At 44.5% G+C, this 57,671-nt stretch carries 45 protein-coding genes, 2 tRNA genes and 1 pseudogene (2 of these 48 running past the window's edge); 29 read left to right on the plus strand and 19 right to left on the minus strand.

Annotated elements, in window-relative coordinates:
• A protein-coding gene (polA, locus tag DDT91_RS02555) for a DNA polymerase I (RefSeq protein WP_187174564.1) crosses the window boundary here: on the minus strand, positions 1–856 show its 5' portion. Its footprint begins 1,973 nt before the window's first position; the window shows 856 of its 2,829 coding nt (coding positions 1–856); it begins with the start codon at positions 854–856; the stop codon falls past the left edge of the window.
• A gap of 111 nt (positions 857–967) precedes the next feature.
• On the minus strand, positions 968–1,411 hold the full coding sequence (locus DDT91_RS02560; RefSeq protein WP_187174565.1) for a hypothetical protein: 444 nt from the start codon (positions 1,409–1,411) through the stop codon (positions 968–970).
• Between the two features lie 74 nt (positions 1,412–1,485).
• Here DDT91_RS02560 and DDT91_RS02565 point away from each other — a divergent pair, with 74 nt between their 5' ends.
• Positions 1,486–3,165, plus strand: a complete 1,680-nt coding sequence (locus DDT91_RS02565) for an amidase (RefSeq protein ID WP_187174566.1) — start codon at positions 1,486–1,488, stop codon at positions 3,163–3,165.
• A 66-nt stretch (positions 3,166–3,231) separates the two neighbouring features.
• Here DDT91_RS02565 and DDT91_RS02570 read toward each other — a convergent pair whose 3' ends face one another.
• The 3 genes from DDT91_RS02570 to DDT91_RS02580 all read right to left on the minus strand — a co-directional run bounded on the left by DDT91_RS02570 (position 3,232) and on the right by DDT91_RS02580 (position 7,386).
• Positions 3,232–5,373 (minus strand): cytochrome c biogenesis protein CcdA, encoded by a 2,142-nt coding sequence (locus tag DDT91_RS02570; RefSeq protein ID WP_187174567.1) that lies wholly within the window; start codon positions 5,371–5,373, stop codon positions 3,232–3,234.
• An 88-nt stretch (positions 5,374–5,461) separates the two neighbouring features.
• Complete coding sequence (locus DDT91_RS02575) at positions 5,462–6,850, minus strand: dipeptidase (RefSeq protein ID WP_187174568.1); 1,389 nt, start codon at positions 6,848–6,850, stop codon at positions 5,462–5,464.
• Between the two features lie 140 nt (positions 6,851–6,990).
• The gene (locus DDT91_RS02580) at positions 6,991–7,386 is read right to left on the minus strand and encodes a GxxExxY protein (RefSeq protein ID WP_187174569.1); all 396 of its coding nucleotides are present in this window, start codon (positions 7,384–7,386) and stop codon (positions 6,991–6,993) included.
• Between the two features lie 86 nt (positions 7,387–7,472).
• On the opposite strand from DDT91_RS02580, the gene DDT91_RS02585 reads away from it, so the two are divergent.
• Together DDT91_RS02585 and DDT91_RS02590 are read left to right on the plus strand one after the other, a co-directional pair.
• Positions 7,473–8,447: an NADPH:quinone oxidoreductase family protein gene (locus tag DDT91_RS02585; protein WP_187174570.1), complete on the plus strand. Its 975-nt coding sequence runs from the start codon at positions 7,473–7,475 to the stop codon at positions 8,445–8,447.
• 223 nt (positions 8,448–8,670) lie between these two features.
• Complete coding sequence (locus DDT91_RS02590) at positions 8,671–9,816, plus strand: ATP-binding protein (protein ID WP_187174571.1); 1,146 nt, start codon at positions 8,671–8,673, stop codon at positions 9,814–9,816.
• A gap of 79 nt (positions 9,817–9,895) precedes the next feature.
• On the opposite strand, the gene DDT91_RS02595 is transcribed toward DDT91_RS02590, so the two are convergent.
• The 3 genes from DDT91_RS02595 to uvrA form a co-directional block, all read right to left on the minus strand.
• Positions 9,896–9,971 (minus strand) — tRNA-Gly (locus DDT91_RS02595).
• Positions 9,972–10,046: 75 nt separating this feature from the next.
• Positions 10,047–10,121, minus strand: a tRNA-Val gene (locus DDT91_RS02600).
• Between the two features lie 113 nt (positions 10,122–10,234).
• Positions 10,235–13,051 (minus strand): excinuclease ABC subunit UvrA, encoded by a 2,817-nt coding sequence (gene uvrA, locus DDT91_RS02605; RefSeq protein ID WP_187174572.1) that lies wholly within the window; start codon positions 13,049–13,051, stop codon positions 10,235–10,237.
• Between the two features lie 266 nt (positions 13,052–13,317).
• Here uvrA and DDT91_RS02610 point away from each other — a divergent pair, with 266 nt between their 5' ends.
• The 5 genes from DDT91_RS02610 to DDT91_RS02630 all read left to right on the plus strand — a co-directional run bounded on the left by DDT91_RS02610 (position 13,318) and on the right by DDT91_RS02630 (position 23,135).
• Positions 13,318–18,423 carry an adenylate/guanylate cyclase domain-containing protein gene (locus tag DDT91_RS02610; protein WP_187174573.1) on the plus strand — a complete coding sequence of 1,702 codons (5,106 nt, stop codon included), beginning with the start codon at positions 13,318–13,320 and terminating at the stop codon, positions 18,421–18,423.
• Positions 18,424–18,552: 129 nt separating this feature from the next.
• A complete protein-coding gene (locus DDT91_RS02615; protein WP_187174574.1) occupies positions 18,553–20,370 on the plus strand; it encodes a hypothetical protein in 1,818 nt (605 codons plus the stop codon).
• Entirely contained in the window at positions 20,367–21,929 is a 1,563-nt protein-coding gene (locus DDT91_RS02620; RefSeq protein ID WP_187174575.1) for a hypothetical protein, read from the plus strand. Before DDT91_RS02615 ends, DDT91_RS02620 begins: the two co-directional genes overlap by 4 nt.
• Before the next feature lie 68 nt (positions 21,930–21,997).
• Entirely contained in the window at positions 21,998–22,615 is a 618-nt protein-coding gene (pnuC, locus tag DDT91_RS02625; RefSeq protein ID WP_187174576.1) for a nicotinamide riboside transporter PnuC, read from the plus strand.
• Positions 22,602–23,135, plus strand: a complete 534-nt coding sequence (locus tag DDT91_RS02630) for an AAA family ATPase (protein WP_187174577.1) — start codon at positions 22,602–22,604, stop codon at positions 23,133–23,135. Before pnuC ends, DDT91_RS02630 begins: the two co-directional genes overlap by 14 nt.
• A 64-nt stretch (positions 23,136–23,199) precedes the next feature.
• On the opposite strand, the gene DDT91_RS02635 is transcribed toward DDT91_RS02630, so the two are convergent.
• A complete protein-coding gene (locus DDT91_RS02635; protein WP_187174578.1) occupies positions 23,200–25,269 on the minus strand; it encodes a prolyl oligopeptidase family serine peptidase in 2,070 nt (689 codons plus the stop codon).
• 57 nt (positions 25,270–25,326) lie between these two features.
• On the opposite strand from DDT91_RS02635, the gene DDT91_RS02640 reads away from it, so the two are divergent.
• Entirely contained in the window at positions 25,327–26,304 is a 978-nt protein-coding gene (locus DDT91_RS02640; RefSeq protein WP_187174579.1) for an alkaline phosphatase family protein, read from the plus strand.
• Between the two features lie 122 nt (positions 26,305–26,426).
• Here the strand turns inward: DDT91_RS02640 and DDT91_RS02645 are convergent, their stop codons facing one another.
• The 4 genes from DDT91_RS02645 to DDT91_RS02660 all read right to left on the minus strand — a co-directional run bounded on the left by DDT91_RS02645 (position 26,427) and on the right by DDT91_RS02660 (position 29,288).
• Positions 26,427–27,989 carry a M20/M25/M40 family metallo-hydrolase gene (locus tag DDT91_RS02645; protein WP_187174580.1) on the minus strand — a complete coding sequence of 521 codons (1,563 nt, stop codon included), beginning with the start codon at positions 27,987–27,989 and terminating at the stop codon, positions 26,427–26,429.
• A 70-nt stretch (positions 27,990–28,059) separates the two neighbouring features.
• The gene (locus DDT91_RS02650; RefSeq protein ID WP_187174581.1) at positions 28,060–28,635 is read right to left on the minus strand and encodes a sugar O-acetyltransferase; all 576 of its coding nucleotides are present in this window, start codon (positions 28,633–28,635) and stop codon (positions 28,060–28,062) included.
• A gap of 70 nt (positions 28,636–28,705) precedes the next feature.
• Entirely contained in the window at positions 28,706–29,092 is a 387-nt protein-coding gene (locus DDT91_RS02655; RefSeq protein ID WP_187174582.1) for a PIN domain-containing protein, read from the minus strand.
• 1 nt (position 29,093) lies between these two features.
• Positions 29,094–29,288 (minus strand): type II toxin-antitoxin system VapB family antitoxin, encoded by a 195-nt coding sequence (locus DDT91_RS02660; RefSeq protein ID WP_187174583.1) that lies wholly within the window; start codon positions 29,286–29,288, stop codon positions 29,094–29,096.
• Positions 29,289–29,480: 192 nt separating this feature from the next.
• On the opposite strand from DDT91_RS02660, the gene DDT91_RS02665 reads away from it, so the two are divergent.
• The 13 genes and pseudogenes from DDT91_RS02665 (at position 29,481) to DDT91_RS02730 (ending at position 44,425) form a co-directional block, all read left to right on the plus strand.
• Positions 29,481–30,368 carry an EboA domain-containing protein gene (locus DDT91_RS02665; protein ID WP_187174584.1) on the plus strand — a complete coding sequence of 296 codons (888 nt, stop codon included), beginning with the start codon at positions 29,481–29,483 and terminating at the stop codon, positions 30,366–30,368.
• Positions 30,369–30,413: 45 nt separating this feature from the next.
• Positions 30,414–31,331: a TatD family hydrolase gene (locus tag DDT91_RS02670; RefSeq protein WP_111391409.1), complete on the plus strand. Its 918-nt coding sequence runs from the start codon at positions 30,414–30,416 to the stop codon at positions 31,329–31,331.
• Positions 31,332–31,334: 3 nt separating this feature from the next.
• Positions 31,335–32,249 (plus strand): UbiA-like protein EboC, encoded by a 915-nt coding sequence (eboC, locus tag DDT91_RS02675; RefSeq protein ID WP_187174585.1) that lies wholly within the window; start codon positions 31,335–31,337, stop codon positions 32,247–32,249.
• Between the two features lie 125 nt (positions 32,250–32,374).
• Entirely contained in the window at positions 32,375–33,529 is a 1,155-nt protein-coding gene (locus DDT91_RS02680; protein ID WP_187174586.1) for a 3-dehydroquinate synthase, read from the plus strand.
• Positions 33,530–33,543: 14 nt separating this feature from the next.
• On the plus strand, positions 33,544–34,755 hold the full coding sequence (gene eboE, locus DDT91_RS02685) for a metabolite traffic protein EboE (RefSeq protein WP_187174587.1): 1,212 nt from the start codon (positions 33,544–33,546) through the stop codon (positions 34,753–34,755).
• Between the two features lie 202 nt (positions 34,756–34,957).
• Complete coding sequence (locus DDT91_RS02690; protein ID WP_187174588.1) at positions 34,958–36,328, plus strand: alkaline phosphatase family protein; 1,371 nt, start codon at positions 34,958–34,960, stop codon at positions 36,326–36,328.
• A 72-nt stretch (positions 36,329–36,400) separates the two neighbouring features.
• Positions 36,401–37,540, plus strand: a complete 1,140-nt coding sequence (locus tag DDT91_RS02695) for a DUF4221 family protein (protein ID WP_187174589.1) — start codon at positions 36,401–36,403, stop codon at positions 37,538–37,540.
• A 6-nt stretch (positions 37,541–37,546) separates the two neighbouring features.
• Positions 37,547–38,698: a DUF4221 family protein gene (locus DDT91_RS02700; protein ID WP_187174590.1), complete on the plus strand. Its 1,152-nt coding sequence runs from the start codon at positions 37,547–37,549 to the stop codon at positions 38,696–38,698.
• A gap of 4 nt (positions 38,699–38,702) precedes the next feature.
• Positions 38,703–39,824, plus strand: a complete 1,122-nt coding sequence (locus tag DDT91_RS02705; RefSeq protein WP_187174591.1) for a DUF4221 family protein — start codon at positions 38,703–38,705, stop codon at positions 39,822–39,824.
• Positions 39,825–39,830: 6 nt separating this feature from the next.
• Positions 39,831–40,985 (plus strand): DUF4221 family protein, encoded by a 1,155-nt coding sequence (locus DDT91_RS02710; RefSeq protein WP_187174592.1) that lies wholly within the window; start codon positions 39,831–39,833, stop codon positions 40,983–40,985.
• Between the two features lie 6 nt (positions 40,986–40,991).
• Positions 40,992–42,131: pseudogene (locus DDT91_RS20570) on the plus strand (DUF4221 family protein).
• Entirely contained in the window at positions 42,121–43,245 is a 1,125-nt protein-coding gene (locus tag DDT91_RS02725; RefSeq protein WP_187174595.1) for a DUF4221 family protein, read from the plus strand. Before DDT91_RS20570 ends, DDT91_RS02725 begins: the two are co-directional and overlap by 11 nt.
• A gap of 4 nt (positions 43,246–43,249) precedes the next feature.
• The gene (locus DDT91_RS02730) at positions 43,250–44,425 is read left to right on the plus strand and encodes a DUF4221 family protein (protein ID WP_187174596.1); all 1,176 of its coding nucleotides are present in this window, start codon (positions 43,250–43,252) and stop codon (positions 44,423–44,425) included.
• Here DDT91_RS02730 and DDT91_RS02735 read toward each other — a convergent pair.
• From DDT91_RS02735 to DDT91_RS02745, 3 genes are all read right to left on the minus strand, one after another.
• Complete coding sequence (locus tag DDT91_RS02735) at positions 44,422–45,003, minus strand: HDIG domain-containing metalloprotein (RefSeq protein ID WP_187174597.1); 582 nt, start codon at positions 45,001–45,003, stop codon at positions 44,422–44,424. The genes DDT91_RS02730 and DDT91_RS02735 overlap by 4 nt on opposite strands.
• Entirely contained in the window at positions 45,003–45,896 is an 894-nt protein-coding gene (locus DDT91_RS02740) for a YitT family protein (RefSeq protein ID WP_187174598.1), read from the minus strand. The genes DDT91_RS02735 and DDT91_RS02740 overlap by 1 nt, the downstream gene beginning before the upstream one ends.
• Before the next feature lie 137 nt (positions 45,897–46,033).
• A complete protein-coding gene (locus tag DDT91_RS02745) occupies positions 46,034–46,636 on the minus strand; it encodes a trimeric intracellular cation channel family protein (RefSeq protein ID WP_187174599.1) in 603 nt (200 codons plus the stop codon).
• 189 nt (positions 46,637–46,825) lie between these two features.
• On the opposite strand from DDT91_RS02745, the gene DDT91_RS02750 reads away from it, so the two are divergent.
• Together DDT91_RS02750 and DDT91_RS02755 are read left to right on the plus strand one after the other, a co-directional pair.
• Positions 46,826–47,593 (plus strand): hypothetical protein, encoded by a 768-nt coding sequence (locus tag DDT91_RS02750; protein ID WP_187174600.1) that lies wholly within the window; start codon positions 46,826–46,828, stop codon positions 47,591–47,593.
• Positions 47,583–50,042 (plus strand): AMP-binding protein, encoded by a 2,460-nt coding sequence (locus DDT91_RS02755; protein ID WP_187174601.1) that lies wholly within the window; start codon positions 47,583–47,585, stop codon positions 50,040–50,042. The genes DDT91_RS02750 and DDT91_RS02755 overlap by 11 nt, the downstream gene beginning before the upstream one ends.
• Positions 50,043–50,055: 13 nt before the next feature.
• On the opposite strand, the gene DDT91_RS02760 is transcribed toward DDT91_RS02755, so the two are convergent.
• A complete protein-coding gene (locus tag DDT91_RS02760) occupies positions 50,056–50,673 on the minus strand; it encodes a bifunctional 2-polyprenyl-6-hydroxyphenol methylase/3-demethylubiquinol 3-O-methyltransferase UbiG (RefSeq protein ID WP_187174602.1) in 618 nt (205 codons plus the stop codon).
• Positions 50,660–51,562, minus strand: a complete 903-nt coding sequence (locus tag DDT91_RS02765; RefSeq protein WP_187174603.1) for a patatin-like phospholipase family protein — start codon at positions 51,560–51,562, stop codon at positions 50,660–50,662. Before DDT91_RS02765 ends, DDT91_RS02760 begins: the two co-directional genes overlap by 14 nt.
• A 58-nt stretch (positions 51,563–51,620) precedes the next feature.
• Here DDT91_RS02765 and DDT91_RS02770 point away from each other — a divergent pair, with 58 nt between their 5' ends.
• The 4 genes from DDT91_RS02770 to DDT91_RS02785 are packed head-to-tail and all read left to right on the plus strand — an operon-like array spanning position 51,621 to position 54,626.
• On the plus strand, positions 51,621–52,043 hold the full coding sequence (locus DDT91_RS02770; RefSeq protein WP_187174604.1) for a VOC family protein: 423 nt from the start codon (positions 51,621–51,623) through the stop codon (positions 52,041–52,043).
• Positions 52,044–52,051: 8 nt separating this feature from the next.
• Positions 52,052–53,116 (plus strand): aminotransferase class I/II-fold pyridoxal phosphate-dependent enzyme, encoded by a 1,065-nt coding sequence (locus tag DDT91_RS02775; protein WP_187174605.1) that lies wholly within the window; start codon positions 52,052–52,054, stop codon positions 53,114–53,116.
• Positions 53,113–54,345 carry a serine hydrolase gene (locus tag DDT91_RS02780; protein ID WP_187174606.1) on the plus strand — a complete coding sequence of 411 codons (1,233 nt, stop codon included), beginning with the start codon at positions 53,113–53,115 and terminating at the stop codon, positions 54,343–54,345. The genes DDT91_RS02775 and DDT91_RS02780 overlap by 4 nt, the downstream gene beginning before the upstream one ends.
• Positions 54,346–54,368: 23 nt before the next feature.
• A complete protein-coding gene (locus DDT91_RS02785) occupies positions 54,369–54,626 on the plus strand; it encodes a hypothetical protein (protein WP_187174607.1) in 258 nt (85 codons plus the stop codon).
• 16 nt (positions 54,627–54,642) lie between these two features.
• Here DDT91_RS02785 and DDT91_RS02790 read toward each other — a convergent pair whose 3' ends face one another.
• On the minus strand, positions 54,643–56,085 hold the full coding sequence (locus DDT91_RS02790) for a DASH family cryptochrome (protein ID WP_187174608.1): 1,443 nt from the start codon (positions 56,083–56,085) through the stop codon (positions 54,643–54,645).
• 174 nt (positions 56,086–56,259) lie between these two features.
• Between DDT91_RS02790 and DDT91_RS02795 the strand changes: the two genes are divergently transcribed.
• Positions 56,260–57,671 carry the 5' portion of a glycogen debranching protein gene (locus tag DDT91_RS02795; protein WP_187174609.1) on the plus strand. The gene runs 994 nt beyond the window's last position, so 1,412 of the gene's 2,406 nt are visible here — the first part of the coding sequence; its start codon is at positions 56,260–56,262; its stop codon lies off the right edge, out of view.

A 57,671-nucleotide genomic window follows, 5' to 3' on the forward strand; every position in this document is an offset into this window, starting at 1 on the left:
TTCTAAACTCCAGTTCACTAAAAATAGCCCGGAGTTTTTCCTCGTCAAATCCATCATACCTCAAATCCACTTCATCAAATTCCACGGGAACATCAATTTTGATGGTTGCCAATTCTTTGGATAAAAGCCCTTGCTGTGCAAAACTCTCCACATTCTCCTTTTGCTTGCCCTTAAGCTTATCCACATTGGCAATCAACCCTTCCACTGTGCCAAATTCCTTGAGCAGTTTCACGGCAGTTTTTTCACCAATTCCGGGTATTCCGGGAATGTTGTCCACGGCATCTCCCATCAATCCGAGAATATCCCTTACTTGATCTACATGTTCGATATCCCATTTTTCACAGACTTGCTTAGGCCCTAGTACATCCACACCATTACCCATAAAGGCGGGTTTATATAAGAAAATATGGTCGTCGACAATTTGTCCATAATCCTTATCCGGAGTCATCATGTACACGGTGAAGTGCTCCTTTTCAGCCTTTTTGGCTAGAGTCCCGATGATATCATCTGCTTCAAAGCCATCCATTTCCAGGACCGGAATCCTAAAAGCTTTTACAATCTCCTTTACCCATGGAATAGAAGCCGTAATGTCCTCTGGCTGTTCCAAGCGATTGGCTTTATACGGCTCATATTGGGCATGTCTAAACGTGGGTGCTTTAGTATCAAAGGCCACGGCAATATGACTGGGCTTTTCCTTTTCCAAGACTTCCAAAAGGGTGTTGGTAAATCCCAACATCACACCGGTATTAAGTCCTTTTGAATTGATTCTTGGATTTTTACTGAAGGCAAAATGAGCTCTGTAAATCAAAGCCATTGCGTCCAGCAAAAAGAGTTTATGGGGTTGTTTTTGAGACATAGAAATCAAACTTGACTAGGAAAAAACACTTTGGGTAGCCAAGTTAAGAAATAATCTATTGGCCTTTGGACCCGAAACCCCAAAAGAAAGTCTCCTATACAGACAGAACCTTTAGGCTTGTGATTCGGATTGATTAAGGTAATTTTTGACCTGAAGACTTCTCAGAAAAATAAGTATTAATGGGATAAGCCATACCAATTCATTGAATACCAAATGAAAAATACTTCGCTTATTCCAACTCAGATCCGGTGCAAAGCCAAGTGTAAACCAAATCGCTGTGATGATTTTTCCCGTAATCCCTGCCAGAATTAACCAAACCCAGGAAACAGGATAAAAAGCAGAAACAAATATGATCAATCCGACAAGGATGCCAAAAGTCCCAAAATAGTTGGAAGGAAGACTTTGCAACTCCGGATTTCCCATAGCCATCCACTTCAACAACTCCGGGCCAAACCACTTGTAAAATGCCGACCAAGCTATGGTGTACATTCCCGCCAAGAGCAACAAGCCTCGGAAGTGCATGGGAAATGTGGGAAAGCTCGTATTTTGATCCATGGGTGGTTTGATTTTTTTCGGGTATTTGAACACCTTCAGGCGCTACTTGTTTGGTAATTACACAAAACTATCCAATGGAACGAAAAAATCACCCAGGCTCGCGTTCTTTTCTGATTCTCGGAGCCATTGCTATTCTCTCACTGGGTTTTACCCTAGGCAGAAATTTAGGGGATATCAGCCCCTCTACCATTGATTATGCAGCTGATTTGATCGGCCTGACTTTTACCCCACAGGAGAAAGACAGCATGATCAGTACCCTAAACAACCACCGAAGCAATTTTGAAATTCTTAGGAAAACAAAACTGGAGAATTCAGTTTCTCCAGCCTTGGTATTTAATCCATTGCCCCAAGGCTTTTTCCCAAGTCAAGACCAGAAGCCTTACGATTGGGGCCTGCCAACCAAGGTGGATTTGCCTTCTAAGGAAAATGATATCGCCTTTCTTTCGGTTAGCCACCTTTCTGTCTTGATCAAAAACAAACAAATCACCTCCGAGCGTCTGACCAGAATTTATCTAGACCGGATCAAGAGCTATTCGGATACCCTTCAATGTTTGGTCTCTCTGATGGAAGAATCTGCCCTGAAAAAAGCCAGGGAAATGGATCAGGAGATTTCTCAAGGAAAATATCGCGGTCCACTCCATGGTATTCCTTATGGAATCAAAGACCTTCTGGCAGTACCGGGAACCAAAACCACCTGGGGCGCCATGCCATACAAAGATCAAGTTATCGATGAAACTGCCACAGTCGTACAAAAGCTAGAAGATGCAGGAGGAGTGTTGGTGGGAAAATTCACTTTGGGTGCTCTTGCGATGGGAGACGTCTGGTTTGGAGGAGTAACGAAAAACCCATGGAATCTCAAACAAGGATCCAGTGGGTCTTCTGCAGGATCAGCTTCTGCAGTCAGTGCAGGACTGGTTCCTTTTGCCATCGGCACAGAAACACTGGGCTCCATCGTTTCACCTTCTACTCGAAACGGCGTAACCGGCCTTCGCCCTACCTACGGAAGGGTGAGTAAGCACGGTGCTATGGCCCTCAGTTGGTCTATGGACAAAATCGGACCGATTTCAAGGTCAGCCCTGGACAATGCAATTGTGCTTTCTGTGATCAATGGAATGGATGGGAAAGATGCCTCCACGATTCCTGCTGCTTTCAATTATTCGGCTAAAAATGATGTGAAAAAGCTCAAAGTAGGCTATTTCAAGCCATTTTTCGAAGGAGATCGGGCAACTAGCAAAAATGATCAGGCAGTATTGGATGTTTTGAAAAATCAGGGAATCGAACTTCATCCCTTGGAACTTAAAACTAGCATCAATGCGGCACCTTTGGTCTCTATGCTATTGGTGGAAGGGGCGGCAGCATTTGATGAATTGACCCGGTTGGATCTAGACGACCAGTTGGTCGCGCAGCATCGAAATGCCTGGCCGAATATATTCCGTGCGGCTAGATTTATCCCGGCAGTGGAATATGTTCAGATGAGTCGTCAGCGCAGTATACTGATCCAAGAAATGCATGAATTAATGAAAGACTATGATGTGATCGTGACTCCATCATTTGCCGGCCAGCAGTTACAGATAACCAATCTTACAGGTCATCCTGCACTTTGCCTGCCCAACGGTTTTGCTGAAAACGGCAGCCCAACGTCCATTACCCTTCTGGCCAACCTTTTTGAGGAGGAAAAACTGATCATGCTGGGGAGATTGATCCAAGAAAACACAGATTGGCAGGCGAAAAGGCCTCCCATGTTTGATAAATAAAAATAAAAGAGGCTCTTGGATCACAGGAGCCTCTTTCAGCTTAAGTGCGAGGATTCTAATTTATTTTTAATTCCTTTTCATAAACTCATTTTTTGCCGCATCCAAATATTCCACAAAAGCCAAGATATCCGTATTGTACCCCCTTGGTTTAGCTACAAGTTGCTCATTGTGGTCTAAAATGACATAATACGGCTGGGCATTGTTGTTGAATCGGGTGATCTGGAAATCGGCGTTTTGCTTGCCAAGGGTTTTTTTCACCTTACCATCATAGCTCGAGGTGTACCATTCACTTTCCGGAAGTTCCAGCCGCTCGTCGATGTAAAGTGCGACCATCACAAAGTCTTCCTTCAAGCGCATCAGAACTTGTGGATCCACCCAGACATTTTCTTCCATCTTGCGGCAATTTACACAGCCGTGACCGGTGAAGTCGATCAAAAGAGGCTTACCTTCCCGCTTGGCTGCGGCCAAAGCTTGTTCGTAGTCGAAATAGCCCGGAATTCCGTGGGGAATTTTCAGGCGATCAGCGTATTTGATCACTTCGGTGGAAGTAGAGGGCGTTTCCCCTGAAGCGATCCCTCCTTCAATTTTGAATTGTTGCGTAGTGATTGGAGGCAGATAACCGCTGAGTATTTTGAGCGGAGCGCCCCAAAGTCCCGGAATCATGTGAACCACAAAAGCAAAAGTCAGCAATGCCAACAGCAATCTAGGTACGCCGATGTGGTCGAGCTTGGAATCGTGAGGCAAGCGGATTTTTCCCAAAAGGTAAAGTCCCAAAGCGGAGAAGATCACAATCCAGATCGCCAGAAAAATATCCCGATCCAGAATGCCCCAATGGTAAACAAGGTCGGCGATGGAAAGGAATTTGAATGCCAAGGCCAATTCCAAAAAACCCAAGACCACTTTTACAGAATTCAACCAACCTCCTGACTTTGGAAGTCGCTGCATCCACTCTGGGAAAATGGCGAAGAGGGTGAAAGGAATGGCGAATGCCAAACCGAATGAAAACATACCCAATACCGGCTTGACCAGTTCGCCGCCCGCAGAGGAAATCAGAATCGATCCTACAATCGGCCCTGTGCAGGAGAAAGAAACCAACACCAAGGTAAAGGCCATAAAGAATACGCCACCTAGTCCGCCTTTTTCTGCTTTGGCATCCATCTTATTTACCAAACTCGAAGGCAAGGTCAGTTCAAACATGCCCAAAAATGCTAAGGCAAAGACAATAAAGATCCCAAAGAAAAAGACATTGGGAATCCAGTGGGTAGCCAGCCAGTTAGCAAACTCGGGACCTTGAATCGCTGCTACGGCTGTTCCCGCAATCGTATAAATCGCAATGATGGAAATTCCATAAATAAAGGCCTGACGAATTCCTTCCGATCGTTTTTTTGATCTCCCGGTGAAAAAGCTCACTGTCATCGGAATCATCGGAAACACGCAAGGTGTAATCAATGCCGCCAATCCTGCCAAAAAAGCCAAAACCATAAATCCCCAAAGCGACTCCGTTTCCCCTTCGGCAGTGAAGTCTTGGGGAATTTCAGTTTGCTGTTCTGCTTCTCCTGTTTGCTGTCCTGCTTCTCCAGAAGCAGGACTTAAAGCAAATGGTGATTCAATTGAAGTCGAATCACTCGCTGATTGTTTATTTTCTCCTTCAATTCCGACTGTTTGGTTTGCTCCTGCTTCAGGAGAAGCAGGAGAACTTGCAGATTGTGTTTTCGGCGAGCTTTCCTTCGCCGTAAACTTAATCTCAATATCCTGCTCGTAATTGATGCACTGCCCAGTTAGGTCGGAGCACATTTGGTATTCCAGTGAGCCTTTGATCATTCCGGAAGTGGTTTTAATGGTCACAGGCTGCTCAAATCGCCCTTTTCCCATAAAGTAGGTCACATCCCCTTCCCAGACCTCGTCAAATTTCTTCTTCGGATTGATGGCTTTTAGTTTGGAGGCTACGGCAAAATCTCCCGACTCCGCTGGAACAAACTCAGTCAAAAGCGGGCCCAAATCCTTGTCAAAATCGTTGGAATAAACATACCAACCCATTGGAATCTCCGCCTCCATGATCACTGTGGCTTTTTCTCCCACTTGCAGTTCCTTTGGTTCAAGAGAAAAGGTCCACTTGGGTGGCTTTACCAATTGAGCTTGGGCAAGAAAGGAGATCAAAAGAAAAACCGGAAGCAGAAGCTTACCGATCTTTTGAGGAGTTGGGTTCATTCAATGTTGGGATTTACTCTGGCAAACAAGGATTTAGGTCTTGGGGTTCGAAATTAAACCCTTTGGAAATAGCTTTCGGCGACTTTGATCACTTTCCGCTGAGCTTTCTGAAGTGTCTGAAGAATGCCGCAATGGTCTCGATGCCGATAAAATAGTTTTTCACCCCATAATGCTCATTAGGAGAGTGAAGCGCATCGGTATCCAAGCCAAAGCCGAACAGAATCGGATCGCTACCCAATTCTTTTTGGAACAAAGCCACAATCGGAATCGAGCCGCCTTCCCGAGTTGGAATCGGTCTTTTTCCGAAGGTTTCTTCCATCGCTGCTTCTGCTGCCTGATAGCCGATCGATGAATCAGACACTACTGCAGGAGCTCCGCCATGGTGGGCTTTGACCTTTACTTTGACGGATTTTGGCGCAATGGCTTTGAAATGAGACTCGAAAAGCTGGGCGATTTCATGCCAATCCTGATCCGGTACCAATCGCATGGAGATTTTAGCGTAGGCCTTCGAAGGCAAAACGGTCTTCGCTCCTTCTCCGGTATATCCACCCCAAATTCCGTTGACATCCAAGGTCGGACGGATACCCACGCGCTCGATGGTGGTGTAGTCCTTTTCCCCATGGACATCGTCGATATCGAGTTTTCCTTTGTATTCATTAAGGTCAAAAGGCGCCTCATTCAGTCGCTGACGCTGCTGAGCAGTCAGTTCCTGTACTTTTTCATAAAATCCCGGAATGGTGATGTGCTCATTTTCATCCTTCATGGAAGCGATCATTTTGCACAGCACATTGATCGGGTTGGCGACAGCACCGCCATAAGTTCCTGAATGAAGGTCGCGATTGGAACCTGTCACTTCTACTTCCATGTAAGCCATGCCGCGAAGTCCTACTGTAATTGACGGATCCTGCATACTGATCATGTGGGTGTCGGAAATCAAAATCACATCGGCTTTTAGTCGCTCCTTGTTTTCCAAAACAAACTTGTCCAAGTTGTCCGAACCCACTTCTTCTTCACCTTCGATCATGAACTTGACATTGCAGGGCAAATCTCCTGAAGCCATCATCGATTCAAAAGCTTTGATGTGCATATAAAATTGTCCCTTGTCATCTGCAGATCCACGGGCAAAAATGGCTCCCTCGGGATGATTGGGGGTGTTTTTGATGACAGGTTCGAAAGGTGGAGAATCCCAAAGTTCGTATGGGTCAGCAGGCTGCACATCGTAGTGGCCATAGACTAGGACCGTTGGCAATGATGGATCAATGATTTTTTCCCCATAAACAATAGGATAGCCTGCTGTTTCACAGATTTCAGCGACATCGGCTCCTGCTTTTTCCAGCGATTCTTTGACAAACTGGGCCGCTGCAAAGACTTCGTTTTTGAATTTGGGATCTGCACTGACGGAAGGAATCCGAAGCAGATCTAGGAGTTCATTGAGGAAACGGTCTTTGTTGGAGGCGATAAATGCAGCTACGGACATATTTGGGTGTTTTAGGTTTCTAAAGGCCTCAAAATTATTCCTTTCGGGAGGATTTGCCTAGGAATTTTCTCTTTTTGCCACGAAGACCCAAAGTCACAAAAAAATTTAATTGCCACTAAGGCAAAAAGGCCCAAAGAAGATTAGGTGTTTACAAACCGTCTTATTCCTTTTTTTATAAGTGGGACGTTGAAATTAATCAAGTAACCAAGGTTTAATTTTGAAAGTTTGAGATGACTGATGATTTGAGCTTCCCAAACGGGATTTAACACATCTACCGCTTTAAGTTCTACAATCACCCTGTCTTCAATAAGCAAATCCAGCCTAAGTCCTTCATCAAACCAAATCCCATCATAGCTGATCGGAATATTGACTTGTCTTTTTACTTCAAATCCAGCTTTTTTGAGTTCATGCTCCATGCAAACTTCATAAATCCTTTCCAAAAGTCCTGGCCCAAGTTCCTTGTGAATAGTAAAAGCAGCATGAACCACAGCTGTCCCGATTTCTTCTTCAAAATCTGTTGGCTTGGTGTGATTCATTGAAATTCAAAACTTTAAATCTTTAATTTAATGAATCCTTACCGTCTTTGTGCCTTCGTGGCAAAAATCGTGGCAAAACTCAAACTATGAAAGCACTACTCTGTACCCAATTTGGCCTTCCTGAAGCCTTAGCTGTTCAGGAAATTCCAAACCCCACTGTCAGCCCAAATCAAATCCTGATCGCTGTCGAAGCCTGCGGAGTTAATTTTCCCGATGTGCTGATTATCCAGAATAAGTACCAGTTTAAGCCGGAATTGCCTTTTGCGCCGGGAGGAGAAGTGGCGGGAAAAATCATCGGATTGGGTGAAAAGGTACAGGGATTCCAAATCGGGCAGCCGGTTTTGGCGCTTTGTGGATGGGGTGGCTTTGCGGAAAAAGTTGCTGTGGATATCGATCGGGTGTTTCCTTTGCCTCCCGGACTTTCGGCTGAAGTGGCAGCTACCACACTTTACACCTATGGCACTTCTTACCATGCGCTAAAGGATCGTGCAAATCTCCAACCCGGAGAAACTTTGCTGGTGCTGGGTGCGGCAGGCGGAGTAGGTTTAGCCGCAGTGGAGCTAGGGAAACTGATGGGTGCCAAAGTCATTGCGGCGGCCTCTTCAGAAGAGAAGCTTGCCCTTTGCAGGAAAAAAGGTGCAGATCTCACCATCAACTACGAAACGGAAGATCTCAAAACCCGCATCAAGGAACTCACCGGTGGCAAAGGTGTGGATGTGGTCTATGATCCCGTTGGAGGAAAATTCACCGAGCCTGCACTTCGGGGCATGGCTTGGAAAGGTCGCTACCTGATTGTGGGCTTTGCCAATGGGGAAATCCCGCAAATCCCGATGAATTTACCCTTGCTCAAAGGCTGTTCGATTGTAGGAGTGTTTTGGGGACAGTTTTCCAAAGTGGAGGCGAAGGCGAGTTTCCAGAATATCCGCCAACTCGTTGCCTGGATTCAGGAAGGAAAAATCAAACAGCATATCGGAAAAACGTATAGTCTTGAGGAAGCACCGGAAGCCTTGCAGGCGATTTTGGATCGCAAGATGCTGGGAAAAGGGGTGGTGGTGATTTAGATGTCCGATGACGGATGTCAGGTGACCGATGTTTTTTGCTCAAGTATAGTTGTCCTATGAATGTATTTTGAAGAAAAAGTTCGTGCCGGAGATAGATTTCACAAAAAGCATTTACCATGAAAATCGTAAATACAACTTTCGATTTTCATGGTAAAAGGATTTGATTTCTTTTTTAATAATCCTACTTTTACCATGAAATCCGTAAATACAACTTTCGATTTTCATGGTAAAGGACCGTCAAATTCTCCCTCTTTTGCAGGAATATCTTTCCATTTTCCCAGCTGTAGGCCTATTGGGCCCTCGTCAGGTGGGAAAGACAACTTTGGTCAAAAACCTGAAACTTGAAAAAGACAGCCTCTACCTCGATCTGGAAAAAGCCTCTGATCGTGCCAAATTGGTAGATCCCGAGCTTTTCCTCAAAGCGCATGCTGACAAAACCGTCATTCTCGATGAAATCCAACTCATGCCGGAGCTTTTTGCGGAGCTTCGGAGTCTGATTGATGAGCAAAGGGAACCCGGACGATTTATCCTATTGGGTTCGGCTTCTCCGGATTTGATCCGAAAGAGTGCAGATTCCTTGGCCGGCCGGATTGGTTATTTGGAACTGACCCCTTTTTACCTGGGAGAGATTGGTTCCGACGAGCTCCAAAAGCTCTGGATTCGGGGCGGATTTCCGCTGTCCTTTCTGGCCAAAAGTGAACGGGAATCGCTACTTTGGAGGCAAAACTTCATCAAGACCTATCTGGAGCGGGATTTGGCACAAATCGGGTTAAGCACCGATCCCCGGCTGGTAGAGCGATTTTGGATGATGCTGGCCAATGCACAGGGAGGCATCTGGAATGCAGAGAGTTTTGCCAAAGCACTCGGCATCACCCGCCCGACGGTCAACAGATACTTGGAGTTTCTCGAAGGATCTTTTATGGTGCGGGTCTTGGCGCCTTTTCACCACAATATCAAAAAGCGTCTGGTCAAATCGCCCAAGGTGTTTATCCGGGATACGGGATTGCTGCATTCCCTGACTGGAGTGGATAGCATGGATGCTTTGATCAACCAGCTGCTGGTTGGGCCGAGCTGGGAGGGGTTTGTGATTGAACAGATCATCGCTACGCTGAGGGAAGAGTACGAGTACTACTTCTACCGAACCCATCAGGGGGCGGAATGCGACCTACTTTTGGTAAAAAATGGGGTGGTCAAAACGGCAATTGAGATCAAAAACACCCTTTCTCCCAAACTCAGCAAAGGCATGCAGATCAGCATGGAGGATACCGGAGCTGAAAAGGGCGTGATTATTTGCCGGATTGCAGACAGTTATCCCCTGTCGGAAAATGTAAGGGCAGTGGGTTTGAAGGAGTTTTTGAAGGAAGTATAGCCACGAAGACGCAAAGTCGCTAAGGGTTTTGAATAAAAAATGCACAAAGTCCAGAAGGAATTTGTGCCTTTAAAGTGCTTGGAGCGGGTAATGAGTCTCGAACTCACGACCTTCAGCTTGGGAAGCTGACGCTCTACCAACTGAGCTACACCCGCATATCTTTTCAAATTTATCTATTTACCAAAAAGGCACAAAATCTTAGAGACTTTGTGCCTTGGTGGCTAAATAAGTGGAATCTAAGGGATTCGAACCCATGACCTCTGCTCTGTCAAAGCAGCGCTCTAAACCAGCTGAGCTAAGATTCCAATTTTGACCGATCTAAACCTCCCGATAGCTATCGTGGATGAGCTAAGATTCCTGTTTGTGCTTGCGAAGATAGGAAACCTGTCAGGTTTTGGAAACCTGACGGGTTTGAAAATCACACAAAACTCTCCCTCACATACTTCGCCGTGAAATTTCCCTCTTCTTTTGCCAAATCCTCCGGCGTACCGGCAAAAGTCAAATGACCTCCTTTGTGCCCTCCCTCAGGACCCAAGTCAATCACCCAATCGGCTGACTTGATCACCTCGGTATTGTGCTCGATGATGATCACCGAGTGACCCTGATCGATCAGCGCATTGATGCTATGCAGGAGCTTGCTGATGTCGTGGAAGTGAAGTCCGGTAGTGGGTTCGTCGAAAATAAAGAGGATATGATCTCCGGTCTTTGTCCCTCCTTTTCCCAGAAAAGAAGCCAGTTTCACCCGTTGAGCTTCCCCGCCAGATAGCGTATTCGAGCTTTGGCCCATGCCGATATAGCCCAAGCCTACTTCCTGAAGGGGCTGGAGGCGGTTGACGATTTGGGTTTTTCCTTTGAAGAATTCCAAAGCTTCGTCGATGGTCATGTCCAATACTTCGGAAATATCCTTGTCCTTGTATTTGACCTCAAGGATTTCATTTTTGAAGCGCTTGCCCTTGCAGGATTCGCAGGTCAGGTGTATGTCAGCCATGAATTGCATTTCCACGGTGATGGTGCCTTCGCCCTGACAGGCCTCGCATCTGCCTCCGTCCACATTAAATGAGAAAAAGGCGGGTTTGTACCCACGCTGCTTGGATAGCGGCTGCTCGGAAAAGAGGTTTCGGATCGCATCGTAAGCCTTCACGTAGGTTACCGGATTGGAACGGGATGACTTGCCGATCGGATCTTGATCCACAAATTCCACTTGCGTGATTCGCTTATAGTCGCCTTCGATCTTATCGTATTTCCCGCCTTCGTCAATCACTGTGCCCAGCATTTTTCCCAAGGCGGGATATAATACTTTTTTGATCAAGGTGGATTTTCCAGAACCTGAAACTCCCGTAACGACGGTGAGGGTGTTGAGTGGAAATTGGACGGTCAGATTTTTCAGGTTGTTTTCACGGGCGCCCTTGACGGTGATGGAATCTTTCCATTTTCGGTTACCCGTTTTGGTGAAAATCTTCTCTTCTCCTCGGAGGTATTTGGCCGTGTAGGTGGTTCCGCTAGTGATCAGATCTTCGATTTTCCCTTGGAAAAGCAACTCTCCCCCTTTCACTCCTGCATCTGGGCCTATGTCAATGATCTGATCAGAGGCTTTCATGACTTTTTCCTCATGCTCCACCACAATGACGGTGTTGCCGAGATTTTTCAGCTCTTTTAGCACGCCAACCAAGCGATCGGTATCTCTCGGGTGAAGTCCGATGCTGGGTTCGTCGAGGATGTACATGGATCCGACCAGTGCCGAACCCAAGGATGTGGCCAATTTGATCCGTTGATATTCCCCACCGGAAAGTGTGGAGGTCAGTCGGTTGAGCGTCAAATAACCCAATCCCACCTGATCCATAAATTCCAGTCGGCTAGTGATTTCCTTCAGCAGTCGGTTGGCTACTTTGGCTTCGTGCTCGGTAAGTTGGAGATTTTGGAAGAAAGCCAAAGCATCCTCGATGGGCATCAGCACCAAATCGGTGATGGATTTTCCGTCGATTTTGACGTAGCTGGCATCTTTTCGGAGGCGGGTTCCGCGGCAATCCGGACAAGTGGTTCGACCACGGAATCGGGAGAGCATGACCCGGTATTGGATTTTATAGGTTTTGCTTTCCAGATCTTCGAAAAAAGCATTCAACCCTTGGAAATACTTGTTTCCAGTCCAGAGTAATTCCTGTTCTTTCTCGGTGAGTTCATTGTAGGATCTGTGAATCGGAAAGTCAAACTCGATTCCTTTTTTTAAAAGTGGCTCTAGCCAGCCTTTTCCGCTTTCTCCCCGCCAAGGAGCTATAGCTCCTTCATAGATAGAGAGGTCTTTATCTGGGAAAACCAAGTCTTTGTCGATCCCCAAGACATTTCCAAAACCCTCACATCGCTTGCAGGCTCCGTAAGGATTGTTGAAGGAGAAAAAGTTGACCGAGGGAAGCTCAAAACTCAACCCATCGAGTTCGAATCGGTCGGAGAAAGATCGTGTTTCTACTTCGGGAACCGTGATTTTGCAATCGCCATGACCTTCGAAAAGGGCGGTTTGGACTGAGTCGGCAATACGGAATTGGTTGTCTTCGTCTTCTTTTCGGACAGTGGCCCGGTCAATCAGGATTTCGTAGTTGCCTTTGGGGACTTTCTTTTCTCCCAAAAGATCTTCGACGAAATAGACTTCTCCATTGATCAGGATTCGGGTATAGCCTTTTTGAAGCAAAAGCTCGAGTTCCTGTTCGATTTTTCTTCCTCTGCCTACTTGAAGTGGACAGGAAATCATGACTTTCGCTCCCTCTTCAAAGGAGAGTACATAATCGACGATATCCGTTACGGTGTGATGCTTGACTTCCTTCCCTGATATCGGGGAAAAGGTTTTTCCAACTCGGGCAAAAAGCAATTTGAGGTAATCATAAATCTCGGTGGTCGTGCCGACCGTGGATCGGGGATTTTTAGTACTGACTTTTTGCTGGATGGCAATCGCAGGAGCTACGCCTTTGATGTATTCCACATCGGGCTTTTCCATTCGACCAAGGAATTGACGGGCGTAGGAGCTTAGGCTTTCCACATACATGCGCTGGCCTTCGGCAAAAAGTGTATCAAACGCCAAGGAAGATTTGCCCGAACCTGAGAGTCCAGTCACCACGACGAATTGGTTTCTGGGAATGGCGACACTCAGGCTTTTGAGGTTGTTGACCCTTGCATTTTTGATGATGATGTATTCTTTGGGATCGAGGGAATCGATGTCGATTTTAGCGGGTAAAGTGCTTAAAGTCATAGCTGGCAAAGTTAACAATCAAACCCGGCAAGTGGGAGAAAAGTTAATAAGGTAATGAATAATGCCATGGGCTGATCAGCGTGGTACAAGTCAGGGAAAAAATTCATTACTTAACATTGTTTCTTAATGGAATATTTTGAGAAAAATTAAATTTCTTAATTAAAAATTTATACTTTAATAAGAAGCTTTTATGTTGACTGTTTCAAATCGTGATTGGTAACTGAGGCTTTTTGTACTAGATCAAGTAAGCTTTTAACGTTTTTAAGATGATTTATACGAAGTACAATATTTCTCAAAAAATAAGTGAAAATAACAGGTATGTGGTCTACAAAGCCAATCGAATACCTGAAGGGAATCCTGTATCAATCCAAACGTTTAGAACCGACTTTCCTAGTTTCCGGGATATTAATTTACTCAAACAGGAATTTCACTTACTTTCCAAGTTATCTCATCCCAATCTATTGGGCATTTTGGAAATGGACCGCATGGGAAACCTTCCTGTTTTGGTCAACGAGGAAATTTCAGGCATATCACTCAAAGCTTATCTTTCTGGGGGAAAGCTGAGTATTTTGGATTTTTTGAAAATCGCAATAGAACTCACAAAAGGTCTATTATACCTGCATAGTAAAAAGATCATTCACAAGAATATCAATCCTGAACATATCCTGATTGAGCCCAAAGCCAAGCAGGTGAAAATTTGGGGGTTTGATTTTGCCGTGGAACGGGGGCGGGATTTGTCCTATGCCAGTGTCTCCGAGGCGATGGAACTTGGTCTACATTACATTTCACCGGAACAAACCGGTCGGATGAACAGGCCGATTGATTTCAGGTCAGATCTCTATTCACTGGGGGCAGTTTTCTATGAGATGCTGACAGGAGGCAAACTTTTCAAGATAGAAGACCCCATTGAGTTGATTCATGCCCAATTGGCTTTGGTACCAGAGTCTCCTTCCAAGTTAAGACCTGATCTTCCGGAGATGATCAACCGCATGGTCATCAAACTCCTTCAAAAAAACATGGAGGAAAGATATCAAACCTGCACAGGTCTATTATACGATTTAGAGCAGTGTCTTGACCGGCTTCTGGATACCAATGGAATCACTGAGTTTTCTTTGGGCTCTCATGACCAATCAGATCAGTTTCAGATTTCCTCCAAGCTTTATGGCAGAGAGGAAGAATTGTTGATTTTGGAAAAATCATTTAAACGAATCCAATCCGGGCCAGTCGAGTTGGCCCTTGTTTCAGGGTATTCGGGAGTGGGAAAATCCAGGTTTGTCAAGGAGTTTCAAAAGCACGTGGAGTTGGAAGGAGGATTTTTTATCAGTGGTAAATTCGAACAATACAAGAAAAACCCTCCACTGAGTTCACTATTGGGCGCCTTGAATGATCTCATTGATCAGCTCCTGATTTTGGGTGAGGAGCAGCGTACTTTTTGGAAAAACGTGATTCTTCAGGCAGTGGGAAATTCCGGTCAGATTATCTTGGATATTCTCCCCGACTTGGAATTACTGATAGGCCCTCAGCCTTCTGTTCCGTCCCTATCGGTCAATGAGTCCAGTAATCGCTTTGACCAGGTTTTCAACAGTTTTGTTCGTTGTTTTGCCCGTGAAGATCACCCCCTATGCATATTTTTGGATGACCTTCAGTGGCTGGACTCGACCACAAGGAGGTGGTTGGAAGGTACCCTTCATGATCCCGGACTCCGCAATTTGCAGGTAATCAGTGCCTATCGGGAAAATGAAGTTTCGGATTCCCATCCCCTTAAATTGATGATCGATCGACTACGGTCTGATCATGTCCATATTTTGGAGGTTCATTTAAAACCTCTCGAAAAAGGAAAGGTGGCCCAGTTGATCTCAGAATCTTTGGGAATTACAGTGGCAAAAGCGGAACAGTTGTCAGAAACCGTTTTTAGAAAAACCCTGGGTAATCCGTTTTTTGTTCGCCAGTGTTTGCTGACCCTTTATGAGACGGGGGCGATCTACCTTTCGGCTAATTCCCATGAATGGAGTTATAGCCCTGAAAAAGTCAACCGCGTGCAGATCAGTGACAATGTCATAGACTTGATGACTGAACTGTTCTTCAGGCTTCCTCAGGAGGTCCAGCAAAGCCTGAAATATGCCTCCTGCATCGGTAGTGTGTTTTCTATTTCCACCCTGTGCGAATTGGTCCAGGTGCCTCAGGAGGAGTTGGATCTGCAAATGCAACTCGCGGAGAAACTTTGTATCCTGGAAAATATCAACATCAAGGACAAATCTGATGATGGAGATTACTCCTTTCAGCATGACAAAATCCAACAGGCTGCCTTAGGCTTGATGAGTGATGCTGAGAAGAAGGAGATTCGTTTTCAGATTGCAGTCGGCTACCTGAAATCGAAAGCCGGATTTGAACTGACTGATCAACTGTACATCGTAGTGGATCATTTCAATTTTGCATCAGATCTGATCAGAGACCAGGCTTTGTCGAGAAGGTTGGTGGAGCTCAACCTGATGGCTAGCACCAGGGCACAATCCTCCAACTCCTATGAGTCTTCTCTGGCGTATATCAAAAAAGCGATGGACTTGGTCAAAGATTTTTCCATGGACATTTCGGGGACGCTTCGACGGGATCTTCATCTCCAACGCGCAGAATCCGAACATCTCAGCGGATTCAATCAAGATGCAGAATTTTATTTCGGAGAGGCCTTAAGATTTGCCACAGATGAGATTGACAAGGCGAAAGTGACCATTCGGATTATCCAATTTTACAATAACCTGAGGAGATTTCAGGATGCTTTCAGAAGTTGTTGGGAGATGACACAGGCCTTGGGGGTAAAAATCCCCGCTAAGTTCACTCCTCCAGTATTGATCAAGGAGTTTCTCACATTCCAGATACTCAAGGGAAAAAGGAAATTGGAGGAGTTGATCGACTTGCCTGAAATGCAGGATGAAAAGCTCAAAATTGCTGTCAAACTCATGGCCGCTGCAGGTCAGTCCGCTTTTCAAATTCAGCCTGAATTGTGTGTGGCACTTTGCGCCAAAATGGTCAATGTATCGCTCCAGCACGGTAATTCAGAAGGTGCGATTATTGGCTATTTGGGATTTGGCCCGGTGTTTCACAGCGGGATACTCAAGCAGTGGAACAAGGGATTCAAATTCGGAGAGTTGACCTTGGCTTTGGTCGAAAAATATAAAAGCCATTCCTCCCGTGCCGAAGCAAATTTCGTGACCGGATATTTTGCAGTTCCATGGCAAAAACCGGCGCTGGAAATGGAAAAATTCTGGCAAATAGCCTATGAATCAGGCTTGGAGTCAGGGGATCAATTTCATTCCAGCTGCGCAGCCAGCGCCACAATTCAAAGCTATTTCATGCGCGGAGTAAGATTTGATCAGATTTTGGAAACAGCCAAATCCTATAATGATTTCCTAAGCCGAATCTCCAACGAGGAGGGTTTGCTCACTCTATCAGCCGTAACTCAGACCATCAAAAATCTTAGATCTCAGACAGTTTCTCCCGAGTCTTACAGCGATTCGGAGTTCGATGAAACGATCTATGTTGAAAAACTCCAGCATTTCAGATCCCGGCACTTTGCCCATTTTTATTACATCAACAAGATGCAGGCTCTTTATCTCTATGAAAAATATGAGGACGCCTCCCGGATAGCCAGGATTTCAGACGGGTTTTTGTCGGATTCCCCCGGGATGCTCCATACTGCCGAACATTTTTTTTATAAGGGCTTGATCCTGGCAGCAAAGAATCAGGGAGTGAAAGCCTCATTTGCAGATCAACGAAAAGTGAGGGCGATTTTATCCAAATTTAGGAAATACAGCGAGGCCTGTCCGGCTAATTTCCTGGCTAAAAAGCTGATTTTAGAAGCGGAATTTGCAAGGATGAAAGGACACTTGGCTGAGTCGGAGAAGTTGCTCCACCAAACAATCGAAGCTTCAGAGACGTATGAATACTTGCAGATTCAAGCCCTTGCCAATGCACTTCTGTTTAAGTTAAACCTAGTCCAGGAAAAGAAAAAAATCGCCCTTTTCCATCTTCAGGACGCCTTAAATCTCTATGGGTATTTGGGAGCCAATAGTGTGGTAGAGTTGCTCAAAAAGAAAAAATCTGAAACAAATTTTTCGGAAAAAGACCTTCGCATAGGAGAATTAGTGCAACATAATCTGGCAAACTCCAACGGAGGATTGGATGTGGATCTTCGGTCTGTAATCAAATCTACTGAAGCGATCTCCAAACAGATCCGATTGAAGGATTTGCTGGAGACAATGATGCGGATAATCCTAGAAAATGCCGGAGCTCAACGTATAGTCTTTTTGATGAAGGATGATCATCAATCCTGGAAAGTTCAGGCAGAGAATACCGCTGAAGTTGAGCGCCCTGAGTTTCATGAAAACACCACGCTCCAATCGGTTTCCAATTTGCCAAAGGAACTCATCAAACAGGTGGCCAAGCAAAAGGAAAGTGTCATCCTGGATCATGCTGCTGCCAACCGTCATTGGCTAAGAGATCCATACTTCCAGGCAAACCAAGTGAAGTCCGTCTTGTGCGTTCCTCTGATCAAGCAAAATTCATGTACAGGTATCATTTATCTGGAAAACAATCTTATTGCCGGAGCTTTCTCCAAAGACCGAATCGACCTGATCCATATTTTGTCTGGCCAGATGGCCATCTCGCTCGAAAATGCCCTTCTCTATGAAAACATGGAGGAAAAAATCAGACTGAGAACGCAAGAACTTCAGGAGGAAAAAGAAAAATCAGACGAGTTGCTCTTAAATATCCTCCCTTTGGATATCGCAGAGGAACTCAAGCAAAACGGCACTTCCAAAGCCAGGAGTTTTGATCAGGTAAGTGTAATGTTTACAGACATTGTCAATTTTTCGTCCATTTGTGAGAAAATGAGTGCTGAAGAGCTCGTGGCCGAACTCAATGATTTCTACTCTCATTTTGATCGGATCATTGAAAAGTATGGGATTGAAAAAATCAAGACCATCGGTGACAGCTACATGTGCGCGGGTGGCTTGAATGAACGGAAAGACTTTGACCATTCCAACATGATACTTGCCGCTTTGGAAATCAGAGAATGGATCCAAAAACACAAGTTGGAAAACTTGTCAGGCGGAAAAAATCTGATCGATATGCGGATCGGAATCCATACCGGATCGGTGATAGCAGGCATCGTGGGGCTCAACAAATTTGCCTACGACATCTGGGGCGACTCGGTCAATATCGCATCCCGAATGGAAACTGCCGGAGAAGCCGGAAAAATCAATGTCAGTCAGGACACCAAGAAATTGGTGGAGGAAAAGTTTCACTGTATTCCAAGAGGAAAAATCCAGGTAAAAAATAAAGGATCTATCGAAATGTACTTTGTAGAGCCTAAATAACCGAGTTTTCCAAATTCAAGTCTGTCAAGCCTTCTACCCAACTCGGGCACTTGACAGATAAAATTCAAAAGTATAGACATTACCTGTTTTTTGGGTTCCCTATCAGATTTTAACCTTACTTATATCGCTATGAGTTATTTCAGCTTTCCCCGTATCAATTTTAGTGGGCGGTTTTTCACCGATCCTTCTACCGTCAATAATGATCCCACACACTATGAGGTAGACAATACCAGACCCTCACCCTGGCAAAACCCAAAAGGATTACATCGGTTTCAATTGAGAGACTGCTTGGTAACTTCGGTAATCGGTACCTCAGGCCAAGTCCAGGATAATCTGGTAGGACTTCCAATTCTAACCACTGACATGCCAAGCCCGGCCAAAATAGTGGACCTGGATGTCTATCAACAGGGAGTACCGACGATTTTTGGGATGGAAGTAGAGATTCCAATCGATTCAAGCACAAGGCTAAAAGGGAAAGTAGATCCCGCAGTGCTCAATCACTTGTGGTGGCTGGCCGTACTTCCCACAAGAAGCTGGAGTGACTCTGATTATGGCCAAGATAGCTTTGGAGGAGACATGAATGCTTGTGGTTTTTATCAATCCATCATTCGGGTAAAAACCCAAGATTGGCCAAAGCAGGGTAATTCAGCGGCTCTGGATGAATTAAAAACCAAAACAGTGCAAGAAGATGGGTATTACCTGCTATCCATCCGATTCATAGTGGATGGGTATAGAAATGTACCCGAAGACCAGCATTACCAAACCGGGAGAATCCTCGGGGCACTTGGCCCAGTGTATCCCAATGAACCCCGATACAACCCCGGGGTTAGGTGGCTCCAAGGCCGAGAGCAGGTTAAGACAGACCCATGGTACTATCCTACATTTTATAAATGCCCGTTTTTTTTGGATGAAACCCGAAAAATGCTGGTGGTGGATTTGGCGAATGGAATATGCCGGGAAAAAGCAGGCGGAGGACCAGTAGATCTAGGCGATCTGTCGGTTTGGGTCAAAACGAAGGACGGCAAGCACCAACTTCTGGGCAATCTGGACTATTCTGAATTTTGTGCGAATACGTATTCTCATATCGCAGAATTGCCCATTAAATCGGACTGGCTTGAGCTTGTAAGAAATAACCCTATTCTTCTCAAAACATCCCGCACAGATATTGGAGATCCGGAGATTTTCAAAGAGGATCCCAATGCCTATCAAATCGAAGTGGAAGTCCGTCCCGTCCGCATGTCAGGTAATCCCGGTGCAAAGGCTCAAGTAAAAGCATATGTCAGCCAACTCGGAAAACCCAAAGCCGGGGTTCTATTGGATTGCCAAGTGGTCAGTGTCCATGGAAATACCCCCGGAGCGACTGTACCACCCTCCAATCCCGGAAATACGATGCAGGCGGAAGGGGCACTAATGGCCCAATCCCAACCAACTGACGCAAATGGATTTGCAACGATCACCTTGGTCGTGCTCGCGGATCCGGGATTCCGCACTCCCCTGTTGGATGGCCAATTATACTTCATCAATCTCAGGCCTCAGGGCACCAGTCAAGAGTTTCCTGTGGACCAAAATGCCATGATTTCCTGTTTGGTCTGGTCCCAGTATCAGGTAAACGAAAACCCAAGTTGGGATGAGATCCTCCGGATTTTCCAGGGTTATGTTAAGCTTTTTCCCGGCATGACGGAGAAAGTTGACCTTTCTGATTTCCACACCTTCAATATTTTTTCATTCAATCCTCCCTGGTCACGTGGATATAATGATCCAAACCCAGGCCCATTGGGGATACAAAATGGCGCCATCCCTTATTACCTCAGCCGAGAGGTAACTGACCCACGCTACATGCCAGTCACCCGTGATCTTTCCCCCGAAAAAATCCTCACGGTGATGCATTTCATCAAAAACCTTCAGTCTGGTAACTCTTACTCCACACCTTCTTCCACTCAGCCATGAATCTGAACCTTCTCAATTTTCGACGCCTACTGCTTTTCAGCCCTGCCATACTCCTTTTTGCTTGTTCAGGTTCCAATGAGAATTCGTCTGGACTAGCGGAAAACGCCCAATTGGTGGAGATCAACGATCCCAATGTACAGGCAGATGTGCTACCCTTCTCCTTAGAATTCGTGGAACAGACTTTCTCGAATGAACAGCCACTTCCACGACTGCAATCCTACGTACATGTTATGGGTAAAAGTGGAGAGTTGTTGATTTTGGGTGGAAGAAAGCAGGGACTTCATACCTTCAAATCAGAGGGAAGTAATTTTGTACGTGACAGTTCCAATCACTTTATGTTTGTCATTGACCCTTCCACAGGTAAGCAATGGTCATTGGATGTAAACCAGCTTGGTGATGAACTTTCCGCCCCGCTGTCCGCCACCAATATGCAGGCGTATCACGATCGGGCATCAGATCAGTTTTACATTGCGGGAGGATATGGGTGGAAAGCAGATGGCTCAAACATGATCACCTTTCCTAGCATGATGGCTTTCAAAGTGGAAGACATGATCAAAGCTATAAAATCCGGGGCCTCCGCAGATCAGATTAAAGGATTGATTTCTATCGGAAAGGATGAGCGATATGCGGTGACAGGAGGGGAGTTATTTTTGCTCAACGGGAATTTTTACCTCGTTTTTGGTCAGCGATTCGATGGGCAATACAGAGCATTTGGGGGTTCGGATTTTACCCAACAGTACACGGAGGAAATCCGGATTTTCACCTTGAAGCGAAATTCACTTGAAATTTTAAGCTATGGTAGCACCAAATCCAGTGATGCAGAAAGGCCCTTTCACCGCAGAGACGGAAATCTCTTGGAGGACATCGACCCGGTAACCCTCAATCCACGGATTGCAGCGATGGGCGGAGTGTTTTTGCCAGGAATAATCGGAGCGTATGATTATCCAATTTACATCTCAGGCCCACAGAATCCTGAGATCAAAAAGGACATTCGACAGAGATTCAGCCAATATGAATGCCCGGTAATCAGTGTGGTACAGGAGGGGGATTCACTTAATTCGGTTTTTCATACCTTCTTTGGTGGAATCAGTGCATATTATTATTTCCAGACCCCAGCTCAAAAGAACGTCTATGATTCCGTCACGGTAGAACATCGTAATGATGGTTTTCCATTTATTGCTGACATCAGCACATTCCAAGTTTCCAGCGATGGATCCTACGCGGAGTACATTCTTCCGAAGCCCATTCCAGGATCCAGGTTATTAGGCGCAAGTATCCGATTTATTCCCAATCGGGCCTTGGTAGACTTAGGATTGGCTTTTGAAAATGGTATAATTCGGCTATCTAAGGTTCCAAATGGAGAAAAAATCCTGGCCGGTTACATTTATGGAGGAATAGAAGCAGAAAATCCCCTTCCACGTGCACCCAATACTGGGACATTTGTGTCCAATTCCCTTTTTGCCGTCTACTTGAACCCTAAGCCTTCTGGAGCAATCCCTGCTGAAAAAGCTAAAAAAGCCGTATTTAATTACAATCAGGAGCATTCCAGTGGAGATTGAAAGCAAGACTTTGAGCTTTAGTTGCTCTAGATGACTTCGGTTGGGATAAATTTTCCTTAATTCGGGCCATGGATTTTCAATTTCTCCTCGACGGATTTGCTCAAGGCATTCAAAACATGACTTGGCTGGAAGCGGTGGCGGTATTTTTTGGGATTGCCTCGGTGTTTTATTCCATGCGGGAGCATATCTGGGTGTATCCCACGGGGATTGTCTCCACGCTGATTTACGTTTGGATTTGCTTTGAATACAAGCTCTATGCAGACATGGGGATTAATGCCTATTATTTTGCCATGTCTATTTATGGTTGGTACGTATGGACCCATCCAAAGGAAAATCAAGATGTCCTGCCCGTGACTTGGCTGGATGGAAAAGGCTGGTTGATTTCGGCTGTCCTATTTGCGGTTTCCTATCCTACTTTGGTTTTGGTCCTGAGCAATTTTACAGACAGCGATGTGCCCTATTGGGATTCATTTACCACGGCTTCGGCATTTGTCGGCATGTGGTTGATGGCAAAGAAAAAGGTGGAAAACTGGATTTTCTGGATCATTACGGATCTGGTTTCGGTGCCTTTGTATTTCTACAAAGGCTTGGTGTTAACCTCATTTCAGTTTTTGTTTTTTACTGTCCTAGCTACCATGGGCCTTTTTGCTTGGATCAAATCAGCCAAAACCTATGCAAAAGCCTAAGCGGATATTGATTCTGGGTCCGGAATCTACGGGAAAAAGTACCTTGGCGGAAGATCTGGCCAATCATTTCGGCGAACCTTGGGTCCTCGAATTTGCCCGGGAATATCTGGAAAAAATAGACCGACCTTATCTATTTGAAGACTTGGCAGAAATTGGAAAAGGGCAACTTGAGTTAGAGGATCGATTGGCTGAAAAGGCCCAAAAATTCCTTTTTTGTGATACCGATCTGAGGGTTATCCACATTTGGTCGGAGCATCGGTTTGGGAAAACGGATCCTTGGGTTTTGGAAGAAATCCAGGTAAGAAAATACGAGTTGATTTTGCTCACGGATACCGATTTGCCTTGGGAACCCGATCCGCTTCGGGAATATCCGGAATTGGAGATGCGGCAGTATTTTTTTGAGAAGTATCGAAAGTTGGCCGAGCAAAGTGGCTTCCCCTATTTGATCGTTTCCGGGGATCGGGAAAAGCGATTAAAAGATGCAGTTACTGCTGTGGATAACTTGTCCAATCAATCCTGACAGGTTTTTGAAACCTGTCAGGATTTTCCTTAATTTTTTCCTCTAGTTTCTGTGTATAACCTTCCTATTTCGCCAAAGAATATTTTGTTATGAATTGGTAAGTGGCATCAAAAGCCTTCACCCAATTTTGGTGTAAAAGGAAAGCATGAACCTCGTCCGGAAAGACCAGTTGCTCCACTTCAACTCCCTGTTTACGAAGCACTTCAGCCAGTTCCACGCTTTCGGAGAAAAGCACATTCCGGTCATCGTCTCCATGGATCAAAAGTACCGGATCGACCCACTTATCCACATAGGCCATAGGGGATGATTTGAACGCTAGTTCGGCCATTTTTGGGAACTTCTCCGGAGCATACCAAGGTGCAAAAACCGGAATGTCATTGTTCCAGTTGTGTACGCCATGGATATCCACACCCACATGGAATTTTTCCGGAGCTTGAGAGAGTGCATGCGCTGTCAGATAGCCTCCATAGCTTCCGCCCCAAGGTGCAATTCTTGACGGATCGACATCCAATCGGGCTGCAAGAAAATCTGCAGCAGCCAACACGTCCCGCACTTCGCTGGCACCTCCGGCCCCGTAATTTTCTTCCTCACGGAAATCCATCCCATAGCCGATTCCGCTTCGATAGTTAATCGTTAAGGCGATGTAGCCCTGAGAAGCAAAAAACTGCTGGGCGCCATAAGTATGTGAATAATACAAACCATAATTGTAGCCCAAAAGCATTTGTCTTCTACTACCTCCATGGATAAAGATTACTGCCGGATATTTCTTTTTGGGATCATAATTGGCTGGAAGGAAAAGTTGGGCAGACGTTTCAAACCCGTCTTTGGCTTTGATTTTTACAGGCTCGGGTTTGCTGAGCGTTTTGGGAAAATTTGCAGGGAAATAGGATTCGGCTAGCATTTTCTTTTTCCCATATGATTGGATCATCGGCCAGCCGGGTTGGTTCCAGTCGGATTGAAACCAAGCCAATCCATTTTCTATCCGCACCGGAGCCCAATTAATGGTTTGCGGATCGGATAAGAGTTCCAACTCAAATGTGGATAAGTCCAGTCGAGACACTTGTCTTCGATCAATGTTTCCGATATTATGAGTGACCAACAATTCGTTTTTGGTAAAAGAGTTTTGCACCCATTCTACTTGTCCTTCGCCCGGAGTCAAGTGTCTAACCTCTTTAGTTTTAGGGTTGACAGCATAGAGTTGCATCCAATTGTTCTTTTCCCAAGGGAAAACCAAGGAACCGTTTGGAGTCCACCAAAGACGTTCGCCGATGGCCGGTAGATCATCTACCATGACTGAACCCCGACCCGGATCTGCTTTCCAAACTTCCTCGGCTTTCATGCTTGCCAAGTCCAAAACCCGAATACTCCAGGGATTGGCTTCTTTAATGGAAGTAAAAGGCAAAAGATTTAAGATGTTGGGGATTCTTAGGTAGGCCAGTTTTTTCCCGTCTGGGCTCCAAGCAGGATAGGAATCAAAATCCAAACTGGCCTCAGGGTAGGTCAATTGTTTTTTCTCCAAATCCCAGAGACCCACAAAGGAATGGTCACCTCGTCCCGAAACAAAGGCGAGGTATTTTCCATCCGGAGAAAATGAGAGCATGGAAGCACTGCCTCTCGCGGTGAAAAGCTGCTTGATTGAATCAGTCGTGTCTGAAGCTGCCTTCAGATAAACCGAACCTCCGATCAAATAAGCGACTTGTTCTCCATTTGGGCTGAAAACAGGCGAGGTTCCTGGTGAAAACCATCTCGATTCGCCGCTTTCAAGATCAAGACTGTAGATTTTTTTATCTGTGTTTTCTTGGAGCTGAGCAGGATTGGCAGGCTGACCGGCCGAGTTTCGGCCATTTCCCCTTACGAAAAGCAGGGTTTTTCCATCCGGAGAAAAAACCACAGGTCCAAGATCCACCCCGATGTCTCCTTTATATTCTGTCAGTTTTTTGGCTTCGTAGTTTGGAGCTTTGGCGTAGAAAACATTTCGTTCGCCTTTGTCATTGAACACCCAAGCAACTGCTTTTCCATCGGGAGCCGCAGTCATGTAAGTGGGAAAAGGGGCAGAAATGTAATCGGCGACGGATTGTGCCTTGACCTGTATTGCCAACAGAATCAAGATGGAGGCAAAAAGGATCTTTCTCATAGGGTTGGGGTTTGGTAAAAGGTACAAATTCCGCTTTATTTCCAAAAAGTAATTCTAATGGACAGGTTTATTTGGTATCGGCTTTTGCTGTTTTTGTCAATCAATCTTTTGGTTCTACCGACCTTTTCTCAGGAAAAAAAGGTGGTGTTTATTATTCTTGACGGGATTCCTGCTGGAGAACTGGAAGCTACCTCTACACCTAATTTGGATAAGATTGCGACTATTGGTGGCTATGCGAGAGCTTATACAGGAGGAGAAAAGGGTGGTGATTCCGAAACTCCTACGATTTCCGCCGTGGGTTATAATTCGCTCCTCACAGGCACTTGGGCCAATAAGCACAATGTCTGGGATAATGACATTGCAGCTCCAAATTATTCGTACTGGACGATCTTTAGGTTGATGCGAGAGGCAAAACCAAATTCCAAACTGGCGATTTTCTCTACTTGGGAAGATAATCGAACCAAGCTACTGGGACAGGGGCTTAAAGAAACTGGAAACTTGAAGTTGGATTTTGCTTTTGATGGATTTGAGAAAGACACCCTGACTTATCCACATGATTCGGACAAGGACTACATCCGTAAGATTGATAATCTGGTTTCATTTGAAGCAGCTCATATTCTGAAAACTCAGGCTCCGGATTTGTCATGGGTTTATCTGGAATTTACTGATGATATGGGACATCGGTTTGGAAAAAGCCCCCAATTGACCTCTGCTGTAGAATTGGCTGATGAGCAAGTAGGAAGAATCTGGGAAGCCATTCAGTTGAGGGAAAAGAAGTTTGGGGAAAAGTGGTTAATCTGGATTACGACCGACCACGGCAGAAAAGCCCCTGACTTTAAAGACCATGGAGGTCAAAGTGACTCCGAGCGGGAAATCTGGATGGTGACTAATGCTAAAAATTTATTGGATCGGTTTCATTCGGGAAAAGCGGCAATGGTGGATATTTTACCCAGTTTGGTTGACTTTTTGGAAATACCCGTGCCTGAAACACAACGGAAAAATTGGGATGGCAGCTCGCTTTTAAAGAAACAGTAGGATTGATTTTGAATCACTTTAAAGTATAAAAAATGTCACCTCAGGGGAGTCTAGAAACCTTGAATCCTCCGAGGTGACAAATTTTTTGATTAATACAGAAAGAATAATTCTACAGGCTTATTTTATCTCGAGATACGCTGAAACAAAATTCCGCCTTGACGAGTAGGTGATCTCTTGCTTGGCCATTCGGTCGGTTCACCGGTGCGGAAATCAACAGGAATTCTCATTTTTTTGGATACCATATTTTCTTCTTCGCAAGCCATATAGACCATGATGGCGGTTAGGATGGCGTTATTTTTTATGTCGTCGAAGACCAATTTGTCGTAGGTATCCAGGTTGGTATGCCAAGTGATCGTGCCATAATCCCAAGCCAAAGAGCTTAGGTTAAAGGCAGGAACTCCAGCAGCCACGAAGGAAACGTGATCCGTTCCGCCCGAACCCGGATTGCCGGGAAAAGTAGTCTCGATGTCTCTGGTGATCTCTCTTGGGACTTTGTTGAGCCAGCGGCCTAGGTACTCATAGCTATCCACGAAACCTTGACCTGAAATATTTGCAATTCGGCCGGTTCCGTTGTCTTGGTTGAAAAGGACCTGGATTTTTTCTAACATTTCGGGATGATCTTCTACGAAAGCTCGGGAACCGTTAAGGCCTTGCTCTTCAGATCCCCAATGGCCAACCAAGATGGTTCGCTTGGGATTTGGATACACTTTTTTCAGGATGCGCATTACTTCCATCATCAGGATAGTACCGCTCCCGTTATCTGTAGCTCCGGTGCCGCCCTGCCAAGAATCCAAATGTGCGGAAAGCATCACATATTCCTCTGGTTTTTCGGTTCCTTTGATCTCTGCGATAGTGTTAAAAGTGGGCTGTAATCCGGTTTCTTTCGACTGGGCATTGACGTGGATTTTCGGTTTTTTACCGCTTTCCACCAACCTAAACAGCATCCCATAATCCTCGATCGAAAGATCAATGGTGGGCACTTGTCTGGTAGAGGCAGAGAAGATTTTATTTGCACCCAGAGCCCTAGACCAATAGGAAGTAATCACCCCTACCGCCCCTGCATTTTCCAATGCTACAGGAAGTGCCGTACGGTTTTTCCCGGTCTTTTGGGTGCGCTCAAGCCAAGCTTTCTCCAAGGCTTCTCTTTTCTCTTTAATGGCCTCGAAAGATTCTTCGGTTCCCCATTTTTCCCAGTTGTCATCCGGACGTCCGGTGAGCTGTGGAGCTGAAATCATGACGTATTTGCCTTTCACCGACGGAAGCCATTTTTGGAAAGCAACTGAGTCTGCCAAATCTGGCAAAACGATCACTTCAGCGGTCAAGCCGCCTTCCGGTGATGCAGGACTCCAGGAAAGCTGTGTTCCAGCCAAGGTTCTCACCCAAGGCTCGACCATATCGATATGGGTGATCCCACGATCCCAACCTCTCCACTCGCCCCATTTTTCATTTTTAGCATCGATACCCCATGTTTGGTATTGCTTTACTGTCCAATCATGAGCCTGCTGCATTTGTGGGGTACCCACGAGTCTTGGACCAATCCCGTCCAGAAGTTCATGGGCGAGAGTTTCCAATTGAGAATTTTCATTTGCCTCTTTGATAATGGCATCGATGACTTGATTTTGGGCCTGCACTTTGACAGACACCAAAAGCAAAAGCCCAAGGCCATAGCGGTAGATTTTGTTCATTGGGTTTTAGTTTAGATGCTAAAATAAAAGTGTGGGGCAGATTTTGGCTAACCGTTGGTGGATATTTCATTTATAGCTTCTTCACCACCTGACATGGATTTCCAAAAGCCAATACATCATCCGGTAGGTCTTTGGTCACCACCGAACCCGCACCGATGGTCACATTATCTCCGATCGTGACACCGGGAAAAATGACCGAATTTCCTCCAATCCAAACATTATCACCTATGGTCACGGGTTTGGTGGAAGTATGATATCGTGTGCTTTCGCCCTCCTGATAGATTCGCTCGGAAGCTTTTAGCGGATGTGTTGCTGTATAAATCTGCACATAGGGAGCGATCAGTCCATTTTTTCCGATGGTGATTTTGTTGTCATCGAGGAACATGCAATTGGTGTTGACAAAAGTGTTTTCCCCAATTTCGATGTTGATTCCGTAGTCGCAGAAAAAGGGAGTTTCGATCCAGACACCTTTTCCCACCTTTCCCAAAAGTTGACTGATCAGCTCATTTCTCCTGTCCAAATCCCGGCTATCACAAGTATTGTAAGCTAAAATTAAGGCCCGAGCTCGATGGTAAAGCTCGAGGAGTTCGGGATCACGGGAGTCGTAAGCCTCTCCGTCTAGCATTTTTTGGAGGTTGGTTTTCATCCGAAATTAGTTTCAATACTTATGGCTTTATGGATTATCAACCTCTTGGATTTTTTTCTAAAAGGTTATTTCAGGAGATCAATTTGAAGTTCAAAAAGCTTTGCATCAATTTGAAATGCTTATCAAAAGAATATAAAGTCAGGTTTTCTTCAATCACTTGTTGTAGAATGATCAAGTCAGGAATACCAACCTTGTTTATTCCATTTTTGAGATTAAGAATTTGATATTGCCTTATCAAGTCCCAATCAATAGCAAATGGGATCTTTTCAATTGAAAACAAGCTTTCAATAGCTTCTGTCTTTCGTTGAAGCTTTAAGTTTGGAATTAATTCGCATAAGATAATGTCGTTAGTGGAAACTATATCTTCTTCAAGAAACTGATCTAAATGAGTAGGCCTAGAGTTTTTGAAGAATTCGATCCAAACGGAACTATCTACTAAAACCGGAGATCTGTTCATTCTACTTTCTATCCCTTAAAACATCTAAATCAATATCCAGATCTATTGATCCTTTCATGTTGATTAGTCTTTTCCTCTTGTTTCTGGCGATTTTTTCCTCCAGAGCCAACTTTATAGCTTGGCTTTTGGTCGTTGAGCCGGTTATTTTCATTACCTCCTCGATCAGTTCTTCGGGAATTTCGATGGTTGTTCTCATGGATTTATATGCAGAAATGCATCATTATTTATGTAAATCTAACCTCTTATTCAAAAATAAGGTTCTCCTCAGGGTAAATTCTTCATGATTTTAATCAGGATTGGCCTTTTCACCTTCCTTTTACCACATTTCCTTTGGCTTTTCTGAGGCTTTTGGATTTACTTTAACTCCGCTTCAAATCCGAAGAAAAACATGCAAACCCAAACTGACTTACTGGCTTTTTTTGAAAGCGTCTTGGCGTCACGAGCGGAGACCAAAGCGCTTGATTGGCTAAGCTCCCAAACCGAAAAAATCAATGCTGACGCATCGACCACCAAGTTTTTCTTGGCGTTTTCCCAAGCTTCCCGGTTTTTTAAAAAGGACAATCTCATTTTATCAGAGACCGAGAAAAAAACTACAGGTAGCTTGGTCTCAGGATTTGATCCCAGTCATTGGGATGTATTGCAAACTGCAAGAACGTATTTACTATTAAAATTTGCCCCGAGAAAAGAGGCTTGGCTGAAAGCAATTAACCAACTCTTTGAAACCGGCGACATGCACGAGCAGCAGGCGTTATATGCAGCCTTGCCTGTGATGCCTTATTCAGAAGACTTGCTTACTCGGGCGATTGACGGCTGCCGAACCAATATGACCCTGATCTTCGATGCGATTGCACTGAACAATCCGTATCCACCAGCTCATTTTCCCGAAGCCAATTGGAATCAATTGGTGCTGAAGTCCATCTTTATGCAGCGACCGATTTATAGGATTCAGCAATTGGACGAAAGGAGAAATCAGGCATTGGCGGAAATTGCTTCGGATTTTGCCCACGAACGTTGGGCTGCCGGTCGATCGGTCATGCCTGAATTGTGGCGTTTGGTGGTTCCTTTTCTCAACGAGCGTTTGCTGGAAGACTTGAAAAAAGTCGTCTTTTCAGAAGACCAATTGGAGGCTGAAGCCGGAGTCTTGGCCGCTTATCAATCGGACTTTGCACCAGCCAAAGACCTGCTCAAATCCTTCCCTGAAACCGTCTCTGCCATAGAATACGGAGAAATCTCATGGGAGAAAATCGGTAAGGATTTTCAGGACAAAAAAGCCTAAACAGGCCAAATTCGATTAATTTTAAAAAACTAATTCCACAAAGCCATGAGCAAGGAAATGTATATCGATCCTCATATTCACCTCGTCTCCCGAACCACAGATGACTACGAAGCCATGCGAAAGGCCGGCATCGTCGCCACCATCGAGCCCGCCTTTTGGCTGGGTCAGCCGCGTACGGAAGTTGGATCCTTCAAAGACTACTTTTCCACTTTGGTCGGCTGGGAGCGGTTCCGCGCCAGTCAGTTCGGCATTGTGCACTATTGCACCATGGGATTGAATTCCAAGGAAGCCAACAATGTGCCTTTGGCTGAGCAGGTGATGGAATTACTTCCGCTCTATGCAGGTAAAGAAGGCGTGGTGGCAATCGGGGAGATCGGCTATGATGATCAAACTGAAGCCGAAGATCGTTTTTACCGCCTTCAACTGGAACTGGCTAAAGATGTCAATCTTCCGGTATTGATCCACACTCCTCATCGAGATAAAAAGAAAGGAACAACCCGCTCTATGGACGTGGCCGAAGAGCATGGCATGGACCCAGGATGGGTGGTCGTCGATCACAACAATGAGGAGACGGTAAAAGAAGTGTTGGATCGAGGATTTTGGGCAGCATTTACTATTTATCCACATACCAAAATGGGGTCCGAGCGTATGGTCGAGATCGTCAAGCAATATGGACCCGAGCGAATCATCGTGAACTCAGCAGCGGATTGGGGAATTTCTGACCCGATCGCTGTGCCAAAGACAGCGGCCCTCATGCGCAAAATGGGAATTCCTGAAGAGCATGTGCGTCTGACTACTTATCAAAATGCTTTGACGGTATTCGGTCTCAGTGGACAAATGCATGAAGACGATTGGCTCAAAGCTCCGCCGATCGATCAGACCAAAAAATTGGGAGGAAATTCCGTACTTCGTGGAGGTCAGGTGCCTCGCGTAGAGGGTCCTGCCGATCGAGTAGAAAATTAATCCATGAAAAATACCAAGCTTTTCGCTTATCTACAGCTAACCCGCCCAGCCAATGTGATCACCGCGATCGCAGACATCTGGGCGGGTTTTGCCATTGCAGGCGCCTGGGATTATATGGCCACCAATTGGGTCTATGGAGACCAGCAATTTTGGTGGAATCTACTCTGGCTTTCATTGAGTACAATTGGTTTGTATGCAGGTGGAGTAGCCTTCAATGATGTCGCAGATGCAGACTTGGATGCTATCGAGCGGCCTGAGCGCCCTATTCCGAGTGGAAGAGCCTCCAAAAAGGCTGCTTTTTGGATGTCTTCCTTACTTTTGGCTTTCGGAATTAGCTGTGCCTTTCAGGTCAATCAAGTCGCCGGAATCCTAGCCATTGCCATTGCAGCCTGTGCTGTGCTTTATGATTATTGGGGCAAGCATCAGCGGATCCTCGGTCCAATCAATATGGGGCTTTGTCGCTCCGGTAATTTATTGCTGGGCGTCAGTGTGGCTCCGGAAGTGTTGGAAAAAATCTGGCCCATCGGTCTTTTGCCCTTGATCTATGTAGCTGCTATTACCATGATCAGTCGGGGAGAAGTACATGGCAAAAACCGAAAAGCGCTTTTTGCGGGAGGAGCTATGTATGCATCCATTTTCTTGGCGATTTTTGGCTTGGCCTATCTGGAGAGTCCGGGATACCTGCAAGTGATTCCTTTTTTAGCTTTGCTGGGCTATATGATCTTTCCTCCTTTGGCAAAAGCCATCCGAACTCAAGAACCCAAATTCATCGGCAAATCGGTGAAAGCAGCGGTGATTTCACTCATCATTGTCAATGCTTCTTTGGCTTCGGCCTTTTCGGGATGGCCCATTGGAATCATCGTTTTGCTGCTTCTTCCCATTTCCCTTTGGTTAGCCAAAAAATTTGCTGTAACCTAGGCCTGATTTAAACCTATTTCTTTCACAAATTGTCTTGAAACTGAAGTATGCATTAGAATTCGTAGTAGATTTTCTGGTGCATATCCTGGTTGACAGAAAACCCGAATAACCTATTGCCTTAAGCCATGAATACGATTCTCGAACAGTCCTTTTCGGTTCCTTTCCGTTACCCGGTAGCCTTTACCGAGAATCTATTTGATCCACAAAATCAAATCCTAGCCAATGTCCTTCGTGGCGAGCGCGTGCCCAAAGTACTCTTTGTCATCGACAGCGGAGTGGCCGACACTCATCCCCATTTGATCGCAGAGGTGAAAAACTATGCTTTGGCACATGCAGATGTATTCACCTTAGCCTCCGAACCAATGATTGCAATCGGGGGGGAGGCCTGCAAAAATGAGGAATCCGAATACCAAAAGATCGTAGAAGCGACGCATCTCTATGGGATCGACCGTCATTCCTACATTGCAGCCATCGGTGGCGGTGCAGTACTGGATATGGTGGGCTTTGCAGCGGCTATTTCCCATCGGGGCATTCGTCTGATTCGGATTCCGACCACCGTTTTGTCGCAAAATGACTCCGCTGTAGGTGTCAAAAACAGTGTCAACGCCTTTGGTAAAAAGAATTACCTCGGCACGTTTGTTCCGCCGGTAGCGGTATTGAATGATTTCAATTTCCTCAAAACCCTCGATGACCGTGACTGGAGAGCAGGAATTTCCGAAGCCATCAAAGTGGCTTTGATCAAAGATTTGAGCTTTTTCGAGTGGTTGGAAAATGCGGGAGAAGCCCTTGCCCGCAGAGAGATGGAACCCATGAAAGTCCATATCATTCGCTCTGCGAAAATGCACATGGACCATATCGCCGGCAAAGATCCTTTTGAATTTGGAAGCTCCCGACCCCTGGATTTCGGACATTGGGCCGCACATAAATTGGAAAAATTGAGTGACTTCCGCATCCGTCACGGGGAGGCTGTGGCCATCGGGATTGCCTTGGATTCTGCCTATTCCTATTTACAGGGGAGAATCACAGAGTCGGATTTCAACCGGATCATTCAACTGATGCATACCCTGGGTTTTGAGCTTTTTGCGCCAGAACTTCAGGGAGAAAATCTGATTAAAGGGTTAAAGGAATTCCAGGAACACTTAGGCGGTCAGTTGACCATCATGCTCTTGGAAAAGTTGGGCAAAGGCGTGGAAGTCCATGAAATGGATCACGACTTGATCTTTAAATCTGTGGAAATTCTCCGTAGGTTAGAGAAAAAGTCTGCCGTTCACGCATCTTGATTTTTTCCCAGCCTATGAAAATCCATGACTTTCACCTAAGCTATTGTAGCAATATCCATCCCGGAGAAACATGGGATGCGACCTTCGAAAACCTCAAGATCTATATTCCTGAGGTCAAAAATCGCCTCAAACATAAAGGCCCTTTTGGCATCGGGCTTCGGCTTTCCCACGAGGCTTCCTTGATTTTGCAGCGTCCGGAGCGGATGCGGGAGTTTCAGGACTGGCTGAAAAAGGCCAATGCCTATGTGTTTACCCTAAATTGCTTTCCGTATGGAGGCTTTCACCGAACCAAAGTGAAAGAAAATGTCCACACGCCGGATTGGACTACCGCGGAAAGAAAGGATTACACGATTCGGAGTTTTCGGATTTTAGCCCAACTCCTTCCCGAGGGAATGGAGGGAGGTATTTCCACCTCCCCGCTTTCCTACCGGCATTGGTTTTCTTCCGAAAAGAAAAAGAATGAAGCGATCCAAAAATCTACGGATCACCTGATCGAGGTAGTGGAGGAGTTGGTGAAAATCCATCAGGAAACCGGCAAGCTCCTGCATTTAGACATTGAGCCCGAACCGGATGGGATTTTGGAGAATTCGGACGAACTGATCAGTTACTTTCAGAAGTGGTTGTTGCCTTGTGGGAAAACAGCCTTGTCTGAAAAGCTAAAAATTTCCTCAGAAGAGGCGGAAAAGCTGATCAAAACCCATATTCAGGCTTGCTATGATGTATGTCACTTTGCAATTGTGTATGAAAATCCGGCCGATACTTTCCAGAAATTGGAATCCGCAGGGATTCAAATCGGAAAGATTCAGATTTCGGCTGCACTGAAGGTGATGATTCCGGAGTCCGCCGTGGAGCGGTTTACACTCAGCAAACGATTGGAAGAATTTGCCGAATCTACCTACCTGCATCAAGTCGTCGCTCGAAAAAAAGACGGGCAGTTTGCCTCTTATCCCGACTTGCCTCAGGCCATCGAACACCTTGGTAAAACCAAAGATTTGGAATGGAGGATTCACTTCCATGTGCCCGTCTTTTTGGATAATTATGGCTCATTCCAGTCTACACAGAACGATATTTCGATTGTACTCAATCAAATTTTAACCAACCCAACCCTCACTAAACACTTGGAAGTCGAGACCTATACTTGGGAGGTTCTGCCCGAGGACACACACCTGACCCTAGGCGAGTCGATTGCCAGGGAGCTCAGCTGGGTGATCGAAGAATTGGGTTAGGAATAAATGATCGTGTAATTACGATTTTTGATTTACGATTTACGAGGGAGAGAGTAGTTTTAGGCTTTTTCTCAGGATTTAACCTTTTTGAGAACAAGGTTTGAAGTTCGATTATAGGTCGTAAATCGTAATTCTGAATTCGTAAATCTGTTCCTTAACATTAGCATAATTGGGTTCAGCCCGTTGATTTGAGAGTTTAACCATGAAGAAGACCGTAGTCCTAGATATTGTTGCTTTGTCTCCCCGAGTAATCGGAGAGCACACGCCTTTTTTGAAAAAATGGATCGCCTCCAAAAAGCAAGCCGTGGTCGAACCCGTACTTCCTGCAGTGACTTGCTCGGCTCAATCCGTGTATCTGACCGGAAAGTGGCCGACCGAAAATGGTATCGTGGGCAATGGCTGGTACTTTCAGGATGAGTGCGAGATCAAGTTTTGGCGGCAGTCCAACAAGCTCGTACAGGCCGAAAAAGTGTGGGAAGTCCTCCGGAAAGAGAATCCTGGGTTCACCGTAGCCAACATGTTCTGGTGGTACAATATGTACTCTTCCGCTGACTATGCCGTGACTCCGCGACCGCTGTATCCTGCAGATGGGCGCAAATTGCCCGATTGCCATAGCCAACCCATGGAGCTGCGAGACCGGCTTCAGGCCGAGTTGGGCCAGTTTCCGCTCTTCACTTTTTGGGGACCGAATACCACCATCGAATCCAGCAAGTGGATCGCCGAGGCAGCCAAAAAAGTGGAGGAATGGTACAATCCCACGCTCAATCTGATCTACATTCCGCATTTGGATTACAACCTGCAGAAGTACGGCATTGACTTTTCCAAAATCTCCAAGGATCTCCGTGAGGTGGATGACTTAGCCAAGGACCTGATCACCTTTTTTGAAAATCGGGGTGCTGAGGTCCTGCTACTTTCTGAATATGGCATTACGAGTGTGAGTAAGCCGATTCACCTCAACCGGATTTTCCGGGAAAAAGGCTGGATTCAGGTAAAGAATGAGTTGGGCAGGGAGACCCTCGATGCCGGCACATCGGCGGTATTTGCGGTAGCGGATCATCAAGTCGCCCATGTCCATGTCAACGATCACTCCAAACTTGCCGAGGTCAAAGCACTGCTGGAAAAGACTCCCGGTGTGGAAAAAGTGCTGGATGCCCAAGGCAAAAAAGATTTCCACATCGATCACGCCCGCTCGGGAGACTTGGTCGTGATCGCCGATGCGGAATCGTGGTTTACCTACTATTTCTGGCTGGACGATGCCAAAGCGCCTGACTATGCGCGCTGCGTGGATATCCATCGCAAACCCGGGTACGATCCGGTCGAGCTGGTTCTCGATCCCGCAATCAAAATCCCAATTCTGAAAATCGGCTCCAAGGTGCTTAAGAAAAAGCTTGGGTTCCGCTACCTGATGGATGTGATTCCTTTGGATGCGACTTTGGTGAAGGGAGCTCACGGGCGAATTCCCGAGTCTGACTTGGACAAGCCGCTTTTGGTCGCCGATTCCGGCATTCTTGACGCGGACCGAATCCAACCCACGGCTGTCTTTGACCTGATCATCAAAGCAGTAAATCGTTAAGATTCGTAAAAATCCGAGTCAATTCTTTGATCTTAGTTTATTCTCGCTTTCTTAGTAGAAAAATTATTTTCTGTGAGAAAGCTTTTTATGTTTCTTTTAGCTCCCTTGATTTTTTCCTGCGGAGGGAATTCTTCTGAAAAAGCCGAATCGGGCAATATCTTGGAGAATTTGAGTTTTACGGTGGATACTGTTTTGGTCGATCCGGGTGAGGAACTCATCAATCTGGCTTCAGGCCTACGCTTGGCGGATTTTTCTCCAGATAAAAAAAAGCTTTATCTCCTCAACGGGGTAGATCAAAGCCTAGCAGTGATCGATATGGAGGTTCTTAAACTGTCGGGAAAGAATCAGTTTGAGGCAGAAGGACCCAATGGGATTGGAAACTACCACAACAGAATCCAGATTCTTTCAGGAGATCGAATGTATATCAACAGTTTTCAGAGCAATGCAATTTTCAATTTTCAGGGAATCAAAGAAGAAACTATCAAGATCTTGGCTGAGAATATCGACAGTCTTTCCATAGAAGATGAGCAAAATGCCTGGTATGGCTTAATGCTTAGCAAGGACGAGAAGAAGGTTTTTTCCTTGCCAGGCAACTTTTTTGAAGGAGGCAGAAACCTATTGGTGGCTGATTTTCCAAGTCTGAAGGGGAAGGTGATCCAACTTCCTGCAACTGATTTGGCTTCCAACCTCCGGGTGATTCTGAAGAGTAAAGAGATGATGAGCGTGTCGGTTCAGGAAATTTTTCTTCAAGAATTCAATGGGAAAATCATCATTGGCAATTCTGCCTCGAGTGATGTGTACCAATATGATTATGTTGTGGATTCCCTTGAGTTGAAGACTTATCAACATGTCCTCGTGCCCAACCGAAAAGAAGTTTCTGTGAAGGCTGAGGTGGAATCCCAGGAAGAGTTTCAAGCTGAAATGGACAAAATCAACCAGCAGATCGCCTTTCAACGGTTTTTTGAGGATCCTGAAATGAAAAGATATTACCGATTTGGGAAAATCAACCTTCCCAAACCCAGTCCAGATGCTGAACAAAAAGAGGAGGTTTTTTTATTCGCCTATGACAGGGATTTTAATCTCATCGGTGAAAGCCGATTGAAAGAACTGACCAAAGTACCTCAATTCCCCTTTTTCAAAGACGGCAAGCTCTGGTCCTATGTCAATGTGGAGGATGAATTGGGCTTTGCAGTATTCGACCTTAGCTTTTGATAAACTATGAAAAAACTGTCCCTACTTCTTTTTCTTCCCTTATTATTTTCCTGTGGAGGGAATACTTCTGAAAAGGCCGAATCAGGCAATATTTTGGAGAACCTGACTTTTGCGGTGGATACTGTTTTGATCGATCCGGGGGAGGATATTTTTATTCTTACCAACGGTTTGGGGGCTAAAGAACTAAATGCGGATAAAAGCACCTTGATCTTTTTCGAAAGAGATCCTTTGCAGCTCGTGGAGGTCGATCTCAATGCCTTACGATTGATACGCAAAACACCCTTTCAAAAAGAAGGTCCGGATGGTGTGGGGCCCTATTTGGTGGGGTTTCAATTGGGACCAGAAGGAGAACTTTTTGTTCAGGGGTTTCCAGCCCAGGCTATATTTTCCAAGGATGGAAAAATAATCGAACCGCTTAATGTGATTCCGAATGGGATAGATCCGGAGCATGCAAAAGATCTTAGGAAGCTGTATGGAAAAGTGGTTTATGATTTTTCGAAAAACAGAATATACACTCAGCCTTCCCTCGAAATGGTGGAGCAGAATGAACTTTTTATCATTGATCCCGAGACCAAAGAAGCGGAAATCAGAACTATTCCCGAAATGAAATCTATCCAGGAATTTTCGGGAACGCTCATTACCAAATCCGGTGAAGCTACGATGTATCGATATTACGGAGTAGGTAGCTTTATGACCATTGAAAATGGTCAGCTTCTGATTTCTTCGGGAGCGATGAGTGGGATTTATCGGCTGGATTCCGAGACGGACAGTCTTTATTTTGTCCCGATTCAGCACCGAAACTTTCCCAACCGGATGGACATCACCGTGGCTAATCTACCCACGGATGAAAATCTGTTTTTCGAAGACCGGAGAAAGGTCTATGCCCAATTGAACTACATGGAGCCTCGTTGGGACGAGACCCGAAAGATGTATCTGAGACTGGGGAAAAGAACTTTTTTGGGTGAAAACAGAGGTGATCCTCCCACGTTTGAAGTGTTTCTCTTTGCGTATGACAAGGAGTTCAATGTCTTGGGTGAGACCAAAATCGAAGGATTGAAGCAGGTTCCTGAAAACGCCTTTTGGAAAGACGGCAAGCTCTGGTCCTATGTCAATGTCGAAGACGAATTGGGCTTTGCTGTGATTGACTTTAAATTTTAAGACAATGAAAAAACTAGCAGTACTTCTTTCTATTCCTATTCTATTTTCCTGTGGAGAAAATTCATCTGAAAAATCGGAATCTGGAAACGCATTGGAGTCTTTGACCTATTCAGTAGATACATTGGTGATCGATGCCAGGGAAGAGTTCCTCTTCATTCAGTGGGGATTGCTCGGTTCGGCAGTTACCCGTGATCTGAGGCAGTTGTATAATTTCAACCTAAAGGATTTTAAGCTGGAGCAGATTGATTTGGATAGTCGGACTCTAATTAAGAAAATACCCTTGGAACGAGAGGGACCACTTGGAACTGGGGATTCTCAATTGATCCAGCTGGACAAAGCCGGAAACATCTATTTCATCGGCATGTGGGAGCTTCGGATTTTCAATCCAAGCCTAGACTCAATGACCTTGTTCAAGTTGAATCCGGATACGCTGAGCGGTCTGGAACCAGATGATGCCGTGGGTTCTGAGGCACTTGTGACAGCAGATGGCAAATCCTTTATTTCCACCTATTTTTCCAAAGAACAAACGCAGGCGGGGCTGTTGGTGATTTCCTTGGAAGACCTTTCTGCCAAAAAGTACCCCTTTGATCTCGGTGTAAAATTGGAGCCCTTTCGATTTACATTGATTGAAGATGGCATGGTGAGAGCGAGTACCATGGAACGGATTTATTTGACAGAAGTGGATCAAAAAGTTCTTGTTTCCTCTGCGCACTTCAATGAGGCCTACGTCTTAGATCTTAGCCAAGACACCTTGATGGTGAAAAGACACCACTCTCAGCTTACCGCCAACGAAAAGACAAAGCCACAAAAGTCAACTGCCTACTCTTTCAAGGAATTGGAAGATATCCTTGCAGAAACCGGTAAACAAGTCCGCTTTGGAAGCTATGTTTATGACCCATTCCAAAAGCAGATTTGGAGATTTTCGCAGGTGCTGGAAAGTGAGCTGGAAGGAAAAAAGACCTATAAAAATGTCGTTACCCTTTTTGACTCAGAACTGAATCAAGTTGGCGAAACAGTGCTCCCGATTTTTCCGGAGATACCTTTTTTCTTCAAAGACGGCAAGCTCTGGTCCTATGTCAATGTAGAGGATGAATTAGGCTTTGCGGTGATCGACTTTAACTTTTAAAATACTTTGAAAAAACTTGCCCTACTTCTTTGGCTTCCCTTGATTTTTGCCTGTGAAGGCAATTCTTCCGAAAAAGCTGAATCGGAAAATATCTTAGAGAATCTGACGCTCGCCATCGATACGGTAGTGGTCGATCCCAAAGGAGAAATCATTGATTTGGGGTATGGAATCAACAGATCCTCCATTTCTTCGGATGCCAGGACCCTTTATTTTTTTGACATGAGAAAGACTGTGATCAATGAAATAGACCTGGATAAATTAGAGCTAATTGGTAGTTATCCATTTTCTAAAGAAGGACCCAATGCAGTTGGTTTTAATCCTCCCAGTATCCAATCCCTGGCCAATGATCGATTTTTGATCATCTCTCCATTGATCAATGTCGGAACCTACACCAAGAATGGTCAGAAAGAAAAAAGCTTAAAATTCAATTTCAAAGAAATTGAAGGACTGGGTGTGGATGAAGAAGGCTTGATCACCAATAGAATTACCCTTTCCCATGATGAGAGGCTAATGTTTGCTCTTACTAGGCTTGACCCCTCTGAAAATGAAGTCAGACTCTTGATAATTAATCCCGACGCTAAAACCGGAAAGAGTATCGAGCTGCCCAATATGCTTCAGACATTGAAATTAACCTTGTTGCTACGACTCGAAGAGCAAAAAAGGATGGCGAGGACCGGTGAAAACATTTGGCTGAGAACCATTAATGAAGCGCTTCATATCACCAGTTCGGTCACCTCAGACCTGTATGTGTATGACTATAAAAAGGATTCTCTGCGCTTGGTTGAATTCGATCATCAACTAGTCCCCAAAAAGAAAACCGGTGATTTTGAAAGTAATGTGTTTACCGATGAAAAAGAGTTTGAAGATGCTATGGAAAAGCAAATGAACCAGGTTGCTTTTAGGGAATTGATTTGGGATGATCAGCGAAAGCAATTCTTCCGCTTTGGCTATAGGCCGATTAAAGATGCAGAAGGCAACTGGTACAAACGCGCGGAAGTTTACCTTTTTGTTTATGATGCCGATCTGAAACTGTTAGGGGAAAAATTTCTGCCCGAATTGACCAATGTTCCTGAATTTACCTTCTTCAAAGACGGCAAGCTTTGGTCCTATGTCAATGTCGAAGACGAATTGGGTTTTGCGGTGATGGAGTTTAAATTTTGATAAACTATGAAAAACACGATTTTAATTTTTTTGGCAGTTGCATTTCTTGGTTCTTGTAAGGAATCTGAAAAGCAGGCTAACCCCTCTTCTTTAGAGGTAGCATTTCTGGAGATCGATACCGTGATGATCGATTCCAAAGGCTATTTCTTTTACCTTACAGAGTCCTTAGGCAAATCTTTCCTCTCCAGGGATACTGACATTCTATACAATTTAAACCAAAAAATCCCTCAACTGGAGTTAGTTGACCTTAACTCTCTATCTCTGTTGGATTCCATTCCATTGGAAAGGGAAGGACCCACTGGAATCGGGAATTATCCGGTTTTTGATGGGTTTCAACTCACCGAGAATGGGGATATCTTCTTTTTTGCCTGGGAGGAATTGGTCAAACTAACTCATGACCGAACCCAAGTAACCAAGTATAGATTTGACAATCTTCCTTTGCATGGAGATGTTCCCTTACCTGGAGAAGTCATTCGGTATAGAGGATTGGTCACGGATAACGGGAAGTATTACATCGGTTTTTATGGAAGTGCTGAGGATACCCATTCCAGGCATGGATTGGTGAAAATCGATCTGAAAGAATTCACCGTGGAGAAAATAAACCTCCCTATTTTCCAATAATTGGTGTCTTATGAAATTAAAACCAAGACATCAAGCGACTATCCATACACCTATGTCGAGCCTGTTTTTTTGACTCAAGCTGGGGATAACCTCTTGGTATCTGCTGCACCTGTAAATGAAGTTTATCGAGTGGATTTGGAATCCAGAGAATTTGACCTGATTTCCTTCAACTCAAAACTTACGTCAAATAAAGTAAAAATCACCTATCCCACGGTCAACCCCCAGTACGAAGGATTGTACGAGCGCTGGAAACAGGTTTCTTTTTATGGATTCCACTGGGACGAACAATCCCAACTGTTTTGGAGAAAGACCAATCAGACATTTGTAGAGTCGGAAACTAGGCCAAACAAGGTTCACCTTACTTTTTTTGATAAAAATCTTAACCAAGTAGGTGAATTTGAGCTTCCTGATGACTGGAAGATTCAGGGACCTCAATTTGTCATACAGGGGATGTACTGGCAGTATATCAATCTCAACGACGAAATGGCCTTTGCAAGGCTTAAGCCAAAATTCAATGAAAAATAAGTATTTTATTTTCCTCTTGGGACCATTTTTTATTTTTTCCTGTGGAGGCGCTTCATCCGAAAAAGCTGAATCGGGCAATATTTTGGAGAATTTGACTTTTATGGTAGACACCGTTATGATCGATTCCAAAGGAGCGCTTTTTGAATTGATAAGGGGTCCGCATACCTCTTCCGTCTCTGAAGATGGCAAATACCTGTACCTGTTCAATTCCAGAACCCATCAAATCCAACAGATCAATTTGGATAAATTGAGTTGGGAAAAGGACTTTGACTTTGAAGTGGAAGGGCCGAATGGCATCAGCGATATGGTTTTAAAAACCCAAACTTTGGGTGATGGCACCTTCCTGATTACCGCTTTTAATAGATTGGGTGTTTTTTCACAGGATGGCACAAAGTTGAAAGATCTGTCTATTTCATCACTTCCTCTTCAGACGGATTTACAGGAGTTGGAATACAGTATGGTTCTTTCCAAGGAGCAAAACCAGCTTTTTTCCCTTCCGGGAGTTCGGTTTCAGGGACCTCGAACTTTTGCAAAAATCGATCTGCAGACTTATGAAATTGAAAACTTCCCCATCAAGGAGATGGATTGGATTTTTGAGTTGAAAGTTGGGACGGCCAATCAAGTGGTTTTTCAAGAATACATGTACTTGCACGAGACAAACAATCAGATATTGACCCTTAGTCCTTCTACTTCTGCGTTTTATCGCTATGACCTAAAGAAGGATTCGCTCACCTACCATTCTTTTGTACATGCCTTAAGTCCGGTAGCCAATGATAGTAAGCCGAGAACCATTGTCGAGACAGATCAGGAGTACCAAGAAGAAATGAGGAAGTATTTTATGGGGATGTATTTTGGACCTTTGATCTGGCAAGAGGACAAGCAGGTTTATCTCCGATTTGGAAGAAAGTCAAATGAAATAGATGAATCTTGGCAAAGCACCTCAAGCCAGGTCTTTATGTATGCCTATGATCGGGATTTCAATCTGATCGGAGAGGCTCAAGTGCCCGAAAAAACGGCATTTCCTAGAGATTTCTTCTTCAAAGACGGCAAGCTCTGGTCCTATGTCAATGTAGAAGATGAATTGGGTTTTGCGGTGTTTGACTTTAAATTTTAGAGTTATGAAAAGATTTCCTTTTCCAGTTTTATTTTCAATGGTAACCTTGGTTGCTTGTCAACCTGACAAATCAGAAGATACTGGAGCCAATTCTCTGACTTTTTCCTATGAAATCGACACGGTTCGGATCGATGCCAAAGAGGAGTTTTTGTTTTTGAATATGGGTCTTTTCATGTCAGATTACAGGCCCAAAAACGACCTTTTGTATAATCTCAATCCCGAAACCAGCCGCTTGGAAATGATTGATCTGGAGAAAAACGAGTTGAAAGAAATCGTCCAGTTTGACCAAGACGGGCCCAATGCCGTCAAGGAAATCTTCACCTCGGGAATTAAGATTACTGATTCGGGAGAAAAGTGGTTTACAGACTATTACGGGCTGATTCATCTCAATGCCGCTGGCGAAAGAGTAGGTCAATTTCGTCTTACAAATGATGTTTTTCAAGGAGATACACTTCCGGTCGGATTCGAGATCGATGGAATGGGTAAGATCACCCGATCCGGAAGGTACTTTGTCAGTCACTACGGAAACTATTCGCAGAAGGATGGATTAAAAGGCTTGGCTGTAATCGATCTGGAAAGCAAGACTAAGCGATTAATTCCTTTAGGAGTATTTCAGGCGCTTGAAAAGTATGAATTAGCAGGTCCCGGCAGGGAAGGTCAAAACGTAAGCTCAGGTATCACAGCATCTGAACGGAATTTTATCACCCCAACGGATCAACAGATTCTCCATTCCAACTCTGCCCAAAATCGGCTCCTGAGTCTAGACTTAGTTTCCGGAGAACATCGGGAAGTAAAGCTAAACAGTAAACTTCTTTCTGACGAAAAACCTGGGCTTTATCCCAAGCAGGCAAATTCGATCGAGCAGTTTGATGAATTTAATGAGATGAAAAAGCAGGAGGTCACATTTGGACCCTGGATTTATGATTATGACCGTGGATATTTTTGGAGAGTCAGTCGGGAGAAAAGTGGTGGAACAGTAGAAAATCCGGTTTTTGCCTTTTTTATCACTGTACTTGACAGGGATTTAAAACAAATTGCTGAAGCTCAACTTACTGAAGGCGATACGCTACCATTTGATGGGCTTCCTTCGGTAAGTTTTTTCAAAAATGGAATGTTGTATATGTTTTTGAATGAGGAGGACGAAATGGCTTTTGTCAGATTCAAACCAAATTTTGACTAAACCAACCCCAGCCTTTTCTTCACCTTCAGCAGATTTTCCTGCTTTTTGGGTTCGCGGTTTTGCCGACAATATTCGGTGTGGTAGTGATGCTTTTGCATAAAGACCAGCTGTAGTTCATCCCATGCCTGCTCGGTAAAGTTGGGATTGAAGTGCTTGAGTTCTTGGTAAAGATTTTCTCCGATTTCCTCAAAAAGGTCTGTACCTAAATACTCCAAGTCGGCGTCGGCAAGGATATTTTCCAGGTGATTGGTTGGACTTTGGGGAATTTTGGTAGCCATGATCATCCCATGGATTTTTGCCAAGTCCTCTCTGGAATATTCATCTGCCAAATAGCTTTCGGCTATTTTACAGCCCTTTTCTTCGTGGTCTTTGGGATTATCTATGAATCCGGTATCGTGGAATAAGGCTGCCAATTTGAGTAATTCTAGGTCAGCAGCGCCAACTTTCGATTGATTTGCCAAAAAGATCGCCTTTTCTAAGACATAGGCAGTATGGTCCAGATTATGGTAAGTAAGGTGTGAAGGCAATTTTTCCAAAATGTCTTCGTATATCCTGTTTTTTATTTCTTCGAAAACCATCAGCTGTGTTTGCTTCCAATTTGTTTGACTACTCCTCCTTTGACCTCTTTTATGGTTTGAACGTAGAAGAACGCCTTGGGATCGATTTGTTGTATGGCTAGTTTGATTCGGTGTACTTCCAGTCGGGTGACTACCGTCATGATGATATCGCAGGGATGATGAATATGGAAGGTATCCGGCAAGTATCCCCGTTCACCTTTGTAGACCGAGATGGCCTTTCCAAATTCCTTTACGATCAGTTCCTTCACCTTGTCGTCTTCCTTTGAAATGATGGTAAGTGCAGTGTATTCTTCAAAGCCTTCCACCACATAATCAGTCATTTTGATGGCGGTGAAATAGGTTAAAATCGAGTACATCGCCGCCTCGATTCCAAAAAATAAGGCTGCAAAGAGCATGATCAAAGAATTGAGAAACACGGTGATCTCACTGGCAGAAAGGGCTGAATTCTTTTGAAAATAAGTGGTAATGACTTCAAATCCATCGATCAAGCCACCTCCACGGATAATCAGGCCAATGCCCACCCCCATCAATACCCCTCCAAATACCGCGATGAGTACCTTGTCCTCGGTCACGGTCGGAATCTCCATAAATTCCAAAACTAAAACCAGCAAAAAGACCGAGAAAATGGATTGCACAGTGAATGTCTTTCCTATTTTTTTCCATGCCACCGCAAAGAAAGGCGCGTTGATCAAAACCAGTAAAAGATTAAGGTCCACGTCGTAATGCAGATTCAGAATGATAGCAATACCCGTCACCCCACCATCCAAAAATTTATTGGGAAGCATAAAAGCTTCCAAGGAAACCGCCGCACAAAAGACTCCCAAAATGATAAGCACCAAAGACTTGGGATCAAAGAAAGCTTTCCAGTTTACTTTTTCAGCTTTGGAACTCATTGAGGCAATTGTGAAAAATATGGTGAATACGGGGTTTCAGCAATCATTTTATGAAACAAATAAAATGTTTTTTGTAAATTAACTTTTTAAAATATTAAATGTAAACGGATTGAAAAAATTTTCTTTCAATCTAAAACCTAATCCAGAGTGGGTAAGCTCAACTTGTACTTCATCGCAATCAGACGGATCGCAATAATCACGCTCATAGACAGCAGCAAATTATATTCTCGATCCATTCCTAGGTGGTTTAGTACTAGATAAATCACTGCACCAGCAAGACAGGCAGAGGCATAGATTTCTTTACGGAAAAGGATGGGTATTTCATTGGTCAGTGTATCCCTGATCACTCCACCCATCACGGCGGTAAACATGCCCATTATGGCAGCGATTTCAGGTCGCACACCCAAGGAAAGTGCTTTTTCCACACCCAAAACCGTGAAAAACCCTATTCCTAGGGTGTCAAACAGAAAAAAAGTTTTCCTAAGCCGACTGAGCAGATTGGGAAAAATGAACGCTGCCAAAATTCCCAAAAGGATCGCATAGAGAAAGTGGATGTCTCCTATCCAAACCAACGGATAGCTATCCAGCAAAATGTCCCGAAGGGTACCGCCACCGATAGCTGTGATAAATCCCGTAAACCCTGCCCCAAACATATCGTGTTCCTTTTCCCGTACTGCCAATGCCCCCGAAATGGCAAAGACAAACGTACCGATCAGTTCTATGGCGTATTGGAGAGTCATGATCTATGTTATGGGAATTAAGGGCCAGATTAAAGTCCGATCTAAGTGAAATTAAAAGTAATGAACTCTCAGGTAAAAGACAGATTGTTTACCTAAAGTGTAGTCATATCCAAGATTTTTTGAAAATACTGAAATATCTGGGTAAATCGAGTTAAAATAAGTGTGAGACTTTCTCCCAAGCCTATTTCCATGAATACTCTGCTGCATTATGACTTGCTTCGTTTGGAAGCTTTTCAAAAAAACCACGCAGTACGCAATTCCATCGCGATTTCTCAGGAGCGAGAGCTCACCCTTCTGAAGTTCAAGCCGATCAACTATTTCAATTATTGCTTGGGGAAGATTGAAACACCACACATGCTTGATTTGGTGCGTGAATTTTACTCGGATACAGTAGAAAAGCAGCACCAGATCTTGATTGATTCCAGGGATGAAGTTTCTAAATCTATCTTGAGTCATCGTCTTGATTATCGGATAGATCAAAAGATTGCAGTCATGAGTCTATCGTCTGATGAGCCTCACCATCGGTTTTTTCATCCCGATATCCAGCTAAAGGAAGTAACGGAAAAGGAGATAAGCGAATTTGCATGGTTGTATTTGGACTGTTTCGATGCCGAAAATCGTCATGCTGAATCCGTGGAGGAAAACTTCCTGCATAAACTCCGGGTAGAGGGTCTTAAGTTTTATTTTGTGAATTGGAATGATCTCCATGTGGGGATAACTGGCCTCTACCAAAATGGCGATTTCCAGTTGCTTTCTGTAGGGGCGGTAAAGAACACTTTTCGAAACTTGGGTTTTCATAAATCCGCACTGAGTTGGAGAATAGAATTGTGCCGAAGCCAAAACCCTGAGCTACCCATTTTTTCGTGGGCCTACCAAAACAGCATCAGTCACATGAATATGATCAAATCTGGAATGAAGCTTCATCAAGAAATTTTAGCCTATAAGTATGTGGGATAGACTGCTCGACTTAAGGAAAAGCCTAGGTAACCAACCTGCTATACTAGGTCCTGAACGTTCCCTTTCTTATACCCAACTGATCGATGAGGCACTTCGTGCTGCGGCTTTTTTTCAGGCCCGATCTCTATCCTATCAAGTAATCGGCATCTCCTTGGAGAGCAAAACAGAGGAGGTGATCTGCGCCCTATCAGTGCTTCTTTCAGGAAATGCCTTCTTTTTCATACCTCATCAGCCTGCCTCTGATTTGCTTTCGCAAGTACCCTTAGGTTTGCTAGTCACTGATCGGCACCACTTTGCCAATGAGGAGGTTTTGCGGGTCAACTGGTCAAGTGTGAAAAATTCAAAATCAGGCAATCTGGATGCATGGTGGAACAGTGACTTATCTTGGCTAAGTCGCCCTTTCTGTGTGTATGCGACCTCGGGGACGACCGGTAAGGCAAAATACGTACTACATGATTACATATCCATCGAGGAAGATACCCTCAGGCAGATCGAAGAAAATGAGATTCACTCTAGCGATCGGATCGATTTTCTATTCGCGTCATCTTTCAGTTCTTCCTTGGCAAGTATTTTTCCAGCATTCCTGTCGGGAGCTAGCCTTATTGTCTTTGACCTCAAGGAGTCAAATCTAAAGGAGATACCTGGTTTTTGGAAAACGCATCAGGTTTCTATCACCACCCTGACCTGCTCGGCCTTCAGAGCCATTTGTCGCATGTATGGCCCAAATCTCGCCGAATTCACCCAAAGTGTTCGATTTCTTTGCCTAGGCGGTGAGGCAGTTTTGAAGTCGGATCTTGAGTTGGTTGCCAAATATTTTCCTCCAGATGTCACCCTGCAACTCGCCTATGCCAGTACAGAGACCCGAACCATGGCCGAGATCAAGCTTTTCCCCGGTCGAAGTCAGCTTATAATCCCCCATGATGGTTTTCCGGTAAGAAACAAAGCCCTCTATATTCTTGGACGGTCCGACAAATCAGATGCTGAAGGAGAAATCGAAATTCGATCCAAGCATATCTGCGTGGGATACTGGAATGATCAAAAAATAATCCCTCTTCCTGTGATCGGAGATCAGCGGATCTACCAAACCGGAGATCTAGGCATAACTACTTCAGAGGGAGGAATCAAGCTAATTGGCAGAACTCAGTCTCGAGTGAAGGTAAATGGCCTTTTTGTGGATTTAGTCGAGCTGGAAAATGAAATATTAGCGCAAAGCCCGCATCCATTTTCCTGTAAAGTTCTTGTGTTGCGGGATGCAAGAGGACTGGAGTTTATTGCTGCCTTTTTGGCAACGGGAAGTATAAGGCTAAGCCGAGAGGAAATAAGGCATTGGAAAAGCAAGACCTACTCGACCAGGCCCAGGCAATGGGTTTTCATGGAACAGTTTCCGCTAAATCCACATGGAAAAATTGATCGAAAAGAGCTGGAATCGATGGTATGGAAGCAAATTGAGCAAGAAATCATTCAAGAGTCAAACGACCTCATTTTGCAGACAGTTTATGCCGCTTGGTTAGAGGAATTAGGCAATCCAGCCATGGGTTGGGAGGAAGATTTCTTCTCCGAACTAGGTGGTAGTTCACTCGGGGCCGAAATGGTTATGGGAGAATTGAGTCTCAAATTGGGCAGAACTCTCCCAACTTCATTGATTTATATACATCGCACAATTCATGGTCTGACTGACTACCTGAAAGAGGAGTTGAAGCCTGTGTTTCCTAAGCTGGATTGGAAAAAGCAGTCAGTTTCGAGTAGTCCGACTCTGGTTTTTGTGGAAGTGGGGCATTTTGATTCCTTTGAGGAAATCATTCGTCCCTTGGGGAATATCTCTGATTTATCCATTGTCACGCTACGCTATGATTTGTACCAAGTACTCGAAGGGGAAAGTCCACAGGAATGTTTGAATAAGCTGGTGAATCTCCTTAGTCCTTTGCATTCTATTTGCCTGGTAGGGATTAGTTTCAATGGCTGGCTAGCAGCAAAGATTGCTGAACGCCTAGGCTGTTCGGTGGTGATTTTGGATTCGCCTTTTTATAATTCGGGTGAAAATCGGTTGTTAAACAGAAATGCCGGTTCCAGAATAAGCTATGCTTTGTCTCAACTTCAAGCGAAAGGAATCCGAAAAGCCCTGCCTCCTTTACTTCATGCGTTTGGAAATATGCTTGTAAAAAAAACTGCCTTTAAACCACAAACCCTGAGTCTTTTTCAACGAAGTGTAGAAGCTTTCCTGAAGCAAAGCACACCTGTGGCCAAGTTGCAAAACGTACTCTATGTCTATTCGAGCTTATCGATGATGACTTCGGAAAAAGACATCTCTTTTTGGAAAGAAAGAGCTGTGGATAACTTTGAAACCTATCGTCTTCCAGGAGATCATTTGGAGGCTTGTTCGGAAAAATTTGGGGAAACCGTTGCTCAAAAAATTACCGATTTTATTTATCCTAATTTAGACAGGAACTAAATCAAGAATAAAATTACCCAGTTTTTTCCAGTACAAAAACCCCCATTTCCCGCTGCCCGCGAATCAGCACCGTCTTGCAGGGCTCCAGAAATCTAAAGCCGATTTCCGCTAACTTATCCACATACTCTGGCAGGAACAAAAACCGCTCAGATTCATCCGGAAGGACATATTTCCCCTCTCCAAGGGCTGAACTGTACTGCAAGATTCCTCCAAATGCAGTAGTCATCCGAAACCAAAAAACACCTCCTGGTTTTAAGACCCGATGGATTTCATGGATCATTTGCCAGAAGTTATCCACACTCTCTGCAAAGTGAAGGACTGCCGAGCAGATCACCGCATCAAAAGCTCCGGTATGGAACGGAATGTCTTCCAACTTTCCCACCTGAAACCGATGGGTGTCGAAAGCTGGATCCAAACTCTTAGATAGATAACGACAATATTGAATCGCTAAATCATTGGGGTCAATGCCGAAAATCTGGTAATTCTTTTGAATGAAATAGACTGCATTACGTCCTTCTCCACAGCCTGCATCGAGGATCTTCATTTCCTTGGTGAATCTACCTTTTAGGATTTGATCCAAGAGGTAGATATCCATATTGCCCAATAGACGGTTCAGCTCATTGATTTCCATGCTCGAGTTGGTCTAAGGCTTCTTTGGCCTTCAATCGGCCAATTTCGATCATTTCGGCAGATCGATGAAATTCCAAGGTTCCGGCTTGCTTTCTGGAAATTTTGATTTTCACATCCACTGGATATTTTTCCAGAAGCAGTTCACAAAACCGATCCTGAAGCAGGTCAAATGACCGAGTCACCAATTCCAAAGATGAATAGGCTGTTTTTGATTCTGCTTTTTTTTCTTCTGGGAAAAATTGCCGCATTTTAGACTGATATTCCTTCAGCCAACCTGGTAAGGTGATCAACTGCTTACCGGACTCGTCTTTTTTGGGAGGTGAAATAAATTCATTTTCCAATCCGTTGACATCCACAACTACAACCAAGCTTTTTGCAGGGTCTGAAATAAGTGAAATGGGCACAGGATTGAGAACTCCACCGTCAATAAAATGATTCTTTTCGATTTTGGCAGGTAAAAAGACAGAAGGAATACTTCCAGATGCGCGGATGGCTTTGTAGAGGCTTCCCTTTCTGAATACATATTCTTTGCCGGAATGAACTTCCACTGCATTGCAAGAAAACTGGATTGGCAAGTCTTCAATTTGACAATCGGGAACCACTTTTTTCAATGCGCTATACACCTTCTCTCCTTTAATAAATCCCCTGCTCGAAAAGGTAAAATCCATCAATGAAAACACATCCACCCGATCCAAATTGCAGATCCATTCTTTGAATTCAGGCATTTTGCCGGTAGCATACATGCCTCCTACTAACGCACCTGCGGAGCAGCCGGCGATTTCGATGATCTCATATCCTCGCTTTTCCAACTCTTCGATCACTCCTACATGCGCCAATCCCCTCGCACCGCCACTGCTCAAAACCAATGAAACTGTTTTCTTTTTTGACATATATTTAGGCTTCAAAAGTTGTCTGAACAATTAAAAATCACCTACAATACTAACCAATATGAGCGAATTTAAACCTTTTCACCTCGCTTTCCCCATCCGTGACATCGAAGAAACCCGCCAATTCTACGGAGAATTGTTGGGTTGCGAAATCGGCCGAAGCACCGACAAATGGATCGATTTCAACTTTTTTGGACATCAGCTCTCTGCCCATATCAAGCCTGAAGAATTGGCCAATGCCAAAACAAATGAGGTAGACGGAAAAAATGTTCCAGTTCGTCATTTCGGAGCAATTTTAGGTTGGGACGAGTGGCATCAGCTTGCCGATAAGCTCAAGGCTCATGGAATGGAGTTTGTCATCGAGCCCTACATCCGGTTCAAGGGAGAAGTCGGCGAACAGGCCACCATGTTCTTCCTCGATCCTTGTGGAAATGCGCTGGAGTTTAAATCTTTCCAAGATCCTACACAGATTTTTGCCAAATAGTCCAGATTGTGAATAATCTGAACCTAGATCGGCGTATTGGCCCGACTATTCAGGTCGGGAAAAAGAGTTACCTCTTTTTCAGTGGAACGTCCTATCTCGGTATAGATCATGATCAACACTACCAAGCAGTATTAGTAGACTGCATCCGACAATATGGATTCAGCCATGGGCTAAGCCGGGTCAACAATGTTCGATTGAAGGTTTATGAAGCGTTTGAGCACTTTTTCGCAAAAAAAGCTCAGGCTGAAGATGCCGCAGTGATGAGTTCAGGATACCTGTCCGGCATCACGGCTATCCAATACCTATATCCTCAATCAGACCTCTGCTGGGCAGCGCCGGACACGCATCCTGCTATTCTGCCGACAGGCTTTAAATCTGATATTCAATTGAATTTTATACAATGGAAAAATCAGTGTTTGGAGCAATCAGAGGAGCTTTCAACAAGGAAAATTCTGATTTTGGGTAATGCGGTTGATCCGCTTCGAGCCGAGATTCATGACTATTCATGGGTTCAGGAAGTAGCCAAAAAGCATGAGGTCACACTCCTAATCGATGACAGCCATGCCTTTGGGGTTTTGGGAAAAAGTGTTTTCGGAACCTATGCTGAAAATTCGTTTCCGAATGTGAATTTGGTCATCTCCGGTTCTTTGGGAAAAGGCTTGGCCATGCCGGCAGGTATTATTTTGGGAAAAAAGGAGGTGATTCAGGGAATCAAAAGTCAGGCGATTTTTGCAGGAGCTTCACCCTGTTCACCGGCAAATCTCCAGGCATTTCTGGAAACTCAAGAGATTTATAAGGTGCAAAGTCAAAAAATCAGAGACTTCTCCGCTATTTTCCATCAGGAAACAGCCGACTTATCCACAGTTTCAGGTTCAGCAAAATTCCCGGTTTTTGTCCTGAAAGACCCCACTTGGTCAGATGAGTTGGAGAAAATGGGTTTTATCACGTCCTCTTTTTCCTATCCTACCCCTCAAAGTCCCCGTATCAGTCGTATCGTCCTTTCAGGCTTTCATTCGCTTGGTGACCTGATGGCCTTAAATGAAGCCCTTCATCAACTTTCCGAAAAATCATGAAAAAGCTACTCTATCTCCTTGCCGTTTCTTTTTGGATGATTTCTTGCGAGAGCAAAGATCCTGTGCTTTTTGAGCAAGGATTGGAAAACTACCCGACTTTGAAAAAAGTACTTTCGGATACGTCCAAATTCCAGGTTCAGATTATCTATACGCAGATTGACCGCAACGAACACGGGAATCCGCTTTTTACAGACCATTCTTTTAATCTGAACGATAATCACTATTTCTATCCCGCATCCACGGTGAAGTTACCGATTGCTTTGTTGGCCTTGGAGTGGCTCGAGGAGCAAAATATTGATGGATTAACCATGGAAACCACCATGCTCACTGATTCGGTGAGGCCTTCCCAGATTCCGGCTTATACTGACACCACCGCTCAACATGGTCTTCCAAGCATCGGACATTACATCAAGAAGATTTTGCTGGTTTCTGACAATGATGCTTCCAACCGACTCTATGAGTTGATGGGTATGGATTATATCAACAAAAAGCTAAGGGAAAAGGGTCTATTGAATACGGTCATCACCCAGCGCTTGAGTTTTCCTATTTCTCCCGAAGAAAACAGGCATTTCAACCCGATTCGATTTGTGGATAACTCCGGAAAAACCCTTTTAGAACTGCCTGCTAGACACTCGGACAGTACGTATGTGGTGCTGGGGAATCCAAAAATCGGCCAGGCTTTTTATCGAAATGATTCCCTTATACAGGGAGGAATGGATTTTTCTTACAAAAATAAGTTTGCCCTTTCAGATCTGCATGGTGTGGTAAAGCGAATCGTATTTCCAGAAGCTTTTGTAGGGATCGAGCGATTTAATCTGAATGAGGAGCACCGAAATTTTGTATTGAAGTACATGAGTATGCTTCCCCGAGAAAGTGAATTCCCCAAGTACGACACCACGGAATACTACGATAGCTATTCGAAGTTTTTCAAGTTTGGGGCCGACAAAAAACCGATTCCTTCCAGATTCCGGATTTTCAATAAGACAGGCTGGTCCTATGGCTTCCTGATTGACGGATCTTATTTTGTGGATTATGAGTCAGGGGTTGAGTTTTTTGTTTCCGCTGTGGTCTATGTCAACGAGGATCAGATCCTCAACGATGACAAGTACGAGACCGAGGAGATTGGCTTACCTTTTTTCGCAGAGTTGGGCGACTATTTGTACCAAAGAGAATTGAAAAGGAAAAAGCAGATACCGGCGAATTTTGAGCAATTTAGGTTTGATTATTAAGTGCTAAGGCCCTTTTGAAGTAAATGAAAGATTTCATCGACTACCTTAAATGGAAACCAACTTGGATGGGAATAGTAGCTTTCAGTATATTTTTCTTTCTTCTTGGACAAGCTTATGTTTATCCCACGCTCAGTTTTGATTTTTCGGTGATCTATGAATGGGAAACCTGGGTTAAGCTTATTTCAATTAATTTAGGAATGACTATTTTGAATTACTTATGGATAGGAAGATTTAACAAGGATAAATTCCAAAAGAAAAAACCTCAGCATACTGAGGTTTAACGGGTAATCAGTAACTTTAATAAGACTTTTCAAGCGTCGGAATTTTTACTTGAGGCTGTGGATAAGTATGGCCTAGTTGAATCTTTAATGCTCTCAATTGGGATGTGGATAACTCCCAAGGTTGATGGATATCAAATCCCTTAATCGACTGTAATTCAGGAATCCAAAGCCTTACAAAATCGCCTTTTTTATCGTAATTGTTGGCCTGTCTGAGGATGTTGAAATACCGATTTTCCCGAGGGTCATTTCCTACGCCTCCCACATACATCCAATTGCCCCAGTTGGAGCAGACATCGTAATCAATCAGCTGACTTTCGAAGTAGCTTGCTCCCCAAGTCCAGTCAATTCCCAGGTCATTGACCAAGAAACTCGCCACGTTTTGGCGGCCACGATTGGACATAAACCCTGTCGACTTCAACTCACGCATATTGGCATCCACAAAAGGAACTCCCGTCAACCCCTCAACCCAACGCTGAAACTGCGCCTTGTCTCTCCTCCAGGAGTCCTTTTGAAATCGGATGCCTTGAATATCAAAGATTTTATCGCCGTGCTTTTTGGCAATAAACCGGAAATAATCCCTCCAAATCAGCTCAAAAATAAGCCAATACGTACTGTCATTTTTCTTTCGCTCCCGTTCGTATTTTTTGACCTCTTCATAAATAGTCCTAGGGGAAATACAACCCAAGGCCAACCAAGGGGAAAACTTGGAGCTATAGTCCATTCCAATCAGCCCATTTCGGGTTTCCTTGTATACTTTGAGCAAATCTTTTTCCCAGAAATAGGACCGGAGTCGCCCCAGCGCGGATGTCTCTCCACCCTTTATCTCCAACCACGATTTTGCATCCTGCTTGGGTTCCTCCAGTCCATAAGTTTTAAGCGTGGGCAAATCACCTGCTTGGGCATCAATTGCCTCTTTTGGATAGTTTATTTTTTTTGGCTCAGGAAAAGTCAATCGAATTTTTGAAAGCTTTTCCACTTCCTTCCGAAATTGGGTAAATACCTCCGGGGTCTGTTTTGCCGGAAAAGGCAAATCATCCAAGTGGTAAAGCGTGCTTTGCCAAAAACTTTCGCAGGCAATTCCATTTGAAAACGCAGCTTTTTCCAAAGACTTATCCACATTTCGTTCTTCGGAAGTGACTTCTTTCGAGAAGAAAATAGCCTTTGCTTCCACTTTTTTAGCCAATTCAATTACAGCTTCTTCTGGCTTCCCCTGAAGAACCACCAAATCTCCGCCAATCTTTCGAAAGGACTGACGTAGATCGGATACAGATTCCAATAAGAATTTGGCTCGAAAAGCACCGGTTTTGGGAAATCCCAATTCGGTTTTTCCAAACATCCTAGGATCAAAGCAATAGACAGGAATCACCTCCTTTCCCTGCTGAATAGCTCGGGCCAAGACTTCATTGTCCTTGAGTCTAAGGTCGCTTCTAAACCAAACCAGTATCCTGTTGTACTTCATGTTTGGCGAACAGGATGTTTAAGAAAAGTGTTTGAAAACTTCCACAAAAAATCTTTTTGGGTAAAGGATGAAAGTTTTTTAGAGTTGCAAGGAAATTACTTTTTCCAAGCCGATGCGTTTTGATTTCCTTATTTCAAGCGATTTGGCTTATCTTTTGGCTTAAATCTATTCTCAATGACCTTTAAATTTTGGCCTGTTGGCATATTGCTAGCCCTGGTTTCCTGTCAGACCTCTCTTACTCCTGAACAAAGTTTATTTGAAGATTTAAACACACAGGAAGGGCTTAAAGGAAAATCCGAATACCTCGCTTCCCCTTTTGTGGCTGCAGGTGATCGGGTGTATTTGATCGGTCATCAAAACGGTTCTTTCCCGGATTTGGGTTGGCATGTGGAGGGCGAGATGGGTGGTATTTGGCTTCATCCTATCAAATTGATGGATGGGTTTACCGCCTCAGTAAATGTGGATGGTGAATCTTTTTGTTTGGATCAGGCGAAGTCATTTACCAATTATCCCTTTTCCAATGTGCTTCAGTTTGCTTTGGAAAACGCGGGTATTGAGGTGCAGCGACTGCAGTTTGTACCCGATGGAAAAGAAGGCATGACCGTTCTTTTCCATATCAAAAATGTGGATAAGTCCGATAAGTCGATCCAATTTCAATTTAATGCATATGTCGATCTGATGCCCGTTTGGTTAGGTGAGCGTACAGGTATGATTGATCAGGTAGATCTGATTTCCTTTGATGAAATGACAAATACCTTTTCGGCAAAAGATCAAGGGAATCCTTGGTTTGCAGTTTGGGGAACAGCGGAAGGAATTTCGATTTCTCCTCAGGAAGAATTGACCTGTGCCTATTCACCCAAAGGAAAAGGGGCGGCCGCTGGATTTTCTCTGCAAGTGACCTTGCCGGCAGGTTCTGAGCAAATTATCCCAATATTTATCGCCGGTTCTACCGAAAGCGAATTAAAAGCCATGGAAACTTTAGTTGATCTCAGGCAAAACTTGGATTCGGATTGGTTTGCCAAAAAGAAGCGATATGAAGTTTTTGCCCACCAAGCAGAAATACAGATTCCCGATCCTGAATTGCAGCGAACGTTCCAATGGATCAAATACAATACGGATTGGCTGGTGCGGGATGTGCCGGGAATTGGGAGGGGTTTTGGAGCAGGCCTGCAGGATTATCCTTGGTTTTTTGGAGTCGATAGTGAATACACGATCCAGGGTTTGATTGCAACGGGAAGAAAGGACCTCGTTTACTCTACCCTCGAACTTATCCACAGTCTATCTGAAAAAGAGAACGGAAATGGCAGAATCATCCATGAGGTAAGTACTAATGGAGCGGTATTTAATCCCGGAAATATCAATGAGACCCCACAATGGGCATCCACGATTTGGGAAGTGTATCGCTGGACTGGAGATCGGGAATTGTTGGAAAAGTATTTTCCTTCCATAGAAAAAGGATTGGATTGGTTGCTCCGGGAAAATGACAAAGATGGCAATCTACTTGCTGACGGTTATGGAATGATGGAAATCCACGGGCTCAAATCCGAAATGATTGATGTAGCTGCTTATTCCCAAAAGGCATTTGC

The organism is Algoriphagus sp. AK58 (assembly GCF_014324365.1).
Classification (GTDB): Bacteria; Bacteroidota; Bacteroidia; order Cytophagales; family Cyclobacteriaceae; genus Algoriphagus.

What these genes read in the sequence shown, in the direction of transcription:
- DDT91_RS02560 (WP_187174565.1), bottom strand. Translation starts at nt 1,411, where the DNA reads ATGGATCAAAATACGAGCTTTCCCACATTTCCCATGCACTTCCGAGGC.
- DDT91_RS02565 (WP_187174566.1), top strand. Translation starts at nt 1,486, where the DNA reads ATGGAACGAAAAAATCACCCAGGCTCGCGTTCTTTTCTGATTCTCGGA.
- DDT91_RS02570 (WP_187174567.1), bottom strand. Translation starts at nt 5,373, where the DNA reads ATGAACCCAACTCCTCAAAAGATCGGTAAGCTTCTGCTTCCGGTTTTT.
- DDT91_RS02575 (WP_187174568.1), bottom strand. Translation starts at nt 6,850, where the DNA reads ATGTCCGTAGCTGCATTTATCGCCTCCAACAAAGACCGTTTCCTCAAT.
- DDT91_RS02580 (WP_187174569.1), bottom strand. Translation starts at nt 7,386, where the DNA reads ATGAATCACACCAAGCCAACAGATTTTGAAGAAGAAATCGGGACAGCT.
- DDT91_RS02585 (WP_187174570.1), top strand. Translation starts at nt 7,473, where the DNA reads ATGAAAGCACTACTCTGTACCCAATTTGGCCTTCCTGAAGCCTTAGCT.
- DDT91_RS02590 (WP_187174571.1), top strand. Translation starts at nt 8,671, where the DNA reads ATGGTAAAGGACCGTCAAATTCTCCCTCTTTTGCAGGAATATCTTTCC.
- uvrA (WP_187174572.1), bottom strand. Translation starts at nt 13,051, where the DNA reads ATGACTTTAAGCACTTTACCCGCTAAAATCGACATCGATTCCCTCGAT.
- DDT91_RS02610 (WP_187174573.1), top strand. Translation starts at nt 13,318, where the DNA reads ATGATTTATACGAAGTACAATATTTCTCAAAAAATAAGTGAAAATAAC.
- DDT91_RS02615 (WP_187174574.1), top strand. Translation starts at nt 18,553, where the DNA reads ATGAGTTATTTCAGCTTTCCCCGTATCAATTTTAGTGGGCGGTTTTTC.
- DDT91_RS02620 (WP_187174575.1), top strand. Translation starts at nt 20,367, where the DNA reads ATGAATCTGAACCTTCTCAATTTTCGACGCCTACTGCTTTTCAGCCCT.
- pnuC (WP_187174576.1), top strand. Translation starts at nt 21,998, where the DNA reads ATGGATTTTCAATTTCTCCTCGACGGATTTGCTCAAGGCATTCAAAAC.
- DDT91_RS02630 (WP_187174577.1), top strand. Translation starts at nt 22,602, where the DNA reads ATGCAAAAGCCTAAGCGGATATTGATTCTGGGTCCGGAATCTACGGGA.
- DDT91_RS02635 (WP_187174578.1), bottom strand. Translation starts at nt 25,269, where the DNA reads ATGAGAAAGATCCTTTTTGCCTCCATCTTGATTCTGTTGGCAATACAG.
- DDT91_RS02640 (WP_187174579.1), top strand. Translation starts at nt 25,327, where the DNA reads ATGGACAGGTTTATTTGGTATCGGCTTTTGCTGTTTTTGTCAATCAAT.
- DDT91_RS02645 (WP_187174580.1), bottom strand. Translation starts at nt 27,989, where the DNA reads ATGAACAAAATCTACCGCTATGGCCTTGGGCTTTTGCTTTTGGTGTCT.
- DDT91_RS02650 (WP_187174581.1), bottom strand. Translation starts at nt 28,635, where the DNA reads ATGAAAACCAACCTCCAAAAAATGCTAGACGGAGAGGCTTACGACTCC.
- DDT91_RS02655 (WP_187174582.1), bottom strand. Translation starts at nt 29,092, where the DNA reads ATGAACAGATCTCCGGTTTTAGTAGATAGTTCCGTTTGGATCGAATTC.
- DDT91_RS02660 (WP_187174583.1), bottom strand. Translation starts at nt 29,288, where the DNA reads ATGAGAACAACCATCGAAATTCCCGAAGAACTGATCGAGGAGGTAATG.
- DDT91_RS02665 (WP_187174584.1), top strand. Translation starts at nt 29,481, where the DNA reads ATGCAAACCCAAACTGACTTACTGGCTTTTTTTGAAAGCGTCTTGGCG.
- DDT91_RS02670 (WP_111391409.1), top strand. Translation starts at nt 30,414, where the DNA reads ATGAGCAAGGAAATGTATATCGATCCTCATATTCACCTCGTCTCCCGA.
- eboC (WP_187174585.1), top strand. Translation starts at nt 31,335, where the DNA reads ATGAAAAATACCAAGCTTTTCGCTTATCTACAGCTAACCCGCCCAGCC.
- DDT91_RS02680 (WP_187174586.1), top strand. Translation starts at nt 32,375, where the DNA reads ATGAATACGATTCTCGAACAGTCCTTTTCGGTTCCTTTCCGTTACCCG.
- eboE (WP_187174587.1), top strand. Translation starts at nt 33,544, where the DNA reads ATGAAAATCCATGACTTTCACCTAAGCTATTGTAGCAATATCCATCCC.
- DDT91_RS02690 (WP_187174588.1), top strand. Translation starts at nt 34,958, where the DNA reads ATGAAGAAGACCGTAGTCCTAGATATTGTTGCTTTGTCTCCCCGAGTA.
- DDT91_RS02700 (WP_187174590.1), top strand. Translation starts at nt 37,547, where the DNA reads ATGAAAAAACTGTCCCTACTTCTTTTTCTTCCCTTATTATTTTCCTGT.
- DDT91_RS02705 (WP_187174591.1), top strand. Translation starts at nt 38,703, where the DNA reads ATGAAAAAACTAGCAGTACTTCTTTCTATTCCTATTCTATTTTCCTGT.
- DDT91_RS02725 (WP_187174595.1), top strand. Translation starts at nt 42,121, where the DNA reads ATGAAAAATAAGTATTTTATTTTCCTCTTGGGACCATTTTTTATTTTT.
- DDT91_RS02730 (WP_187174596.1), top strand. Translation starts at nt 43,250, where the DNA reads ATGAAAAGATTTCCTTTTCCAGTTTTATTTTCAATGGTAACCTTGGTT.
- DDT91_RS02735 (WP_187174597.1), bottom strand. Translation starts at nt 45,003, where the DNA reads ATGGTTTTCGAAGAAATAAAAAACAGGATATACGAAGACATTTTGGAA.
- DDT91_RS02740 (WP_187174598.1), bottom strand. Translation starts at nt 45,896, where the DNA reads ATGAGTTCCAAAGCTGAAAAAGTAAACTGGAAAGCTTTCTTTGATCCC.
- DDT91_RS02745 (WP_187174599.1), bottom strand. Translation starts at nt 46,636, where the DNA reads ATGACTCTCCAATACGCCATAGAACTGATCGGTACGTTTGTCTTTGCC.
- DDT91_RS02750 (WP_187174600.1), top strand. Translation starts at nt 46,826, where the DNA reads ATGAATACTCTGCTGCATTATGACTTGCTTCGTTTGGAAGCTTTTCAA.
- DDT91_RS02755 (WP_187174601.1), top strand. Translation starts at nt 47,583, where the DNA reads ATGTGGGATAGACTGCTCGACTTAAGGAAAAGCCTAGGTAACCAACCT.
- DDT91_RS02760 (WP_187174602.1), bottom strand. Translation starts at nt 50,673, where the DNA reads ATGGAAATCAATGAGCTGAACCGTCTATTGGGCAATATGGATATCTAC.
- DDT91_RS02765 (WP_187174603.1), bottom strand. Translation starts at nt 51,562, where the DNA reads ATGTCAAAAAAGAAAACAGTTTCATTGGTTTTGAGCAGTGGCGGTGCG.
- DDT91_RS02770 (WP_187174604.1), top strand. Translation starts at nt 51,621, where the DNA reads ATGAGCGAATTTAAACCTTTTCACCTCGCTTTCCCCATCCGTGACATC.
- DDT91_RS02780 (WP_187174606.1), top strand. Translation starts at nt 53,113, where the DNA reads ATGAAAAAGCTACTCTATCTCCTTGCCGTTTCTTTTTGGATGATTTCT.
- DDT91_RS02785 (WP_187174607.1), top strand. Translation starts at nt 54,369, where the DNA reads ATGAAAGATTTCATCGACTACCTTAAATGGAAACCAACTTGGATGGGA.
- DDT91_RS02790 (WP_187174608.1), bottom strand. Translation starts at nt 56,085, where the DNA reads ATGAAGTACAACAGGATACTGGTTTGGTTTAGAAGCGACCTTAGACTC.